Genomic DNA, 55,328 nt, shown 5'->3' on the forward strand with positions numbered 1-55,328 from the left:
GCGCGCGAACAGGACGTAGAGGGCGAGGGTCAGCACCAGCAGAACCGTGCCGAGCGAAGAGGCCAGTCCCCAGTTCAGCGACTGGTTCGTATACATGGCGATGAACTGGCTCACCATCTGGTCGGACGGGCCGCCCACCAGTTGCGGCGTGACGTAGTAGCCGAGCGCCAGGATGAAGGTGAGCAGGCAGCCCGCCGCGGCGCCGCGATAGGTCTGCGGCACATAGACCCGCACCAGCGCCCGCACCGGATTGGCGCCGAGGCCGGAGGCCGCCCGCATCAGCGAGGGCGGGATTTCCTTCATCGAGGCGTAGAGCGGCAGGATCATGTAGGGCAGCAGCACATGCACCATCGCCACGATCACCGAGAAGCGGTTGTGGAACAGCGGCAGCGGGCCGTCGATCAGGCCGAGCGCCCTCAGGCTCTTGTTGATCAGCCCCTCGTTCTGCAACAGCACCACCCAGGCGGTGGTGCGAACCAGGATCGAGGTCCAGAACGGCAGCAGCACCGCCGTCAGCAGCACCGGCACCCAGCGCGCCGGCGCATTGGCGAGCAGATAGGCCGCGGGATAGCCGAGCAGCAGACAGAACACCGTCACGGTGAAGCTGATCTCGAAGGTACGCGCGAACAGCACCAGGAAGATGCGGTTGGACGAGGCCACCTGTTCGACCTCGCCGGTCGGCGCCTTCTGCAGGTCGGCGGTGGCGAGATAGTAGCTGGAGGTGAAGCGTGCCGATTCGGTGTGGAGCCGCTGCCAGACGCGGGGGTCGTCCCAGCGGCGGTCGATCGTCGTCAGCTCGGCGCGCGCGGCCGCGTCGTCGGCGGGTTGCGCCTGCGCGATCATGCTGCCGGTCTTCATGAACAGCGTGCGGTAGCCGGATTCCATGAAGTTGGCCCGCCGCGCCAGCACACCGATGCTGCCGTCGCGCTGCGCGTCCGTCATGTCGCGGGCGAGGGCGCCAAAGGCGGCGTCCGGCGGCAGGCTCTGCCCATCCCATTCGGAAAGCGCGGCCACGGTGCGTGGCAGCGTGTCGGGAATCTCGGCGTTGGAGACGCTCTGGTAGAGGAAGCCGATGATCGGCAGCACCAGCCCGACCAGCAGCAGCAGCACCGACGGCACCATGAGCCCGACGCCGATCCAGTCTGTCGGCGTCCGGGACTTCATGACGGGCCGCGACAGCACCTGCGGCGAATTGAGAGCGGCATCCACCAAATGTCACCTCGACGAGCGGAATCAGACGGACGGAAAGCGTGCCGACCCTGGAGACGCGCCACGGCGCGCTACGGGTGGCTGGTGGCACGCATGCTGCATCACCCGCGCCTCTGGTTCAAGGACATTATATCCAAAAATCAGACATCTTCAGGGTCAATGGCGCGTCGCGCTTAGCGCGTGATGTCGTTCACGGTAAAAATAACACAATAAAATCAATATGATAAATAATCATATTTGATATTGGTCGCGAAATGAGCAACAATGCGTTTGCTCATGAGGGCGGCTTTCTGTACACTGTATCCAGAATTTAATGACTGGTTGCGGATGGTTTCATGATCATCGACTTCGGCAGCAGGCCTCCCTTGCCGCCCTTCAACCCCACCAACGCCACCCATCTGGCGAACTATGACCGCGTCTACGCCACCAGCGCCGGCGCTGCCCGCGATCAGGTGGCGTCGGTCGGCGAACCGGGCGCGCTCGACGCCTATCTCAAGGCCTATGACGATGCCGGCGTCACCCGCGTGGTGATCCACGGCAAGGATGTCGAGACCACTTTCGGCCTCAAGATCCGCAACGAGGACGTCGCCGCCTTCTGCCGCGAGCATGGGGAGCGGTTCATCGGCTTCGCCGGCGTCGATCCGCACAAGGGCTACAAGGCGATCGACGAGCTCAAGAAGGCGGTGGAGGAGCTCGGTCTACGCGGGCTGAACCTGCAGACCTTCGAGCACTGCATCCCGATCAACGACAAGAAATTCTATCCGCTCTACGCCAAGTGCATCGAGCTCGACATCCCGGTCGGCATCCATGCCAGCATCAACTTCTCCACCTCGACGCTGATGGAGCACGGCCGGCCCATCAATCTCGACGAGGTGATGGTGCATTTCCCCGAGTTGCGCGTCGTCGCCATCCCGCCCGGCTGGCCCTGGGTGGAGGAGCTGATCGGCGTCGCCTGGCGTCACAAGAACGTGCATATCGGCCTCTCCCCGGTGCGGCCCAAATATCTCGACCTGCCCGAGACCGGCTACGGACCGCTGGTGCGCTACGGCAACGGCCTTTTGAAGGACAGGATGATCTTCGGGACCTCCTATCCGCTGCAGCCGATCCAGCGCACCATCGACGAGACGCTGGCGCTGCCGCTCAAGGACGACGTGAAGAAGATGTGGTTCCACGACAACGCCGCCCGCCTGCTCGGCCTCGCCGAGCGCGTCCTGAAACCCGAACCGACCGCAGCGGAATGATCACCAGCGTCCAGTCCCTTTCCCAGTCGCGTGCCGGCGCCAACGTCGCGGACACCCGTCCCGGCGCCGCTCCGACCGGGGCGCGCTCCGAGGCCCCGGTGGCCGTCTCGGTGCGCAATGTCGCGAAGTCCTATGGCGGCGTCGTTGCCGTCGACGACATCTCGCTCGACATAAGGCAGGGCGAGTTCCTGACGCTGCTCGGGCCTTCCGGCTGCGGCAAGACCACGCTGCTCAACATGCTCGCCGGCTTCTTCCAGCCGACCTCCGGGCAGATCCTCATCTATGGCGAGGACGTCACCCGCCAGCCGCCCTATCTGCGCGACACCGGCATGGTGTTCCAGAACTACGCGCTGTTCCCGCACATGACCGTGGCGCGCAACATCGCCTTCGGCCTCGAGGAGCGCGGCGTGCCCAAGGCACAGGTCCGCGAGAAGGTCGAGCGGGCGCTCGAAATGGTGAAGCTCGCCGGCTTCGGCGACCGGCTTCCCGTCGCGCTGTCGGGCGGCCAGCAGCAGCGCGTCGCGCTTGCCCGCGCGCTGGTGATCGAGCCCAAGGTGCTGCTGCTCGACGAACCGCTCTCGGCGCTCGACAAGAACCTGCGCACGCAGATGCAGATCGAGATCAAGCAGCTGCAGATGAAGGCCAACGTGGCCACCGTCTTCGTCACCCACGACCAGAGCGAGGCGCTGGCGCTGTCCGACCGCATCGCCGTGCTCAACAGGGGCCAGATCGAACAGATCGGCACGCCGGAGGAGATTTACACGCGGCCGCGCACCAGCTTCGTCGCTTCCTTCATCGGCGAGGCCAACAAGATCCGTGCGCAGGTGCGCGAGAGCAACGAGCGCGCGCTGGTGCTGGCGACGGAGAGCGGGCGAACCGTCACCGTGCCGAAGTCGCCCGACCGCGTCAGCTTCATCGCCCGCAGCGACGTCAACATCTTCATCCGCCCGGAGGACGTGCAGATCGGCCCGCCGGTGCAGGCCGATACCGACTGGCTGCCGGCGAAGGTAATCACCCAGAGCTACCAGGGCAGCCTCTACCATATCCTCGTCGATGCGCCGGGCTTCGGCGAGATGCTGATCGCCGCCCCGCTCGGCCCGCATGTGCCGGTGGCGCTCGGCGCCAACGTGTCGCTGCGCATCAACATGGAAAAGATCGTGGTGCTGCCGGTCTGACCGCAGCCTCTCCCTTGTCCGCGCCGCCTGCCGGCGCCTGAACAGTCGTCCCGAAATGCTCCATAGCACCGCCGCCGCCTCGCTCGACCGCATCTTCCGCCCGCGCAGCATCGCCTTTGTCGGCGCCTCCGAGGCCGCCATCAAGGTCGGCGGCCGCCGCTGGCTCACCTCCGCCGGCGCCGGGTTCGAGGGCGCGCTCTATCCGATCCACCCCAAGGCGGAGCGTCTGTCCGGCATCCCGGTGCTGCGCTCGGTCGGCGAGATCGACGGTTCGCTCGACCTCGTGGTCATCGCCATCCGTCCGGATGCGGTGGAGGAGGTGGTCGCCGAATGCGCCGGCAAGCAGGTCGGCGGCGTCGTGGTGATCACCGGCGGCTTCGGCGAGCAGTCCGAGGAAGGCCGCGCGCTCGAGCATCGTCTGGCGGCGCGGCTCAAGGCGGCCGGCGCACGGATGATCGGGCCGAACTGCGCCGGCATCTTCTCCCGCGGCGGCCATGTCAACGCCACCGGCATGAACCTGCCGGCCGGCCCGATCGGCCTCGTCACCCAGAGCGGCAATGTGCTGCTCGACTGCGCCCACCGCGCCCGGCGCTCCGGCATCGGCTTCAGCATCGCCGCCAGCATGGGCAATGGCGTCGATCTGCGCTCGCCCGAGCTCGCCGAGGCGATGCTGCGCGATCCCGATACCGAGGTCGTCGTCGCCTATGTCGAGGGCTGGCAGCCCGGCGAGGCGCGCCAGTTCTGCGACGTGGTGCGCCAGGGCGGCGGCGCCAAGCCGGTGATCCTGGTCAATCCCGGCACCTCCGATGCCGGCCGGCGCGCGGCGCTGTCGCATACCGGCTCGCTGGCGGCAGCCGAGGCGGTGGCCGCCGCCGCCTTCGAGCAGGCCGGCGTGCTGCACGTCTCCAGCATCGACGCCGCCTGGGGGCTGGCCGAGGCGCTCACCCGCCTGCCGCGGCTGCGCCGGCCGACCGTCGCGGTCGCCTCGGACGGCGGCGGCCACGCCACTCTCGGCTGCGACGTCGCCGAGGGTGCCGGACTGGCCATTCCCGAATTCGACGATGCGCTCCGCGCGCAGCTGCACGGGTTCCTGCCGGTGCGCTGCCCGGTCGGCAACCCGGTCGACTATGCCGGCTATGCCGAGGAAGTTCCGGACGTCATCCCGCAATCCATCGAGACCTGCCTCGCCTCGCCCGAGATCGGCGCGGTACTGCTGGCCGGCCATTTCGGCGGCTACCATCATCTTGCCGGCGAAGCGGTGCGCGAAGCCGAACAGGAAGCCGCCCGCCGCATCGGCCGTGCGGTCGAGGCGCTGGACAAGCCGGTGATCGTCCACTCCGTCTATGCCGATGACGACGAGCCGGTGAACGCCATCCTGCGCGGCTACGGCATTCCGGTCATGCGCACGCTGGCCGAGGTCGGCACGCTGCTGTCGGGCATGCTGCGCGATCTTGCTTTTCGTGGGCGCCCCACCGCCACCGAAGCGGACACGGTGATACTGCCCGATCTCTCCGAGCTGCTGGACCGCTCGGCGCCCGGCGAGGCGCTGGTGGAGTTCGACACCCGCCAGTTGCTCGCCCGCGCCGGAGTGAACGTGCCCGCAGCCAGTCTCGCGACAAACGCCGAGGAATGCCGCGCGATCGTCGCCGCCTTCGGCGTGCCGGTGGCACTGAAGATCTCCTCGCGCCGCATCGTCCACAAGAGCGATATCGGCGGCGTGCTTCTGAACGTCACCGCCGAGGACGCCGCCGCCAAATTCGAGCGCCTGCGCGCGCTCGCGGCCGACGATCCCGAGGCCGGCGTGCTGGTCACTCCGATGGTGGCGCCCGGCATCGAGCTGGTGATCGGCGCGGTGCGCGACGCCCAGTTCGGCCCGATGGTGATGGTCGGCCTCGGCGGCGTGCTGGTCGAGGTGCTGAACGACGTCGCCTTCGCCATGGCCCCTTTCGAGGCCGACACCGCCGCCGCCATGCTCGGGCGGCTGAAGGGCCGCCGCCTGCTGGACGGCTATCGCGGCCGGCCCCCGGTGGACGAGGCGGCGCTCGTCGCGCTGCTCGTCTCGCTCTCCCGGCTGATCGCCGGCGAGCCGCGCATCGCCGAGATCGACATCAATCCGGTGATGGCCCGCGCCGACGGCGCGGACGTCGTCGACGCCCGCATCATTCTGGCCGGCTGATCCCGGCTCCCGCGCCGGCGGCTCGCGCGCGCCGGCCCGACGACAGGCGGGGCCTTTCTGTCCCTGCTCATTGGATACAAAATACGCCGCGCTGCCGCGGCCATGGAGACGAAACATGTTGAACGCCGAAACGCTCGTCGCTGCCGCGGCCGGGATCGGACGTCAGGGCCGCCTGAGCCCGCTCGAGGCCGGGTATTTCGAGGATGCGGCGCAGTTCTTCCCCGGCGCGGTGCTGGGCGGCAATACCCTCGCACAGGATGGCAAGTTCGTCTTCGACCACGGCGATGGCTCGCGCTTCTGGGACGTGTCGGGCAATGAATATATCGACTACGTGCTGTGCTCGGGCGCCATGTTCCTCGGCCACGCCCATCCCGCCATCCAGGCGGCAGTCGCCGATCAGGTGACGCGCGGCACCCACGCCTTCGCCTATCTGAACGAGACGGCGGTGCGCCTCGCCCGGCGCATCGTGCCGCATATCCGCTGCGCCGAACGCATCCGCTTCACCACCGCCGGCTCGGATTCCACCTTCCACGCCATCCGCCTGGCACGCGGCTTCACCGGCCGCGAGAAGATCCTGAAGTTCGAGGGCGCCTATCACGGCGTCCACGACTATGCGCAGATCAGCACCTCGCCCCGCCAGCATTCCAACTTCCCGGCCGGTATCGCCGACACCTCCGGCATCCCGGCGGCAGTCAAGGAACTGATGCTTGTGGCGCCGTTCAACGACGTCGACACCCTCGCCTCGATCCTCGCCGAGCACGGCCACGAGATCGCCGCCATCATCGTCGAGCCGATCCAGCGCATCCTGTCGCCCAAGCCCGGCTTCCTGCAGGCGATCCGCGAGCTCACCGCCAAGTATGGCATCGTCATGATCCTCGACGAGGTGGTGACCGGATTCCGCTACGGCATCGGCGGTGCGCAGGACTATTTCGACATCGTCCCGGACATCGCCACCTATGGCAAGATCATCGGCAGCGGCCTGCCGGTCGGCGCCATTGCCGGCCGCGCCGACATCATGGATCAGGCCAATCCGGCCAAGAAGGGCCAGCCCGACTACGTGTACCAGAACGGCACGCTGCAGGCGCATATGCTCGGCTGCGCCGCCTCGCTCGCCATGCTCGACGTGCTGGAGGCGCCAGGCGTCTATGACAGCGTCTTCGCGGTGGCGGACAAGTTGCGTGCCGGGCTGCAGGAGGTGTTCGACCGCCATGACATGGGCATCCTCGTCTTCGGCGAAGGCCCGATGTGGCACATGCTGTTCACCGACAGGGTGCCGACCAACTGGCGCGAGATAACCGCAACCGACACCAAAAAGATGGCCGCCTTCGAGGCCGAGCTGCTGCGCCAGGGGCTGTTCGTGCTGCCCGGCAACCGCCGCTTCGTGTCGATTCGCCATGACGAGCGCGATCTCGAGGAGACCTTCGCCGCCGCCGAGCGCGCCTGCCGCGCCTTCAAGGCGTGAGCGCGGCCATGGCTCTCGCCCCGCTCAATCCCGATGCGCTGTGGACGCCGGCTGGCCCCTATGCCCACGGCATCATCGTCGATCCCGGCATGCGCTGGCTCGTCACCACCGGGCAGGTCGGCCTCGGCAAGGACGGCGCCGTCGTGGACGGTGCCGAGGCACAGAGCCGGCTGATCTGGCACTATCTGAAGGTGCTGCTCGACGAAGCCGGCATGGAGATGTCCGACCTCGTGCGCATCGGCGTCTACGCCACCTCGCCGGAGGCGCTCGCCGCCCATGGCCGGGTGCGCAACGAGGTCATCGGCACCGCCACGCCGGCGACTACGGCGGTGATCGTTCCTGCGCTCGCCAATCCGAAATATCTCGTCGAAGTCGAGATCATGGCCTGCCGCCGGCCCTGAGCGGCGCGCAGGTCCCTTCCGTCCATCAAGAGGCCCAGAGATGAAGAACAGCAGCGGCGTTTGGCAGAACTATATCGGCGGCAAGTGGGTCGACGGCACCAGGACCATCGTGGTCGACGATCCCGCCACCGGCAGCGGCTATGCCGAGATCTTCGCCGCCTCGAAGGAAGACGTCGATGCGGCGGTGAAGGCCGCGCGCGCCGCCTTCGCGACGCGGGCGCTCTACGAGATGGCGCCGCACCAGCGCATGATGCTGCTGCTGCGCATCGCCAACGAAATCCGCGCGCTGGAGCCGGAGATCGTCCCGGTACTGGTGCACGAGAACGGCAAGAACATCGAGTTCGCCAAGGACGAGGTCGAATCCGCCGCGCAGTATTTCGAATATTACGCCGGCGTCGCCGACAAGGTGTTCGGCAAGTCGATCCCGCTCGGTGGTGGCTATGTCGACTACACCCAGATGGTGCCCTTCGGCGTCTCCGGCCAGATCGTTCCTTGGAACTTCCCCTTCGAGATCGCCGCCCGCTCCATCGCTCCGGCCTTTGCCTGCGGCAATGCCGTCGTCTGCAAGTCGCCCGAGCTCTCGCCGCTCGCCATGAACTACCTCGCCATCGCCTGCGAGCGTGCCGGCGTGCCGGCCGGCTATTTCAGCGTGATGTGCGGCTATGGCCACGAGGCTGGCGACGCGATCACCGCCCATCCCGGCATCGACCAGATCGTGTTCACCGGATCGGTGGTCACCGGCCAGCGCATCCTGCGCAACGCCGCCGAGCGCATCGTGCCTTGCGTGCTGGAACTCGGCGGCAAGTCGGCCGGCATCGTCTACAAGGATGCCGATCTCGACACCACCGCCTCCAGCTCGGCCATCGGCATCTTCGCCCATGGCGGGCAGGTCTGCTCGGCCGGCTCGCGCCTCATCGTCCACCGCACTGTACATGACGAGGTGGTGGAGAAGATGGTGAAGTGGGTGAAGTCCTCCAGCCAGGGACCCGGCACCGAGGGCCACTTCCTCACCCCGCTTATCTCGGCGGCACAACGGGATAAGGCCGAAGCCTTCGCCCTCGCCGCGGTGCAGGCCGGCGCCACCGCCGTGGTCGGCGGCCGCCGCAATGCCGATCTGCCGGGCTTCTACATGAACCCGACCATCCTCACCGGCGTCACCGCGGATATGGATATCAACTGCTCGGAAGTGTTCGGCCCGGTGCTGGCCGTGCTGTCCTTCGACGAGCCGGAAGAGGCGGTGGCGATCGCGAACGGCACCGATTACGGGCTGGCTGCCGGCGTCTACACGCGGGACCTGTCGCTGGCCCACTGGACGGCGGACCGGCTCGAAGCGGGCACAGTGTTCGTCAACAAATGGTTCGTCGGAGGAAACGAGACTCCCTTCGGCGGCTTCAAGAAATCAGGCTATGGCCGAGAGAAAGGCGTCGAAGCTATGGCGAATTACTGCCAGACCCGAAACATCGGCATCAAACTGTGAAACATCGCGACAGCCGGAATCGAGCTTCCGGCTGTCGCGCGGCCTCCAACCATCATGCTATTTGGTATACAAGAGACAGAATGACCGCCGAGATTCGAGCGCTGGGCCGGGCACGCACCTGAGGGAGGGTTGATGGTTCTCGTCGGTTCCACAAACACCGATGATCGCCGGTTTCACGTTCCAGAAATCATAGCCAAGGAACTGGCTCGATTTCTGGAAGACGAGATCGTGTTCGGGGACCTCCCGCCGGGCTCCAGGCTCGTCGAGGAGGACATCGTGCGGCGCTTCAACGTGTCCCGCTCGCCGGTGCGTGAGGCGCTGCGTGTCCTCGAACAGGAGGGCCTCGTATCGCGCGAGTCTCGGCGCGGGGTATGGGTCGGACCGCTGACGCTCGATGACCTCAATGAGGTCTATACATGCCGTCTCAATATGGAAGGGCTCGCGATGGAGCTCGCCGCCCAGAAATGTACCCAACGCGACATCAGCGAGATAAAGGACCTGCTCAACAAGCAGAGAGAGGCCTATGAGGCCCAGGACAAGCGAGGATTCTTCAAGGCGAACGTCATGCTATCCTCTAAAATTCATGCTTCGTCCGGAAACAAGACGCTTACGAGGCTTCTCGCGAGCATCGGAAAGCAATCCTTGCGCTATCGCTACTTCGCCTATTCTCAGGCGCCGGAAATGATGCAGGCCTCAATCGAAGGTCATCGTGAAATTATTGCCGCGATGGAAAAAAAGAATGCCCGTTATGCCCGGACCCTCATGGAGGACATGATCCAGCGGTCCTGGAGTTCGATCGCGAAATTTTTGGGCCAAGCTGTGTGATCTGGCGTAATCGCGCCGCCGCAAATCATCGAGATCTCGCCCTCCCACATTGAGGCGCTGGAAAGGGATCTCGATGTCGGGGCCGAAATAAGTGTTGTTTGAAATCATGCAAGGCTATTATTATAATAATGACTGTAAATTTATATAATATCTATGCATTTTACGGTCATGATGATTTAAAACTTCTACCTGAGGCAACCTTGAATGAGGTGCCGACGCTACGAGCATTTGCGAATCTGGAATATTGATTTCGCCGCGGAAGCGCAGGCCGAAATTAGCGGAGCTTTCAACGGGGACCTATATACGTGATTGACCCATAGCCCGAAGAAAGAGCCCGCCGAAGCGGGCTCCTTTGGGTCTCAGCGGTTCATTCACCATCCGAGGCGGCGCTGTCTGGGGCAAAGAGCTTGGCGAGATTTGATGGCGATGGCTCGGTGGTCGCGTCGTCCCTCGTGTTCGCTAACGTCCATCCAGCCCTGCCATTGGATTTGAACACTGGCGAATTGGACATCATGGCGCTCAGATTGTTACGCGGTTCATTCCCGCCAATCGATAAGCCAAGCAAAGACGTGATGTGATCGTAGATGACACTGGTGGGTGTCGGGTTAGTCCGATTCGCCAGAAACAGCCGGGCTGCCTCCAATGCCTTCGCGCGCTCAGGCGAGGGCGCCCGCGCGGCGGTCCGGGCCGGCGCTCGTTCAGGGGCGTATGGCGGCTCAGCCACGATATCCCCAAACTGCCGATTGTCTGGCCTTGGCACATCCGTCTCGTACAACGCAAGCATCCTGCGCGCCTCTAAAAGTCGCTGATATGTCAGGCTCTTAGTAAGCTCGGCTTCGAGGCTTGCGACCTCGGCACGCAGCGCGGCAACAAACGATGAAGACATAGCCGGTCCCTCCCGATCTGTGGGGGACACTACCATGTCGCCATGCGGAACAAAAGGTGTGTGGCGTGGGGTGGGGTGAGGCTTGTGGCGATCCTTGGCTTCCGCTATACCAGTAATCACCGGCCCGTGAAACGAGTCCGGCCCGCCATGGTCTAGCCACCATGAACGAGCCGGGTTTCGCGGGTTCCATCGAACTGGATTAGGAGCCTGATGGAAGGGCGTGGTCCGCCCCATATTCGCGTTGCATTTTATATAGGACCGTCGTCCGCGGTGCAAGGCTCCGGAGAGGAGGAGCCTGCATGGTCTTCGTCAACGCTTACACCCGTATTCGCTATGGCCGCGTCGAATTTGTGCGCGCTCATAACCGTTCCTTCCCCCGCTGATTTAGCGATTTAGGACGAGAAGTTGGCCGTCGAGGAGCATCGCTTCCCGGCGGCTTTTTTTGTTTTGGAACGCTGTACGCTTTCCTCGACCTCGGCAGGCTTCGTTGCGACGAAACGACTCAGTGCTCCCTCAAAGCTCATATCGAGCTTGAGTGGCGGCTCTAGCTTGCGCTTCTCGTCTGTCATGCGATCAACGCCTTGTATGTCAGGCGGCCCTCGACGCACCCGAATAGGCCGTTCATGCGAGCACCGACGGCCATGTCACGGCGGTTGAAGCGCCACGTCATTTCCGCCACGTACCGATCAAGGTGCTTCGGCGATACCCAGTGATGGATGCCCACGATCTGACGCTTGAGGAGCGCCCACACACTCTCGATCCCGTTGGAATGGATCGTGTAGTGGCGGACGTACTCGCCGGCGCTGTGGTTCACCGCGTGGTGATAGTAGCCATCAATGCCACGGAACGAAACGTGATCGTCTGTCATGAGGGTAGAGCCCAGCGCCACGTTGTCCGTGATGACACGCTTCACAGTGCGCGCCTTCATGTCGGGCACGGAACCGGCCCGAAGCTCGCCATCGCGCTCCAGAACGCCGAGCACGATCGCCTTGCCAGCGCCGCCCTGCGTGCCGCCCTTGCGGTCTGCGGCGTGCTTGTTCTTCTCCTTGCCGCCGACGTAGGTTTCGTCTGCCTCCACAGTACCCTTAAGGGGCGCGTTGAAGGAGTTGGTACGCGCGGCATGACGCAGCCGATGCAAAACGAACCACGCGCTTTTCTGCGTGATTTTGAGGTCCTTGGCGAGCGTCGTGCTGGCGATACCCTTGGGATGGGAACGGCGCATGACCGCGGCCCCCGCGATTCCGTTGCTCGTCGTCGACATCGGCGGCGCGCTGGTACGAGCGCCCCGACGTGCTCGATTGGCCGTGGTTGGCGCTGGGCGACGTTCTGCGCCTCACCCAGCGAGCATGCCACGCAGGTGGCAATGACGGCGACTAAGGCCGCTGCAGCCGTCGACATCATAACGGCTGACGGGCCGGTTCGGGCGATTCCCGACTGGTGCGCGCTCGGCACTCTAGAGGCCGCCATCACCTTCGGCGGCATTCATACCTTGGCGCGCGACCTGTTCAAGCAGGACCAGCGGCTCGCCCTCGCGCTGATCCTCGCCGAGATCGAGCCAGCCCCTCGTGCATAAAGCCTATTACGCCGCGCGGCATGGGACCGGATCTGGGCTATTCGCCGCTCCGCTATTCGCCGCTCTGCCGCGCCGGGTGAGCGATGCGGGCATACGGGGCGGCGCCCGCGGGCAAATAGCCCAGCTTCTCAGAGAGTTCACCGGCAGCAGCGAGCAGGCGGTCGAGATAGGCGTCGCGATGGCGCAAACCGTCCTCGCGGGGAGTGACAAGGCACAGCGTAGCGATCACCGAGCCATCGGCCTGATGCACCGGCACGGCGAAGCAATAAGTGAAGTTCTCTACCGTGCTGTTGAAGGTGAAGAAGCCGTCCGAGGTGGCGCGCCGCACCTCGGCAAGGAACTGCGTGGGCTCGAGCAGGCGGCCATTGGGCAGCACGAAATCCTCCGGCGAGATGAAGCCGAGAATCTCCTCGTCGCTCATGTGTCCGACAAGCAGGCGGCCGGATGCGGTCCACGGGATCGGCACGAGCTCGCCAATATCGGAGGAGATGCGGAACGGGCGCAGGCCCTCACGCATCATCGCGACGGTATATTTGTTGCCGTCGAGCATGCACATCTGGGAGGTCTCGCGCGTTTCCTCGGCGAGGCGCTGCAGCAGCGCCGCGCTTTCGCGCATCAGGTCGAACTGCCCGGAATAGGCCATGCCGAGGAAATAGAGCCGGCGGCCGAGAAACACCCGGCCGTCGCCGCCGGAATAGTCCAGCATGCCCTGGCGAAGCAGCAGGTTGACGAGTTCGTAGACCGAGGACCGCGGCCCGCCCATCTCGGCGGCGATCTCGTTCGGCCGCATGGGCTGGCGGCGGGCACGCAGGAATTCGAGGATGTCGAAGGCCCGGTCCAGGCCGCGGCTGCGCTTGGCCCCACTCTCGCGAGCGCCGTCCTTCTGCGGGCGGTCCCCGCCCGTCGCCTTGCTCGCCTGGCGCTCCCCGGCCTTCATCTCGCTGACCCTCCCTCGCTGGACGACGCCGCCCCGCCGCCTTCGGACGGGACGGCGGCCGGCCTCACATCTTGTCGGCGCGGAAGGCGACGCAATCGATCTCTACCTTGCAATCGACCATCATGCGCGACTGGACGCAAGCACGCGCCGGCGGATTGTCGGAGAAATACTCGGCATAGACTCCGTTGAAGCTCCAGAAGTCGCGCGGGTCGTCGAGCCACACGCCACAGCGCACGATGTTCTCCACCTCGTAGCCGGCTTCGTGGAGGATGGCGATCATGTTCTCGATGGCCTTGCGGCTCTCGGCAATGATGCCACCGCCTACGATCTCGCCCTTCTCCATCGCCACCTGGCCGGAGACGTAGAGCCAGCCATTGGCCTGGGTGGCGCGGGCGAAGGGAAGCTTCTGGCCGCCCGCACCGGTTTCGCCGGCGCCGTATCGAATGATGGTCATGCGTACCTGCTCTTTTACTGAAAGCTCGAGGACTTGAGGAAGTCGGCGAGCCGCTCGGTCCTGGGCCGCACGAACATTTCCTTCGGATCACCCTCCTCGCCGATGACCCCCTTGTTCATGAAGATGACGCGGGTGGAGACCTCGTAGGCGAAGCGCATCTCGTGGGTGACGAGAAGCATGCTCATGCCGTCGGCGGCGAGGCCCTTGATGACCTGAAGCACCTCGCCGACGAGTTCGGGATCGAGCGCCGAGGTCACCTCGTCGAACAGCATCAGCCGAGGGTTCATCGCGATGGCACGGGCGATGGCGACGCGCTGCTGCTGGCCGCCGGACAACTGGCCGGGGTAATGGTCGGCCCGCGCGCCGAGCCCGACGCGCCCGAGCCATTGCTCGGCGAGCGCGCGCGCCTCGTCGCGGCCCATCTTCTTCACCTTGACGAGGCCGAGCATCACGTTCTGGGCCGCGCTCATGTGCGGGAACAGGTTGAACTGCTGGAAAGCCATGCCGGTGAGGGCGCGCTGGCGGGCGATCTCCTTCTCGCTCTTGCGGCGCCGCCCGGAGGGGCCCTCCTCATAGCCGATCGCCTCGCCGTCGAGCAGGATCTGCCCGCCCTGAAACTCCTCGAGCATGTTGATGCAGCGGAGCATGGTGGTTTTGCCGGAGCCGGAGGAGCCGATGATCGAGATCACCTCTCCCTGACGCATGGCGCAGTCGACGCTCTTCAGCACCTCGACGGCGCCGTACTGCTTGCGCAGACCCTTGATTTCGAGAAGCGGCTTGTTCATTGCGCGCGCCTTCAGGAAGGGACGGCAGTCTTGCGCTCGACATATTTGCCGAGCCGCTCGATGCCGAAATTGATGAGGAAGTAGAGGAAGCCCGCGAGAAAATAGAACTGCAGGCTGAGGAAGTTGCGGGAGATGATCTCCTGCGAGCGCAGGAGAAGCTCCGCCACGCCGATCACCGACAGCAGGGTGGAGGCCTTCACCATCTCGGCGGCGGTGTTCACCCAGGTCGGCAGGATCTGGCGCAGCGCCTGCGGCCACAGCACGCTGGCGAAGGTCTGGCGGAAGGTGAGGCCGATCGCCTTGGCCGCCTCGGTCTGGCCGGTCGGGATCGCCTGCAGCGCGCCGCGCACGATCTCGCCAATATGCGAGGAGCAGAACACTGCCAGCGCCAGCACGCCGGCCTGAAACGGGCCGAGATCGAGGCCGACGGTGGAGAAGATGTAATAGCTCGCCAGCACCAGCACGAGCACCGGCGTGCCGCGTACCACGTCGGTGTAGAAGCGCAGCAGCGCCTGCACGAGGCGGTTGCCGTAAACGAGGCCAAGCGCCACGCCGACGCCGAGCACCGAACCGGCGAGAATGGCGAGCGCCGAGATCGACAGGGTGACGCCGAGACCCTTGAGGAGCGCGAAGCGAGCGATCCAGATCTCGTTGAGGAACAGCGTAAGATCGTTGACGAAGCCCAGGTTCGGCATGCGCGCCTCACTTCGGGATGGCGAGGCGGCGCTCGACGAAGCGCATAAGCGCGGCGAGCACGGCACAGGTGACGACGTAGAGCGCGGAGGTCACCATCCACACCTCGATGATACGGAAACTCTCCACATTGATCTTGCGGGCCTCGAAAGTGAGCTCCGGCACCGCGATGGCTGCGGCGAGCGAGGTGTCCTTGAACAGCGAGATGAGCGTCGAGGACAGCGAGGGCAGCACGTTGCGCAGCATCAGCGGTATCACCAGCGAGGTGCGGATCTGCATCGGGGTCAGCCCGATGGCGAGCCCCGCCTCCTTCACGCCGCGCGGCACGGAGAGAAGGCCGGCGCGGAACACCTCGGCGAGATAAGCGCCGGAATAGACCGCCAGCGTCAGCACGAAGCTCTGGATCTTGTCGATCCGCACCCCGAGTTGCGGCAGGGCGAAATAGGTGAACAGGACCAGCACCAGGATCGGCAGATTGCGGATGATCGTCACATAGAGCGCGGCCGGGCGGTGCAGCCATCCCGGCCCGCCGGCGAGCGCGAAGGCGACCGCCAGCCCGATGAGCGCGCCGATCATGAGCGATGCCGCCGCCAGTTCGAGGCTGAGCAGCAGTCCGCCGAGCAGCAGGTCGAAGCTGCGCCAGACCGCGGAGAAGTTGAGCGTGTAGCCCATGAGGGATTCCCGGTGGAGACGGACCGGCGCGCCGGCTTGGCCGCGCGCCGGTCGATCCTATCGACGGCTCACTTGAACTCGACCGGGAACCCGATCTGCGGCGGCGGCAGGTCCTTGCCGAACCACGTCTTATAGGACTTCGCATAGGTGTCGAACTCGACGCCGGTCATCGCCTCGTGAAAGGCGGTGTTGACGAAGTTCAGCCAGTCCTGATCGCCGCGCTTCACCGCGCAGGCATAGGTCTGCGGGCTCCAGCCATAGCCGGCATCGACATAACGGCCGGCATTCTGGGTCATGAACCAGGCGATGGAGGATTGGTCGGTGGCCACCGCGTCGGCGCGGCCGGAGTTCAGGGCCTGATAGACGAGGTCCTGGCTGTCATACTGGTCGACCTTCGCATCCGGCAGGGCGGCGTGGACCATCGCTTCCGCATAGACGTTCTGCAGCACGGCGACTGTAACCTTGGAGCCGGCCGCCTTCAGCGCCTCGAAGTCCTTGAAGGGACTGCCGGCCTTCAGCATCAGGCCGACGCCCTCGCGGTAATAGGGAATGGTGAAGGCCACCTGCTGGGCGCGCGCGCCGGTCACCGTCATGAACTGGCAGGTGATGTCGACCTTGCCGGTGGTGATGTTCGGGATGCGGGCGTCCGACGACTGGTTGACGAACTCGACCTTGCTCGGGTCGTTGAACAGCGCCTTGGCGAGGATGTGACCCATGTCGACATCGAAGCCCTGCAGGGTGTCGTCGGCGCCCTTGAAGTGCCAGGGCGCGTTGGTCGAGCCCGTGCCCATGACCAGATGGCCGCGCGCCAACACCTTGTCGAGGGTGCTGCCGCCATCCTGCGCGAAGACCGCGCCGGAGAGAAGAAGAGACGAAGCCAGCGCAATGACGCCGGCGCGGAAAGACGCGCTCATGCCGGTTCCCCTGTTGTTGTTTCGTATGTCCAATATATTGTACATACGTCCTATTTATTGGATTGACCTATTCATGCCCTCGGCCCATAGCTTGTCAAGATGAAAGATGCGGGCGGATGGGCAGGCTCGTATGGCGCCGCCTCGGGCCTCCCTGCGCGAGGATGGGCGACTTGGCCCGCGGCTGATCCCCCCGGCGCGGTGCCTGCATGGATGCAGAGGATGCGTATGAGCTTGACGAGTGCCCCCCTGTTCGCTGCCGAGACACCGGCGGTCCTGGTCGATCTCGCGGTGGCGAGGCGCAACATCGCGCGCTTCCAAGCCTATGCGGATGCGCACGGGCTGAAGGTCCGCCCGCACATCAAGACCCACAAGCTGCCGGCCGTCGCCCACATGCAGCTCGCGGCCGGCGCCGTCGGCATCACCTGCCAGAAGCTGTCCGAGGCGGAGGCGATGGTGGCCGGGGCCCCCGAGATCAACGACGTGCTGATCACCTACAATATCGTGGGCGCCGACAAGCTCGCCCGCCTTGCGGCACTGGCCGAACGGGTGACCCTTTCGGTGGTGGCGGACAGCGAGGCCGTCGTCGCCGGCCTGTCCGCGACCTTTGCGGGCGCGCCTCGACCGCTCGCCGTGCTGGTGGAATGCGACACCGGCGCCGCGCGCTGCGGCGTGACCACTCCGGAGGCCGCCGCCGCCCTTGCCCGGTCCATCGCCGGCGCGCCGGGTCTCGTCTTCGGCGGGCTGATGACCTATCCGCCGGTCGGCGCCGCCGGGGCGGTGGAGGCCTTCATGCGCGAGGCGAAGGCGCGGATCGAAGCGACGGGCCTATCGGTGCCGGTGATCACCTCGGGCGGCACGCCTTCGATGATGCAGGCGGCCGAGGCTCCGGTGACCACCGAGTACCGCCCCGGAACCTATGTCTATAACGACCGCTCGCTGGTGGCGCGCGGCGTGTGCGGCTGGGAGGACTGCGCGCTCATCGTGCTCGCCACGGTGGTCTCGGTGCCGGCGCCGAACCGCGCCATCGTCGATGCCGGCTCGAAGACCCTCACCTCCGACCTGCTCGGCCTCACCGGCTATGGCCACGTGCTCGGCCGGCCCGACATCGCCATCGACCAACTTTCCGAGGAGCACGGCCGCCTCGTCAGCGAGGAGCCGATCGGCCTCGCCGTCGGCGACAAGGTGCGCATCGTGCCGAACCACGCCTGCGTGGTCACCAACATGGTCGACGCGATCCATGTCGTCGACGGCGGCGAAATCGCGCGCTGGCCGGTCGCCGCGCGCGGCTGCATCGTCTGACGGGAGGCGGCGCGCGAACCGGACCGCGCGTCGCCCCTCCCGCGGGCGCGAGTTCGCCCTCGATCCACCCGACGCCACCTTCGGGGCAAGCCGGCGTGCAGCAATCCTCGACCATCCTAAGCCGCAGCAGCCGAGCGCCGAAACCCGTGTCGCACCAGAATGTCAGCCGGCGCCCGGCATCCCGGCTCGTCCGGCGGCGGCCCGAACACCGAACGGCCGGTAGCTGAGTGCCGGGCGACGGCGGGCGACGAGGGTTTTCCCACTGCTCGTCGGTGATTGTTGGGGCGCATCGTGATGGTGCTGGTGCAGCCGGCCGCTTGTCATCATAGGAAGAAATCGATGTGCGCCCGCCAGCCGCGGTCATTGTCGCCGCGCAGGAATGCCGACTGCGCGCCCCGCTCCAAGGCCTGACACCAGCCGTCCACGCCGTCGCAGTCCCTCAGCCGGGCTCGGATCGCGGATCGTCGCGGCGACGTGATCTTCCCGACCTTCGGCCAACCGGCATCGACGGCAATGGCGTTGTAGATCGCCACGCCCGCTCGACAGGGTCGTCGGGCTTGCAAAGCCTCTGCGCGCATCAGGCGCTCAACCTTGTGCAGGCCGCAGGAGACACCATCGGCCCGAACATCGCGCCACACACGACGGGCGCCATAGGTCCGGTCGCTCGGCATGGAAGCCGGAGCGGGAGACATCCAGCGCTTCGCACAGCCATGCCCGATCTTTGAACGAGAACTTGCCAGATGCCCCGGTGCTTCGCGATGAGAGCGAACCTCCTGTCGCGTCCCTCGCGAAGTAGGCTGCGGCCTTTTTCAGGATATCGCGCTCCGCCCTGAGCTTGGCCACCTCGCGCCGCAGCCGGTCGATCTCAAGCTGCTCCGGCTTCATTTGTCCGTGTCCGGGAAAGGCCTGGGCCGGATCGGCTCCCAACTCCCGGACCCACCTGCGCAGCACGTTCGCGTGTACGTCCAGATCCCGAGCCGCCGGCGCAACGCTCACCCCTCGGTCCTTGATCAGGCGAACCGCCTCGATCGTGAACTCACGCCCGAATGTCCTGCGCTGCGTGTCCCTCCTCCGACTTCATGAAACTACCAATCTCGGTCTCCATAAAACCGGCAGATGGCCAACCTGAACCGCCCGAACTTGGTTCGACAGGACCGGCGCGCTCTGCAGAATTCATCCTTGCTGGTTTCTCGCGGATGGTGCTTACTTTCAACTTGGATTGATCGTCATCGTAGATGAACCGTCGTCCATAGAGTTCGATTACGAGCCCTTGCCTCAAGACTTCAGGCCTTTCAGGAGAAGCTCGTTGACCAAGCCCGACTACGAAGCTAGCCCCTCGATGTTCCGCAACCAACCTCTGGGCTTCGTGGCCTCTTTGCTGCTTATTCCGTTATTCGGGCTGGGGATTTTGATCCTACTCTACTGGTACATCAAGTCGCGCTCCGTCCGACTCACGATCACAGGTGACGCGATCCACCTGTCGCGCGGCATCTTGAACAAGGATCAGACCGACATAGCCGTCCGCGAGGTCCGCACTGTCCTCATTCGCCAGCGCTTTTGGCAGCGAATCTTCGACGTGGGTCAGATCGAGATCTATACGACGGGCGACATACCCGAGTTCTCTCTCCAGGGCATGCCGGATCCAAACTTCGTGCGGGACTACATCCGCAGGCGCATAAATCGGGAGGACTCGGAAGCATGAGCGCGCGCGATCCTTCCGACCAACGCCGCGCCCTCGTCCTGCTGGCGGTGATCGGCTTGGGGGTAGTCGTCGTCGCGGGGCTGCTCGTCTCGGTCGTGATGATGGAGCTGCCGAAGATGGCGACTTTCGTGGGCGAGAACTTTTCGCCGGGGCTCGGCCTGCGCGGTGCCGCCATCATCGCGGCGATCGTATCGTTCTTGGCGTTGATCGTGCTCGCCCTCGTCTCCGGCGATGGTCTTCTCGGCGAGATACAGTTCGTAATCCCCGGGTTCTTCCTGTTCTTCCTCTTTTTCTGGGTGATGGCTGCCTGGGTCTTCTGAAGGTCGGGCGCGCGAGCGGCGTGCACCCGACCTTGGATGTTTCCGATCAGGCGCCGAACCAGGTGCGTCCGAAGACGACCAGAATCTCGGCGAAGCCTCGCGTCACTTCGAGCGGGATGCCAACACCGTTGAGGTCGCCCTCGACCCGGACCTTTTCGTACACGCCGTCGTCGGTTGCGCGGCCGCTATTCGTCAAACGGATCGTGCCGGTTACGCCATCGACGACGGCGAACGGATCGGCCGCGGCGAACGGATCGCCGCCGCCCGCACCAGGCAGCACCAAGTTCAACTGATATTCCTGCTGGTGGGGACTGCCGGCGGCGGCATCGACGAGTGGCATGTTCCCTTCAAGAACAAAGGTGCGATCCCCACATCGTACGTCGAATTTCATCTGCCAGGCGTCGTTGGCGTAGGCGTAGATCGCATCGCCCGTCCAGCTACAGGAGGTGCTGTCGCGCTGGCCAACGTGCGGCACGGTGAATTTCTCGAAGCGCACGGAATCAATTTCGGTGTTGTACTTCACCGCCGCTGTGCCGGCCGCCGTCTCCTGCAAATTCTTGATAAGCGAGTCGCCGAGGGCCCGCGCGGAAGCGGACGGGTTCTCGGGTTTCATGATGACGTTGCCCTTGAAGGAGCCGTTCTCGGCCCCTGCCGAGCCGGCGCGCAGATAATTGGCGAGAATGGTCTTGGCGTCGGTATAGCCGTCCGCCTTGGCCTCGACGGTGAAGCCGCCGGAATAGCTGATCCGCGGAACCGACTGGCTGGCATTGTTCGGGTTCTTGATCGTGCCGTTGCCATTGATGGCGCATGCCTCGTCGATGCGGCTGAGACCGAGCCAGGCGCTGGCTCCAGCCGAGCAGGTCACTTCAAGCACGGTCGTGCCGCTTTTGTCGTCGACGGTGCCCTTGAACACGTCCTTGCGTTGGTTCGAGAACAGGGAAGGCTGCGATACGTCCATCTTCAGGACGACGCGCTCCGGGGGGCTTTGTGCTGACCCCGTGGCTGGCGACAGGGCGAGGAGAAAGGCGGTGAAGGATAGGAGCCGAATTGTCATGACCGTCAAATCCTTGATCTTGTTTCATCGTCGCAACGTCTTGGGGCAAGCACGCTTTCGAGAAATCAAAACCGATCTAGGCCAGTACGCCAATATTGCCAATTTGTACGGGAAATTCCACTACCTTGCGTAAGCCCTCGGGGGCAGCCGAGTCCAGGTTTCGACTTTGACCGTCTGCCGGGTGTCTGACCCTCGAAGTGCATCGGCCAAGATAACTTGGCGCATTGACGTATCAGGGCCGGATGGCGAGGTATCGGCGTGGTATATTTGTGTGTCTGGGGGCCTTGGCCACCGCATGGCCCCCTCCCCGAGCACCACGCTCGATCGCTGCTAGGGCCTAAACGAGGACAGTCGATATTGGTAAGGAATTTTCCTGTTTATATCAGCTAATTAGATAAAATTTCTGACGGACGCGCCTCCGCCAATATCTAGTTTCCAGAAGCATCTGAAAGTCTCACACGGCGTCAGGAATTCGGATCTGAGGGACTTGGCATAGGCCAAGGCGATCTGCCAGTGAGCCCACGTGCCGGGAGCCTTGCCGCCACGAACCGCCTTCACAAGGTCATTCCCGGAATTTCCGGGATTCACCAGCTCGGCGAGTACCTCGATGAAGCGGCGCACATCAGCGGATGCCGGCCAGTTGGCCGGCTCGCGGGCATGGTCAGCACCCGCTGCCTTCCACATGTCGGGGAGCGACAGCCTTTCGTCGCAATCACGGATCGCGCCCGGCGCCGGTGCCTCCAGCACCAGGCGCGCCACTGCTTGCGGGGCGAACGGGCCCGGCGGATCACGCGCTTAGCCGGCCCTCCTGCTGCACCCCTTTGGCGAAACCATCAGGGCAATGCGCTGCGCATTGTTAGCCGACATAGTCGCGGAGATTGCAGGATTCGATTCGATTGCGCAGTTCGCCGATGCCATCGGCGCTCACCACGACCTCGTCACCTTCCCTGAGGAATACCGGCGGGATGCGCGCAAAGCCGACACCGCTCGGCGTGCCGGTCAACAGCACGTCGCCCGGATGCAAAGTCATGCCGCAGGATAGTTCGGCGATGAGTTCCGGCAGCGGGAACGCCATGAGCGCAGCCGTCGCGTCCTGCATGACCGTGCCGTTGAGCTCGCAGCGTATGCGCGCTGACGGCAAATCGATCTCGTCGGGCGTGACCACCACCGGGCCGAGCGGCATCGTCATGTCGATGCTCTTGCCCTTCAGCCACTGGCCACCATGGCGGCGCTGAAGATCGCGCTGGGAGATGTCGTTGGCGAGGCAAAAGCCGAACACATGGTCCATCGCCGAACGGACAGGGATGGATCGCCCGCGCCGCCCGATGATGGCGACGAATTCGGCCTCGTAGTCCCAGCGCGAAGAAAGCCCGCCGTCGAAGGCGATCCGGTCGCAAGGACCGATCACGGTGTCGGGTGCCTTCGTGAAGAAGGTTGGCGCCTCAGGTCGCTCGACCTCCTGGCCGTCCCGTTTTCCGCGCCCTTCCTCGAAATGATCCCAGTAGTTCCAGCCGGTGCAGAGCACATCCCGGCGAAAGCGACGGATCGGAGCGCGCAGATCCGCGCCGTCGAGCGGGACCCGGTGGGTATCGGTTAGCGCCAGCGCCGCGCGGGCCGCGGCGAGGCCATCTGCGCCGTCTTCGATAAGCGCCACGAGATCCACATAGCGATCGGAGAGCAGGACGATCTCCCCGTTCTGGATGACGCCGGGATGTTCCTGCGCGCCGACACGCACGGTCGCGAATTTCATGGGGCAACCTCGTAGATGGACGTCGACGGCACGCCGTTGCTGCCGGGAAGCAGATACCCGGCGATATGTTCCACGAAGCGGTGGAGGCTCGCTCGATCGTCGCAGGCGCCGTAGACATATTTGTCCGGACGCACGATCAGCGCCCGGCAGCCGAAGACCTGCATGAAATCCCTCAGCAGCACGCCGGTTTCGCGCAGGCCGGGGCAGGACGGCGTGTCGTCAACCGAGAAATGTACCCCACCAAGGGCTCGCCATGCCGCGTCGTCTGCACCTTCAAGCCAGTGCCAAGCCTCCTCACCGCGTGTCAGCAACAGGAAGCCGGTCCCGGCGAGGTCATCGAGGTGTCGCTCGATGCCGTCGGCGCCGATGATCCAGGGCTGAAGCGAGAGCAGGCCGGCCGGCGGCTCGGCACGACCCGAGCCATCGGTGGCGATAAGGCCATGGGTGAGATCCGGGATCAGTTTCTGGCGAACCGTCTCCGACGCCCCCCGCTCGAACTCGCCGATGAGACGCTGGTCGCGCGCCTTGGCCTTTTCCAGATCGAGCTCGCCGATGATGAGGCCGAGTTCCTTGGTGGTGGCGACGAGTTCGCGGATATGCGGCTTGCGCTCCTCCTCATAGGTGTCGAGCAAGCTGTCAGATGAACCGCCCTTCAGGATCGCCGCGAGCTTCCACGCGAGGTTCCCGACGTCGCGTATCCCCGAACACAGCCCCTGCGCCATAAAAGGCGGCATCTGGTGCGCCGCGTCGCCGGCCAGCAGGATCCGCTCCCTGCGCCAGTCATGTGCCACCAGAGCATGGAAGCGGTAGGTGGCGACACGCCAGATATCGATGGAATCAGGATCGACGAAAGGCGCCATGCGACGGCGCAGCACGTTGCGATCCTCGTAGTCCTCGGGCGTCTCGCCGGGCAGCATCTTCAGTTCCCAGCGCCGCAGCCCCCGCGGCCCGACGACATAGGTGGTGGGGCCGTCGGGCACGCAGAACTGGGTGGTGCGCGCAGGCACGACCGCCCCCTCCTTCAGCCAGGCGTCAACGACCGTCCACCACTCGTCAAAATCCAGGCTGTCCTGCCGGATGCCCAGATGCCTGCGTGTGAAGCTGGCCGCGCCGTCGCAGGCAACAAGATAGCGGGAGGTCAGCGCGGCAATCTGGCCGTCCGGCTTGCGGAGCGTCGCCCGAACCGCCTGTCCGTCCTGGGAGAGATCGACGACGTCATGGCCGAGGAACACCTCGACATTGTCAAACCGACCCACACCCTCACGCAATATGGGCTCGAACTCCGGCTGGATGAACATCAGGTTCGGGGCCCATCCAAGCGGATAGGGCGGCTGGACGGGATGAAAGGCCTTGATGAGACGCCCCTCAAGCCCGCGGAACTCGGTGCCGGTGTGATGACAGGTCATCCGGTCCACCGCCTCGGCGAGGCCTACCGATTGTAGCAACCGCATCACTTCGTGGTCGATGTTGATGGCGCGCGGCTTGTCGAAAATGTCTGTCATTCGGTCGACGACCGCGACCTTCAGGCCGTCCCGTCCGAAGAGATTGGCCAGCACGGCACCGACCGGGCCATAGCCGAGAATGATCACATCATGATCGATCGTCACGTTATCGCTCTCCGTTACCGGTGGGCGTTTCCTACCCTGTCCGTACCCATCTCACCGATGATCTGGATCGTCAATTACAAATAATCGATCATTATTGCAAAAACACACCAATCGTGGTTCATTCCGATTGCCGCATCGGGAATAGGAAGTGCACATGATCGAGCCGCCGGAACGGACATCGCAGAAGCAGACCCTCGCATCGTCGATGTATGATCAGCTACGCGACGACATCCTCGTCGGCTCGATCGGGCCCGAGGCGAAGCTGAACATCCGCGAGCTCTGCGAACGTTTCTCCGTGGGGCTAAGCCCCATGCGCGAGGCCCTGAGCCGGCTGTCGGCCGAAGGATTGGTGCAACAGGTCGACAATCGCGGCTTCACGGTGATGCCGGTCAGCGTCGCCGAGCTTCTTGATCTCGCCCAGGCTCGCTGCTGGCTGAACGAAGTGGCGCTGCGCCAGTCGATCCAGCGCGGTGGCCAGGTCTGGGAAGAGGCCGTCCTGCTCAGCTTCCACCGCCTCAGCCGCACCCCCCGTCAGACCGCCGGGGATGCGACCGGCCGCAACCCCGCCTGGGAACTGGCGCACCGGGCCTTTCACCGCAGCCTCATCGAGGGCTGTGGCTCGCACTGGCTGGTCGATCTGTGCGAGCGCCTGTTCGAAGCGGCGGAGCGCTATCGTCATCTCGCCCGCATCGCAGGTGTGGCGCGCGGCAATGCCGAGGACGAACACAGGGACATCATGCAGGCGGCGATCGATCGGAAGGCGGACGAAGCCGTCGACCTTCTCAACATGCATTTCCTGCGCACCGCCGAGATCGTCCAGAAGGTCATCGGCAAGGGCACCCATGGTTACTCCCTGGTCGAGCCGGCAGGAACGGGCCACAAGCCGCGCCGCCGCCGCGCCGGCATGAACCGCAATCCGAGTTGAGCGCGTCATGAATCTTGAAATCGAAGGACGCCGCGCCATCGTCTGCGCGTCGAGCCGGGGGTTGGGGCGCGCCTGCGCCGAGGCGCTGGCCGCCGAGGGCGTGGATGTCGTGATCAGCGGCCGGACGGCCGAGACCGTCGAACGCACCACCGGTGAAATCAACGCGCGCAACGGCGGCCGGGCGATCGGGGTCGTTGCTGATGTCGTTACATCCGAGGGGCGCGCCGCGCTGCTCGCGGCCTGTCCGGCGCCGGACATTCTGGTCAATAACTGCGCCGGCCCGGCTCCGAAGATGTTTCTCGACATCGACCCATCCGCCTGGCCGGAGGCGGTGGAGCGCAACATGATCTCGCCGCTGCTGCTCACCCAGGCCGTGCTGCCGGCGATGAAGCAGCGCCTGTTCGGGCGCATCATCAACATCACCTCGGCCATGGTGACGACGCCACGCCCGCACATGACGCTGTCGAGCGCCCCGCGCGCCGGGCTGACTGCGGCGATGAAGGCCATCGCGCTCGACGTGGCCCGCTACAACGTCACCATCAACAACCTGCTGCCCGAGCGGATCGATACGGATCGCCAGCATTTCATGGCCGAAGCGGCCGCAAAGCGCGAAGGCACCACTTACGAGGAAGCGCGCCGGCGGCAGGTGGAGAGCATCGCCGCCGGCCGGCTTGGCGAGCCGCGCGAGTTCGGCGCCGCCTGCGCGTTCCTATGCGGTGCGCTGGCCGGCTTCATCTCCGGCCAAAACCTGCATCTCGACGGTGGGTCCTATCCAGCCCTCATCTGAGTGAAGAAAAGCAACAATGACGAGGAAACAATGCCCCTTCCCGCAATCAATCCGCATCCGGCCTTCAACGTCACCCGGACGAGCCACGTCGTCCTGACCGCCTCGGATCTCAAGACGAGCCGCCTGTTCTACGAGGAGGTGATCGGCCTGATCCTGACGGCGGAGGATGATACCGCCCTCTATTATCGCGGCATCGAGGAGGCCTGCCATCACAGCCTTGTCCTGCGCAAGCAGTCGGGACCGGGAGGCTGCGCGCGCATCGGCATGCGCGTCTATATGGACGAGGATCTGGACGCGGCGTTCGACTGGTTCGGCGCCACTGGCTGCGCGCCAGAATGGATCGACGCACCCCATCAGGGCCGGACGCTGCACGTTACCGATCCGGTCGGGATACCGCTCGAACTATGCGCGCGCATGCCCGTGGAACCAAGGCAGATCACCCGCTTTGAGCGCCACAGGGGCGGCTGCGCGCAGCGGATTGACCACTGCCAGCTCCTGACGCCGCATGTGCGGATCGCCCTCGACTTCTACACCGCGATGGGCTTCCGACTTTCCGAACTCATCGCCACCGACGAGGAACACCTGCGAGGCGTGTTCCTGCAGCGCAAGGGCAATCCTCACGACATCGTCTTCTTCCACGGCGATGGCCCGCGCCTGCACCACGTCGCCTATTTCACCCAGGAAGGCCAGCAGTTGCTCAAGGCCTGCGACGTGGCCGGCGCGCTCGGCTTCGGGCGCACCGTTGAACGCGGGCCGGGACGACATGGGCCTGGCCACGCGATGTTCGTCTATCTGCGCGACCCTGATGGCCACCGCATCGAGCTGTTCAACACCCATTACCAGGTGATGGACATCGAGATCGAACCGGTGTGGTGGAACCCCGCTGACCCGAACGTCTCGTTCCCGTGGGGGTTGCCGGCTCAGAGCCGCTGGTTCGAACAGGCGACGCCATTTCTCGGCATGGCCATCGAGGACGCGGTCCCGCGTCCGAACCCGATGACGCTCGAGCGTTTTCTCGCCGAAACCAAACAACCCTGAACGACTGACGGCAGTCCACCGGCCAAGGCGCCACAGGACGAAGCCACAGCAGCCCCAATAGAGCTCCCGGGGAGGAACTCATGACTCAAGAGACGCCACAGGCACCGGCGGCTGCGCTGGCCAGCCGTTCTTTTGCCGACACTGAAGCGGAGCGTCACGAGGGCGTCGCCGCGCGGCGCCCCTGGACCATTGCCGCCGCATCGACCACCGGCCTCATCGTCGGCGGCATGCCGCTGCTGGTGCTCACATTCAGCGTCTTCCTCAAGCCGATCACCGAGGAAATGGGCTGGACAAGGGCGGAGGCCTCCGCCGCCATCAGCATCATGCTCTACGTCACCGCGGTGATGGGCCCGGTATCCGGCGTGATCATCGACCGGTTTGGCGTCCGCATACCGCTGATCGGCTCCATTCTCGCCAGTGCCGTCACGCTGGCGGCCATCTCGACGGTGCATGAGCTGTGGAGTTTCTGGGCCGTCTTCGCGGTGCTCGGCCTCGTCTCCTGGGGATTGCAGCCGGTGGCCTATTCAAAGGTGGTGGTCGGGTGGTTCGATCGCAGCCGCGGCCTGGCACTCGGTGTGGTGAATTCCGGACAGGGCATCGGGGCCACCATCCTTCCCTCGCTCGCCGCGTTGCTCACGGCGCAGTTCGGCTGGCGCGGCGCCTATGTGAGTCTCGCCGTGGTGCTGGTTTGCGTCGCGCTGCCCGGCGCACTGTTCGTGATCCGCGAGAACACTTCAACCGCACCAGTCGTCCGGTCCCGCGCCGATGTCGCCGGCGAGCACACCTTCGGCCGCCTGCTGGCCAACCGCGCATTCTGGGTCATCGTGCTCTCGGCCTTCGTGCTGTCCCTCGCGATCAACGGTACGTTGCCGCACATGGTGCCGATGCTGACCGACCGGGGTTTCTCCCTCTCCGCCGCGGTTGGCGTCATGACGGTGATCGGCATGTGCGGCATTGCGGGGCGTGTCGGCGCCGGCTTTTTGGCCGACCACGTCTTTGCTCCCTTCCTTGCCATGGCGGTGTTCGTGCTCTCCGCGCTCGGGGTTGGCATCCTCTGGCTGAACTCTCCGGCGATCCCGCCCTTCTTCGCCGGCATCCTGCTCGGCATCGGCCTCGGAGCGGAGATCGACCTGATGGGCTATCTGACAAGCCGTTATTTCCCCAAGGCCATGTTTGCGCGGGTCTACGGTTTCGTCTTCTTCGCGCTCATCTCGGGACAGGCGATCGGCGTCTTTGCCATGGGCAAGACCTTCGACGTCACCAAATCATATGTGTCGTGCCTCGGGATATTCGCAGCACTGGTGCTCGCTGCCGGCTTCCTGTCACTCCTTCTCGGCCCGTACGCATTCCCTCCCGAGCGCAAGACGATGTGAGGAATTCCCGCTTGTGCGTCGCTCTCGCCGGTGTCGATGCACCTCGTCGTCCTAGGCCGCCCGGAGGGGCGGCCTCCGGTTCGCCCAGGTCGCAGATGCAGCGGGGCCTGATAGGGTCCCGCAGCGCGAACGCGCGCCCCGGTTCAGGCGGCCTTGTCGCGGCTCGTGGCCTGGATCCTGTCCCAGACGTGTCGAGGCTGGGGAACGTCGAGCTTGAAAACGGTCTCGAACGTGTCGGCGAGATGGTCGGCGCTGGTGATGCTCTGCTCGCTCAGGCTGTTCGCCGTCACGCGGCGCAGGCAATCGTTCCGCAGGGCGACATAGCCGTCCGTCGTATGCCGCAGGACGGCGAGCGCGTTGGTGAACGGCGAGCCGGGATCCTGCATCAGCCAGCCATGCGTTGCCGCCATGGTGGCCTCGTCACTGTAGTCGGGTCGGAAATCGACGCTTTTCGCAATGCCGCGAACATGGTTGTTGAAGCGCAGCCAGCCGCCCTCCACCGGTGTGATCGAAAAGTCGAAACCGCGCTGGCGGATCGGCCCGACGGCAAGCGGCACCGGCTCGACGATGGCATCCGCGGCGCCGACCTCGGCAAGATAGGGACGGTCGAGATCCACGCGCAGCGTCAGGTGGTTGCCGATGGCGAGGTCGCCAAGCTTTTCTCGGTCGACCCCGCCGCACAGACGGGTTACCCGGAAGCCGAGCGCCGCGAGCGCGGCACCGAAGAGGCCGTTCATCTCGTAGCACCAGCCACCGCGCCGACCTTCCACCATCTTGGTGAAGGCGGATGCCGGGGTAATCGAGGCCGGCCATCCCATGAAGGCGTCCAGCGCCTCCCACGTGAAGGCCATAAGGTGAGCGCGGTGAAGTTTTGACAGGCTGCGTATGTCGAGGGAACCTGGCCGCTCCATGCCAACCCTTGCGAGGTAAGCCTCGATCTGGTCAGCAGTCAGGGTCATGTCGTTTTCGTTTGCGGGCGCGTGCGTCATCCTTCGGCCTCCTAAGGTTGAACCGTTGTTGAATTCTCGATGCTGTGTTTCAAAATGACTTGCCGCCGGACCCGGCGACGTTGTGGTAGCCGGCACGGCCGAGTGGGGTGCATCCACCAATAGTTGGTTTTATTTGCTCTCCACACCGTCCGACCGGTGCGGCGTCTCTATAGCGCGCTCAGAAAGCGGGCGTTCCTAAATGAATGTGCAAGGCGTGCCGGATATCCTAAAAGTTTGCTAAGCAGACTTATGGCGGGCGATGGGGACGGCGGTGCGGCTCGACGACAAGCTTCTCGAGTTTTTCAAGCGGCCGTTGATGTGCATCATCGCCGGGGCCGACGCGGCCGGGCGCCCATCTGCGGGGCGCGGCGTCGGCTTTGACGTGCTGGAAGACAGGGAGACGATCGACGTCATCTTCTCCGCCTGGCAGTGGCCGCGCCTGGAATCCGACATCCGGCAGACAGGGCGGATCGCCGCCACCTTCGTCAGCCCTTCGGACTATGTCAGCTTCCAGCTCAAGGGGATCGCCACCTTGCAGGACACAGGCGCGCATCACCTCGATCGTGCGGCGCGCTTCATAACGGCAGCGACGGATGAACTCGAATCCCTCGGCGTGCCCCGGCACATCATCTCGCCTTGGCTGACCGCCCGCGAGGCACGGGTCACCCGGATCGTCGTCAGCGAAATCTACATCCAGACGCCCGGCCCGCTCGCCGGCATGCGGACCGGCGCGAGATCGCAATGAGCCTTCGCCTTTCCGACCTTTCCGCCTGTTTCGAAGGTGTCATTCCCTCCATCATCGCCACCGCCTCGGCCGATGGGATGCCCAATATCTCCTACCTCTCACACGTGGTACGGGTCGACGAAGATCATGTCGCGCTCTCCAACCAGTTCTTCGCCAAGACGGCGGCGAACATACGCGCCAATACCCACGTCACGCTGATCCTGGTCGACGGCTTCACGGGCGACCAGTTCCTGCTCAGCATCGAATTCGTGCGCTCCGTCGATACCGGCCCTTTGTTCGACAAGATCGCGCTCCAGCTCAAGGCGAGCAGCGCGCAGGTGGGCATGTCGGAGGTCATGCGACTGCGGAGCGCCGACATTTTCCGGGTGCACCGGATCGAGAGGGTGCCCTGCCCGGTGGAGACCGCGCCCGCGCCCGGCCGCGATCCCGTCAGCCTGCCGGCCCTTTCCGAGGCGATGCGGGCGATCGAGCGGCAGGCGGAGGCGGACGAGATCATCGATAACCTGCTTTCCGGTGTCCGGCGCGTGCTTGGATATCGAAACGCGCTCGTGCTGCTCCGCGACGGCCATCGCGGCTGCTTGGTCACGACCGGCAGCATCGGCTACGAGCGCTCGGGACTGGGATCGGAAATCGCTGGCGGCGAGGGGCTGGTCGGCGCGGCAGCCGCGAGCGGGCAGGCGATCAAGGTCAACGATATGAGCCGCGTGCGACGCTTCGGAGAGGCGATCGGCATGGAGGTGGAGGCGTCGGAAAACGCCACGCGCGTCGTTCCCTTCCCGCAATTGCCAATGGCGATGAGCCAAATCGCCATCCCCATGGTCGCGCGCGGCGTCGTGACCGGGGTGCTGTTCATTGAAAGCACGGAGCGATTGGCCTTCCGCGAGGAGGACGAGGCGGCCCTCGAAATCCTGGCGGGACAGGCCGCCAGCGCCTTGCGGGTCAGCGAACAGGCAGCAGCGGCAGCCCAGCCGGAGCAGGTTCTGCCCACTCCCCGGCTCGCCTCCGACGGCCGGGAGATCCCCGTCGTCCATCACCGCGTCGACGACAGTGTATTCGTCGACGGCACCTATATCGTAAAAGGCGTTGCCGGCGCGCTGCTTCGCCTGATGCTCCAATGGCACCTCAAGGATGGACGCGAGGTGTTCACCAATCGGGAGATGCGGCTGGCCCTGGGCAGCCGGACGCCCGAGATCAAGGACAATCTCGAAACCCGGTTATTGCTCCTGCGCCGCCGGCTCGAAGAAAAGCAGGCCCCGATCCAGATCGTTCGAATCGGCCGAGGCCGCGTTCGCCTGGAGGCGAGAGGACCGCTCACGCTCGACGCCGCACGGGAATAGCCGGACGGAGCCGGTCGCGCGCCGGCAGTTCAGTCAGCGGGTTGGGCAGAGTTTTCCGGGTCATCGCGTTGCCGGGGCTCCCGAGAATGCACCTCGCGCCGCAGGCGCTCATTCTCCCGCCGCAGGGCCGCAAGTTCTTCGCGTACGGGGGCGAGCGCCGTCTCCAACTCAGCCTGGGTAAAGCGCGGCGTGATATGCTGCGGGCAGTTCCAATCGAAAGCCTCGACCGCGATCAGGACGAGGCGCTCGATGCGCCCTGCATAGGCCGGCACCGCCAACCGCTCCCTTAGTGCAGGGTCGTCCACCGCATCGATGACGCGCATGCGGCCAAGGATCTTCAGGCGCTGCCGATGCGCGTAGTCCATCATGAACAGCGACACGCGGTCATTCGCCTGGACATTGCCTGTCGTGATGTACTGCCGGTTGCCTCGGAAATCCGCAAAGCCCAGCGTCTCGTCGTCGACGGCCTTCAGAAAACCGGCCGGCCCGCCCCGGTACTGGACATAAGGCCAGCCGGTCTCGGAGACGCTGGCCAGATAGAAGCCGTCGCGCGCGGCGATGAACTCTCGCTCGACGGCACCAAGGCGGTGGTTGTGGGCTGCCTCGTCCACGGCTGGGCGCTCGTCCATGCGCGCCCACTGGGCCGCGCTGCCATAGTGCTGCTGCGCGGCCGTCACGGAGGGTGTCGAAGTGATCTCGAGATATCTGTTGCGCATGTGCCCGCCATAGCTTCGCCGCCGTCAGCCCGGCGGTCCGTTCCGCAGCGTCCCTTCAGGTCTGCAAGGCCCAGTCCGCCACCTGCCAGCGCAACTGCCCCCGGTCGGAGACGACGCGGCCGAGCCCCGGGAAGGGCATATGCGTCGCGGCGATCAGCGCGCCTTCCGAAGCGGCTAGGGGAAAAAAGCGGTCCCGCATCGCCTGTGCCGCCGCGCGGTCCTGCTCGAACAGGAAGCCTACGTCGGTCGCGCCCGGATGCACCACCGGAAAGAGCATGTCGGACACCATGATGAGGCTCTGACCGGCATCCTCGATCCGCACGCCGATATGGCCGGGCGTATGGCCGGTCAGATCGACGATGGAGATGCCGCGCGCGATCTCGCGTTGGCCGTCAATGGCCTGTAGCCGTGGATAGAGGCGCACGACTTCGGTCGCCATTCGAAAGCTGTTCTGCAGATAGTCAGGGGCACCGCTGCGCTTTGCGGGATCTGTCCAGTGGGTGATGTCGCGGCGGTCGATATACAGGTCGGCATTGGGATAGTTGTTCTGCCCGCCGACGACCAGCCCGCCCATGTGGTCTTCGTGCATGTGTGTCACGATTACCGCGTCGATCTGGTCGCGCCGCAGCCCGATTGCAGCAAGCGCCTGCGGCAGCGCGCCCGTCTGCCCGATCGAGCCGGCCGGCCCGGTATCGAGAAGGATTCTGCGATCACCATCCTCGATCAAATACTGGTTGAACACGAACCGGACACCGCTCGGCCGCGCAACGAACTGCGCCGCCGCGGCCTGTTCGACCTGTGCGGCCGCGCGGCCCGGAAAGTAGGTGTAGGGCATGTCCGCATAGCCATCCGTGAGCGCCGTCACGGTGAAGCGGCCGATTCCAATCTGCGCCAGCGGCGTCACGCGGGTCGTGACGGAACTCGCCGCGACGCTCGGGGCCGGGGCGGTGAAAGACGAGAGGCCGACCCCGATAAGGCCGAGAGGAAGGCCGCTCGCAAAGGCACGGCGGGAGAGTTGAGGCATGACGTCCTCCGTCTGATTACTGGCGCGACTGAGAACACGTCCTCTGGACCGGTCCCACCCGTCTGGACGTAGAGTTAGGACATCCATCCTGGACGCAGTACTCTGCGATTCCGGGATATATCCTCTCAAATATCGGAAGGCATAATGGACCGGTTCGAGGCGATGTCGGTGCTGCTGGCCGTTGTCGAGGCGGGCAGTCTTTCAGCCGGCGCGCGGCACCTGCGCGCCCCGCTCGCCACCGTCAGCCGCAAGGTGTCCGAGCTCGAAAAGCATCTGGGCACCCGGCTGGTCCTACGCACCAGCCGTGGGCTCGCCCTGACCGATGCGGGCCGTGCCTTTGTCGCCGCCTCCCGGCGGATTCTTGAGGATCTGGAGGCGGCTGAGCGGGAGGCCGCCGGCGAATACGGCGCGCTTCGTGGCGGGCTGCATGTCACCGCGCCGATCGCCTTCGGGCAGCGCCATCTGCTACCCATCGCGCTGGGCTTCCTCGCGGAGCAGCCCGAGATCAACTTGCGGCTTACGCTGGCCGATCGGCAGGTCAGCCTGGCGGACGAGCACATCGATGTTGCCCTGCGCATCGGGCATCTGGTGGACAGCTCGCTGATTGCGACACGTGTGGGCGCGGTACGCCGCGTCATCTGCGCCAGCCCTGCCTACCTCGCCCGGCGAGGCGCACCGCGCCGACCGGAGGATCTCGCCCAGCACGACGGTATCAGCTTCCAGGGCTTCGCTACCGCACCGGAGTGGCGTTATCGACGGGACAGCCCGGCCTTCGCCGTCGAACCGCGTCCAAAACTGTCCGTCAACACGACGGAGGCGGCCATCCAGGCTGCCTTGGCCGATCTCGGGCTCATTCGCGTGCTGTCCTACCAGGTGGCCGATGAGTTGCGGGCGGGGCAACTGCAGGTCCTCCTGCCGGATTTCGCGCCGGAGCCGCTGCCCGTCAACCTCATCTACTCGCAGGCCGACATGCTGCCGCTGAAAGTCAGGTGTTTCCTGGATTGGACTGTGCCGCGCCTGCGGGCCCGGCTGGCCGGGCTCCATGCAGAAGGGCTGTAAGGCTCGCCTGAGCGGCGACAATCCATAACTGCCCTACGTCGCCTTCACTCACGTCCATTTTCCAGGCGCCATCCAACGTCCGCTCAGGCGCGAAACGTGAATCCTGGCAGGCGCGTGGCCGCACTATGAAGCGTCCTCGACCGGAGCGAACTGCCCGCGCTTCGCGGCAATGAGGCGGGCGATGGCATCGATCGTCTCGCGCACGCCGGTTCGATGCCGGTCCTCGCCATGCACGACCAGCCATTGCTCGTGGGACAGCTCGTTGATGACGGGGCCGGTGCGTACGAGTTCGTCCTGCGTATCGCCGACGAAACAGGGCAGCACGACCTGCCCCGCGCCGGCCAGTGCAAGATCGAGGAGCGAACGCGGGTGCGAGACCTCGATGCGGATGCGCTCGCGCCGGTTGTTGCGCACCCAGCGCGCCGAGGGTGTGTCGACCATGCAGGCGATCCAATCCTCGCCCGCCGTTCCCTCGCCTCGGGCATAGGGCGCAAAGGTCACCGTCGCCGTTCGCCGCACCGCGAGCCCAGGTTCGGACGGGCGCTGGTTGCGAATGCCGATCAGGGTTTCACGCCGTCCGATATTGTGGCGCTCCTCCGTCGCGCTGAAGACGAGGAAGCGGCCCTCAACGCCCAGTTCCGCGATGTGGCGGACCAGGAACCACGTCATCCACGTGCCGGCGGAGATGCGGATGGGCAATTGCGCATCGTGTCCGGGGCGATCGCGCACCATGTCGAGGATGCGATCTTCCACCGCCTGCACCTGCGTGAGGCGCCTTTGTCCCGCATCCGTCAGCTCATACCCACCCGGCAGCCGACGGAACAGTTCCTCGCCGACTTCGCGCTCCAGGTTGAGGATATGACGTCCCAGAGTTGCCGGACTCTGTCCGATCGCCTTTGCAGCCGCCGCGAGCCCGCCTGCGCGCGCAACCGCCAGAAAGATCCTGAGGTCGGACCAGTCGAGTGTCGTTTCATCCATGAACGGGGCCCTTCATTCCCGGCGACTGCTGCGGCCGTCGGGATCGCCGCATCTTCGCGGGCGAGCAAGAATGGAGCTGCGAAGAAGATGACATCAAGACTGCAATCGGCGCCGCGCATCGGAATGGGCTGCTGGGCCATAGGCGGCCCGTTCTGGTTCGGCGACATCGCGGCCGGATATTCCGGTGCGGACGATGCCGAATCCGTTCGCACCATCCATGCCGCCTGGGATGGCGGGATCAGGATATTCGACACCTCGGCGGTCTATGGTGCCGGCCATTCGGAACAGCTTCTCGGCGAAGCACTGGCCGGGCGCAGCGAGGCAATCATCGTCTCGAAGTTCGGCCATTCGATCGATCCTGTGTCACGGCAGATGACCGGCCCGCGCTTCGATCCCGCCTATGTGCGCCGGTCGGTGGAGCAGAGCCTTGCACGGCTCGGCCGCGATCATATCGACGTCATGCTGCTGCACCTCAACGACCTGCCGATCGAGGACGCCGAGCCTGCCTTCGACACGTTGGAAGCATTGGTCGCTACGGGGGCCATTGGCAGCTATGGCTGGAGCACGGACTTCCCGGCAAGCGTCGAGGCGATGGCGCGGCGGCCAGGCTTCACCACCGTCCAGCACTCGATGAACCTCTTCTTCGACGCGCCGTCCCTGTGCCGGATGGCCACCGAACATGGCCTGACCCAGCTGATCCGCTCGCCCCTCGGAATGGGCCTGCTGACAGGCAAGTTCGGCGACGGCCGTTCAGTGCCGAAGGACGATATTCGCTCCGGCCCGCCAGATTGGCAGGGCTATTTCGACGCCGGGCGCCCGCGCGCGGAGCTCGCCCGGCAGATGGAGGCCGTCCGAAATCTCCTCACCGTCGGGGGCCGGACGCTCGCTCAGGGCGCGCTGGGCTGGCTGCTGGCGAAAGGCCCCGGAATCCTGCCAATCCCCGGCGCAAAGACGGTTCGCCAGGCCGTCGAGAATGCGGCAGCGCTGGACCATGGCCCCTTGCCGTCCTTCGTAATGGAAGAGATCGAGACCATCCTGCAACGCCCTCCCGAAGGCCCGCCACGCGCCAGGTAGCTGGGTGGCAACGGCGCGTGCCTGGACGCAAGACGCCCATCGAAGCGTTGAAACGGAGCTGAACCGTCCACCCACAGGGACGCCCAAGCTTTGGTCCGGACCAGACACGTCGGGTCGCTCTGCACGGACGGCAGCCTCCCCTCGAGCCCCGGCCTCGATGCGCTATGCCGCCGTCACAGGCTCAACCGTCATAGACTCATCAGAAAAGCGGGCAGCAGTTCGCGTTCGCTGGTGATGTCGAGCTTGTCGTAGATGCGCAGCTTGTGGTTCTTCACGCCGCCGACGGAAATGTCGAGCTGCCGGGCGATCGACGCGTTGTGGTGGCCCTCGAAGGACAGCTGCACGATCTGCTTCTGCCGCTCGGTCAGGCCGTAGAGCCGCGCCAGCCGGTCGAGCCGGCTGCGGAAATCCTGCGGCTCCTTGCGCAACACCAGGATCTGGGCGTCGTGCAGCAGAGCGTCAGCCCCGTCGCTGGCCGGCCGGAACAGACACCACCCGCCATTGGCGGGGATGACATGTCGCTCCGACCACGCCAGATGGCCCGGTAGCGTCGGGCGGTCGAAGGCCTGCCGCGCGGCCTCCGCCCAGCCTTCGGACTGGAAGAGGCAGGCTCCGCCCGCGGTGAGGATCAGGATTTCCGCCGGCACGCCGCCGGAGAGGCCGGCGGTGCGTGCGACCTGTCGCTCGACCGAACGCGTGACATGCTGGCGGTGCATCTCCAGCAGGATGTCGAGCATCTCGGAGGCCAGGCGCAGTTCGTCCTCATCGAAGGCCTCGCGGTGCCGGTCGAGGCACAGGGCGAGGAAGCTGCGCTCGTTCAGCGGCAGCAACAGCGCCAGTTCGTCCACGATGCCGAGATCGACGTCGAGATAGCGGGCATAGCTGCGATCGAGCGGGCCGTCGGCGCAGAGCGTCCTCAGGCTGATGGCGCGGTGGCCATCGCCGGCGAGGGGTATGCGCGAGAGCGGATCGAGCGGCCAGAGCTTGTCCGTGTAGGCGGACTTGGCCCGCGGGGCCATGCCGGATTCGGAGATGATCCGCGGCTTGGCCGCCGTCTCGTAACGGGCCATGATCCAGAAATCGCAGGGGATCAGCGGCGCGACGGCATCGATCACGGTCTCGTAGAAATCGTCGCGGCCGATGCGGGAGAGCACGCGCGCCAAGTCCCTGCCGAAGCCGGCCGGAAGAGCGTGCCCCCGTCCCTGACGTCCCATGACGATCCCGTTTCCCTACCGCTGCGATCGGCCGTCGAAGCAGAAACCGTGCCAGCGCCGTGCGGGGGCGTCAGCGAACCGGTGACTGCAGTCACTATGGAAGAACCGCCACGCCCGGACTTATACGTCGGCGATGAACCGCGGTGGTAGTTTTCCCCCGCTCCAAGAGGGAATGGTCGCATGTCCGGGTCTCGCGTGCTCACCCATGTTTCACCCAGCCGCCGCGACGTGCTGCGCTTCGGCGCGCAGGCAGCGATGTTCGCGACCATTGCGGCGCAGGTCGATGTCTCCAGGCCGGCCTATGCCGGTGACACCAAGATGACCGGCCCGCTCAACGTGCTGGCCTGGGCAGGCTACAACGACCCCGAGCTGATGCGCGGCTTCACCGAGCTGACCGGCGTCGAGCTCAACATCAAGGAAGCCGAGAGCAACGGTGCCCAGCTAAGCCTCGTGCAGGCCGGCACGACCAAGTTCGACGTCATCAACCCCGATGCGGTGTGGACGGCGAAGTTCGCCGCCGCCGGCCTGACGCTCCCGATCGATACCGCGAAGCTCTCCTCGCTCGACGAGACGCTGCCCGCCTTCCGCAACCGGCCGGAGACGATCGTCGACGGCAAGGTCTACAGCATCCCGACCCGCTTCGGCGTGAACGGCTTCGTCTACTGGCCGGACAAGATCTCCGCCGCGGCGGCGGCCGATGCCGAGCTTGCCTGGGACCCCGCGCTCAAGGGGCGCGTGGAGATCATCGACTGGCCGGAGCTCTATCTCTGGATGACCGGCAAGTGGATCGGTCTCGACAAGCCGGAGGAAGCGACCGGCCCGACACTGCAGAAGATCCTCGACAGGATGGTTGCCTTCCGGCCCAACATGCGCGCGCTCCAGGCCGACATGGGCACGGTGAAGTCCGACCTCACCAACCGTGAGGCGTGGATGGTGTGGGGCTCCTCCAGCGACAATGTGCGCACCACCGCCCGCCTCAACGGCGCGGATGTCGAGCTCTCCATCCCCAAGCAGGGTGGCGCCATGTGGATGGAGACGCTGCAGATCGTGCGCGGCACCGAGCACCTCGCTTCGGCGATGGCCTATATCGACTACATGACCAGCGCCAAGGCGATGAAGCAGATGGCCTGGGGAGCGGACAAGTTCGCCGTCACCAATGCCAAGGTGAAGGACCTCCTCACCCCCGAGCAGGTGAAAGCGCTCGGTCTCGACAAGATGGAAGAGTGGGTCGCCAACTGCCAGATGAGCCTGGCGCCGGTGGACGAGAACGCCTGGGCCGATGCCTGGCAGACCTTCAAGATGGGCTGAGGCGACGCCCATGCATATACGCGTGATCGTCCCGGTGCTGGACTCCAAGGAGCTGGTGGGCAAGGCCGAGGCCGAGTACCGCTCCTTTGCCGGCACGGGCGTGGAGATCTCCGCCGTCCCGCTGAAGCGCGGCACGGCCTCCATCGAGGCGGAGTTCGACTCGGCGCTTGCCGCGCCGGAAGTGATGCGGCTCGCCCGCGAGGCCGAGGCGGACGGGGTGGATGCCTGCACCATCGCCTGCTTCACCGATCCCGGCCTGTCGGGAGCGCGTGAGCTGGTCTCCATCCCCATCGTCGGCGAGGGTGAAGCCTCGCTGCACATGGCGGCGATGCTCTCGAGCCGCTTCACTGTGTTCATCACCGAGAAACCGCTGTTTCCGCTGATCCGCAGGGTGGTCGCGCGCTACGGGCTGGAGCGCAACCTCGCCTCGGTGCGGGCCGCCGGCGCCGGCGTGCTGGCGCTGGACGAAAGCTGCCTCGACCATATCATCGCCGAGAGCATCGACGCGGTGGAGCGCGATGGCGCGGAGGCTTTCGTCATGGGCTGCACGGGCACCGGCTTCGACATGGCGCAGGCGGTGGAAGAAGCGCTGCACCGCCATTTCGGCGTATCCATCCCGGTGATCGACCCCGGCAAGGTGGCGCTGCATTTCGCGCGCGCCATGGTGGCGACGGGGCTCAGTCCCTCGAAGCTGGCCTATCCCACGCCGGCCTTCGCCCGCGACGAATACGCGTTCGCGTGATGGCAGCGCGTGGCACCGTACGGCGGCGGCCGTCCCTCGCGGCGGTCCTGCCGACCGCCGGGCTGCTGCCATTGGTGCTGTGGCAGATCGTCTTCTTCGTCGTGCCGGTCGGGTTGATCCTCGGGCTCAGCGTCTGGCGCAGCAAGAACTACCGCCTGATCCCCGATTTCACCTTCGACAATTACGCGGCCATCTTCGCGCGGCCGGCGATCTGGCGCGCGCTGTGTCTCTCGGTGGAAACCGCGGCGTTCGTCACCGTCGCCTGCGCGATCCTCGCCTATCCCGTCGCCTACTTCATCGCCAAGAAGGCCGGCCGCTGGCGGGGGCTGCTGCTGGTGGCGGCGATCGCGCCGTTCTGGGTCAGCATCGTCATGCGGATCGCCGCCTGGCGGCTGCTGCTCGGCGAGCGCGGGGTGATCAACCAGGTGGCGATGGCGCTGGGCCTGACCGACGAGCCATTGAGCTTCCTGCTCTATTCCCCGGTTTCGACGGCCATCGGGCTCATCTACGCCTATCTGCCGCTCTACGTGCTGCCGCTCTACGCCTCCATCAGCAACATTCACGACAGCTGGATCGACGCGGCGATGGACCTCAACGCGAGCCCCGCCCGCACCTTCTTCGAGGTGATCCTGCCGCTCTCGGCGCCAGGGCTGGTGGTCGGCGCGGTCTTCTGCTTCGTCTTTGGGCTCGGTGAGTTCGTGACGCCGGCGCTGCTCGGCGGCGGCAAGCAGCTGATGTTCTCGCAGGTCATCCAGGACGAGTTCCAGCGCCGGCTCGGCTGGCCGAGCGGCGCCGCCATGGCCGTCGTGCTGCTCGCGCTGGTCTTCGCGGTGCTGGCGCTGTCGATGAAGTGGATCCGGCGCGCGAGCGGGGAGGCAGGCTCATGAACCGCCTGTCCTTCGGCTGGGCGCTGCCGGCCTATTCGGCCCTGCTCTACGCCTTTCTCTACCTGCCGATCGTGGTGATCGTGCTCTTCGCCTTCGACGCGAAGGCGATTCCCGGCCTTCCGCTCGACGCCTTCACGACGGACTGGTTCGCCGCGGGCCTCGGCGACGGCAGGCTCGTCGGCTCGCTTCTGACCAGCATCCGGCTCGCGCTGCTGGCCGCGGTGCTCTCGACCGCGCTCGCCATGCCCGCCGCCATGGTTCTCGCCTGGCGGCCGGTGCGCATGAAGTCGCTCGTGCTCTGCCTGGTGCTGGGGCCGGTGGTGCTGCCGCAACTCGTGCTGGGGCTCGGCCTCACCGTGCTGTTCCGCGCCGCGCCGGATCTCATCGGCCAGCCGGCGATCGTCCTCGCCCATACGACGATGACGTCGAGCTACGCCACGCTGATGCTCTACTCGCGCTTTCTCGGCTTCCGGCGCAGCTATATCGAGGCCGCGATGAATCTCGGCGCGAACGAGTTCGCCACCTTTCGCGAAGTCGTGCTGCCGTTGATTGCGCCGGCCCTGATCGCCGTGCTGCTGCTCGCCTTCACCGATGCCTTCGGCGAGTTCGTCGTGGCGTGGTTCCTCGCGGGTTTCACCGAAACGCTGCCCATCGCCATCTGGACCTCGCTGCGGCAGGTCATTTCCCCCAAGATCTACGCGCTCTCCGCCGTGGTGATCCTGGTGACGCTTGCCGTCAGCGTCTCCGCCCAGATCTGGATCCTCGGCCAAAGCCGGCGCGAAAGCGAGCCGTGACCGATGACTGACCTTCCCCCCAACGCCGTGGAACTGCGGGCCGTCAGCAAGGTCTATGGTGCCTCGGTGGCCGTGCGCGAGATTTCGATGGAAATCCCGCGCGGCGCCTTCGTCACCATCCTCGGCCCCTCGGGCTGCGGCAAGTCCACGCTGTTGCGCATGATATCCGGCTTCGTCACCCCGACCTCCGGCGACGTGCTGATCGATGGCGCATCGGTGGTCCGAGCGGCTCCTTACGAGCGCGACACGGCGATGGTGTTCCAGGATTACGCCCTGTTCCCGCACCGGACCGTGGCGCAGAATCTCGCCTTCGGCCTGCGCATGCGCAAGGTGGACAGGGCCGAGATCGCGCGGCGGGTCGAGGCCATGCTGGAGCTGGTCAACCTCAAGGGCTTCGGCGACCGGCGCGTGAGCCAGATCTCCGGCGGCCAGGCCCAGCGCGTGGCGCTCGGGCGGGCGCTGATCGTGCGCCCGGCCGTGCTGCTGCTCGATGAGCCGCTCGGCGCGCTCGACCTCAAGCTGCGCAAGCAGATGCAGGCGGAGCTGAAGACCATCCATCGCGACCTCGGCCTCACCTTCGTCGCAGTCACGCACGACCAGGAAGAGGCGCTTACCCTCTCCGACCGGATCGCGGTGATGAATGGCGGCGCGCTCGAGCAGTTCGACACGCCGGAAAACCTGTACCGGCGCCCGGCTACGCGGTTCGTCGCCGACTTTGTCGGCAACGCCAACCTGTTCGAGGGACAGTTGCGCGCCGATGGCGCGGTCGAGGCGGACGCGCTGCCATTGACGCTCGCCATGTCCGATGCGCAGCGCGGCGGACGCGCACCTGCCGCCCGCGTCGCGCTGGTGGTCCGCCCGGAGACCATCGCCGTCGGTCGGGCCGCACCCGAGGGCCATGACTGCCGCGTCGAGGCGCGCGTCGAGGAGATCATGTTCTCCGGTGCGGTGCAGCAGATCGTGGGGCGCCGGCCGGACGGGCGGCGCATCACCGCGCATCAGAGCGCAGCGGTGCCCGCGCCCGAGCGGGGCCTGAGCGCCGTCTTTTCGTGGCCGAGCCAGTCCGTCTGGCTGGTCGACGCCTGATCCCCTTCAAGGGCAACAGCTTCATGCGTGAACTCGACTATGACGAACTGGAGGCGCTCGCCATCGGCGCGGGCGTGCTCGGGACGGGCGGAGGCAACCATCCGCATCTCGAACTGATGTGCGCGCAGGCCGAATACCGCCGCGGCCGGCGCATCCGTCTGATCGACCCCGACGACCTCGCCGACGACGCCCGCGTGGCGGTGGTGTGCATCATGGGTGCGCCGCTGGTGACCAAGGAGCGCCTGCCCGAGCCGCAGTCGATCTGCCGCGCCGTCCGGCGGATGGAAGCTCACACCGGGCAGCCCTTCGACGCGATCATGTCGATCGAGATCGGCGGCGAGAACGCCTTCTTCGCCATGCTGGTCGGGATGGAGCTCGGCCTGCCGGTGGTGGATGCCGACACGATGGGCCGCGCCTTTCCGGAAGCGCAGATGGCGAGCTTCGCCATTCGTGGGCTGGAGGTAGCTCCCTTCGCCATCGCTGACATCCGCGACAACGAGATTCTGATCCCGCGGGCCGAGAGCGCCACGCGCGTGGAGCGGATCGGCCGCCGCGTCGTGGTCGAGCTCGGCTCCATTGCCGGCACCTGCGCGGCGCCGCGCTCCGGCGCGGAGGTGAAGGCCCATGCCATTCTGAATTCGGTCTCACGCGCCATCGTCATCGGCCGGTCCATCCAGCACGCCAGGGCGGCGGGAACGGACCCGGTCGCGGCGGTGGTCGGCGGCGCGCATGCCCGGCTCGTCTTCACCGGCAAGGTCGAGGACGTCTCGCGGCGCACCGAGGGCGGTTTCGTGCGCGGCACGGTGCGGTTCGCCGGCAGCGGCGCGCATCAGGGGCACGAGCTGGTCATCGATTTCCAGAACGAGTTCTCGGTCGCCCGGCGCGACGCGACCCTGGTGGCGTCGGTCCCTGACCTCATCACCGTGCTCGACGAGGAAAGCGCCGAGGCGATCGGCGCCGAGGTTATCCGCTACGGCCAGCGCGTGGCGGTGATCGTGCTCGCCGCCGACCCGATCATGCGCAGCGCCGAGGGGTTGAAGGTCGTAGGCCCGCGGGCCTTCGGCTACGACTTCGACTATCGCCCGTTTGAGGAGCTCACGCCATGAAGCGCATCGGCATCGACGTGGGCGGCACCAATACCGACGCCGTGCTGCTCGACGGCAGCCGCATCCTCCGGTCCATCAAGACCCCGACGACCGCGGACGTCACCGCGGGCGTCAAGAACGCGCTGGCCCATGTGCTGGCGAGCGCGGACGGGGCGATGCCGGATGTGCGCGCGGTCATGATCGGCACGACCCATTTCACCAATGCGGTCGTGGAGCGGCGGAGCCTTTCCAGAGTCGCGGTGATCCGCATCGGCCTGCCCGCGGCCTCGTCGATCGAGCCCATGGCCAATTGGCCGCAGGACCTGCATCGCGCGGTGGCGGGGCCCGTCTTCCTGCTCGAAGGCGGCCATGAGTTCGACGGGCGCCCCATCGTCGCCTTCGACCGCGAGGGTATGCGCCGCGCGGCCGAGGCGATCCGCGACAGCGGCATCACCGCGGCGGCGATCACCGCCGTGTTCTCTCCGCTCATCGCCGCGTGCGAGACCGAAGCCGCCGCCATCCTCGCCGAGATCGCCCCGGATGTGACGGTCACGCTCTCGAGCGAACTCGGCCGCATCGGCCTGATCGAACGCGAGAACGCGACCATCCTCAACAGCGCCCTCCACGGGCTGGCCCGGCAGACGGTCGCCGCCTTCCGCCAGGCTATCGCCGAATCCGGCCTCAAAGGGCCGCTCTACCTCACGCAGAACGACGGCACGGTGATGCGTGCCGAGGAGGCGGAACGTTTCCCGGTGCTCTGCTTCGCCTCCGGCCCGACCAACAGCATGCGCGGCGCGCATCTGCTCTCCGGGCTCGCCGACGCCATCGTGCTGGACGTCGGCGGCACCACCACGGACGCAGGCATGCTGCGGGCCGGTTTTCCGCGCCAAGCCAACACTCAGGTCGATATTGGCGGGGTACGCACCTTCTTCCGCATGCCCGACGTGGTCGCGGTCGCGCTCGGCGGCGGCACGGTCGTCCGTCACGATCCTTTCGCCATCGGGCCGGACAGCGTGGGCTTCCGCCTGCTCGAGAAGGCCCGCGTCGCCGGCGGCGATACGCTGACGCTGACCGATGTCGGCGTCCGGCACGGCCTGATCGAGCTCGGGAACGCGGCCCATCTCGCGGATGTGCCGGTCGAGCTTACCGAGGCGGCGAAGAGCTGGATCAACCGCCGGCTGGCCGATCTCGTCGACCGGATGAAGACCAGCGCCAGCGATCTGCCGGTCATCGCCGTGGGCGGCGGGGCCTTCCTGGTGCCGGACAGCCTTCCGGGCGTCTCGACCGTCATCAAGGTCGAGAACGCCGGCGTCGCCAACGCGGTGGGCGCAGCCATGTCGCAGGTCAGCGGCGAGAGCGAGCGCATCTTCTACGGCGTGCCGCGCGAGCGGGCGATTGCGGAGACCCTGGCGGCGGCGCGTGAACAGGCGGTCGTCGCCGGCGCGGCCCTCGAAACGCTCGCCGTGCTCGACATGGAGGACACGCCGATGTCCTACATTCCCGGCGATCCGCTGCGCGTCAGGGTGCGCGTCATCGGCGACCTCGCGGGATAGCCGGGCCGGCCGCAATCCGCCGAAGCAAGCCAGGGAAGGGACAGGGCCTGGCTCGCAATGCCGGCCATGGCAATGCCGGCGCGACGCGGCTGGCCGAGGCGATCGGCGAAGTGGCCGGCGTCGAACTGCCGTTTCCGGTGCCGGCGAACGCGGTGCTCCCCAGGGCGCCGGAGCGGGTGACGCCGATCCGCAACGGGTCGACCAGCTCGCGGCCGACATCGACGAGGCCGCGCGTCTTCGCCGTGCCGTGGCGTGGTGTGCCGTGGCGTGAGCGGCGCTACAGCAACAGTTCCAGCCCGCGCACGAGGGCAAGCAGCCGCGCATCGTCGCCATGCCTTCCGGTGAACTGAAGCCCGACGGGCAATCCACCCGCGTGGCGGCAGGGGATCGAGACGCTCGGCGCGCCCGTGAGATTGGCGTGGGTCAAGGTGAGGATTTCATCGTCACCCTCAGCGCTCAGGGCCGGGTCGGTGTCGGGAGCGACGAAGGGGACGGTTGGCGCGATGATCGCATCAACCTCGTGGAAGACCCCATCCAGTTCCGCGGTCCACGCCTGCTGGCGCTGCTTCGCTTCCAGGTAGCGCAGCGCCGGCAGGCTGAGGCCGGCGCGGATCTGTGCGGCCGTGCCGGCCGCGTATCCCGACGCGTCGTGCCGGAATGTCCGCGCATGGACCAGCGCCGCCTCGGGCAGCAGGATGTCGAGCAGCGCCGCAGTCATTGCTTCAGGCGCGGGAAGGTCGATCTCCGCGATCTGCACCCCGGCGGCTCGGAGACGATGCAGAGCCGCCTCGACGCAGGCGCGCACCTCCGGCCGCACCGCCGGATGGTCCCACTGGTTGCGTGCCGTCCCGAGACGGATGCTGGAGGAGCGCTCGGGGTTCGGGAGCGCGGACGGCGCCAACGCGGCCAGCGCGAGAGCGACATCCTCCCCGTTCCGGCCGAGAATACCGAGGTGATCGAGGCTCGGGGACAGGGGATAGACGCCGTCCAGCGGCAGCAGTCCGTAGGTCGGCTTGAACCCGACGATCCCGCAATAGGCGGCCGGCGCCCGGACCGAGCCGCCCGTATCCGTGCCAAGCGCGAGCGGCACGATTCCCGCCGCCACGGCTGCCGCCGATCCGCCGCTGGAGCCACCTGCGGTGCGCGACGGGTCGAACGGGTTGTTGGTCTGGCCGAAGTCGGGATGGACGATACCGTAAGCGAATTCCAGCAGATTTGTCTTGCCGAACAGGATGGCCCCCGCCTGCCGCAGACGCTGCACGCAGGCGGCATCCATCGCGGCAACCCGCGGGGCGACGGCTTTTGTCGCGTAAGTCGTCGCCACTCCGGCGATATCGATGATGTCCTTGATGGCGACGGGAATGCCGTGCAGGGGCCCCTTGTCCCTTCCCGCAGCCAGTTCAACGGTGGCCTGCTCGGCCTGTTGAATCACCGCATCCATCATCGGATCGATGAAGGCGTTCAGCTTGGGCTCCCAGGCCCGCAGTCGTTCCATCGCGTGGCGACAGACGTCGACCGGCGTGAAGCGGCCGGCGCGATATCCCTCCGCCAGCGACCGGACCGACGGGAGAGCGGAATCATGGACCATGGCTCGCGGCTCCCGCTATGCGACGTCGCGACTATGACCGAGGCTCGCCCCCAGGCAATGATGGCTGCAGTCACCAGCACGCCGCCCGAACCGCAACGGAAACGGGAGGTGACGACCGTTCGCGGCTGGAAGCCGACGGGACCGAGTAGTCGCCGCTTACAGTTGCGGGGCCGCGCCAGCATGGCATCGCGCCGGCTCCAAGGGGGAGCCGGTGCATCACGGCCGTTTCGGCCTGGGAAACGACGCTCAAGGCAGGTCCGGGCTCACCTTCCAGTCGCGCAGCTTGTAGACGGTGCCCGGACGCGGACGTGGCATGTCCGAGCCCTCGCGCATGCGGCGCTTGAAGCTGTGGATCGGGGTGGCGAGATCGTCCACCCGCACCTCCACCACCGAAGGGCCGTCATAGGCGAAGGCGGCGTCGAGCGCCGGACCGAGCTCGTCCGGCTTCTCGACATAGATCCCCTTCAGGCCGAGCCCACTCGCCGCCGCGGCGAAATTCGGATGGCAGCTCTGGCTCTCCAGCAGCGCCGACTGCACGTTCTTGAAGAAGATCTCCTGCCAGAGCTGGATCCAGCCGAGCCGGCCATTGTTCAGCACCACATTGACGACCTTCTGGTTGCGCTGCGCCTGCGTCGCCAGTTCGCCGATGGTGTAGGAGAATGCCCCGTCGCCGGCGACGGTGACGATGCGGGTATCCGGCCGGGTCTCCGCCGCGCCCACGGCGGCGGGGGTGGAATAGCCGAGGCCGCCCTGTCCGCGCGCATAGAGGAACTGGCGGCCGGCCCGGCGCGCCGGGATGTAGTTGGCAATCCAGCCGGCGGAGAAGCTGGCGTCGGACACCACGATGTCATCGGCGCCGAGCCGCGCCGCCACCTCCGCCATCACCCGCGCCGGGTGCAGCGGCAGTTGCTCGCTCTCGATCTCCACGCGCTTCTGCCGCTCGCCCTCGGCCTTCACCTCGACGATGCGCGCCTGCCAGTCGGGGTGCGATTGCGGCTCCAGCCCGGCATTGAGCAGGATCAGCCCCTCGCGCACGTCGCCGAGCATCGCCACCGTCGGCAGGAAGGTGCGGCCGTGCTCGTTAGGGTCGCAGTCGATGGTGATGGTGGCCTGCTCGGGCAGCGGCAGCGTCCAGTTCATCGCAGTGTTCTGGCTGGCCTTGGAGCCGCACCAGATGATGAGATCGGCCTCCTTGACGAGCTCGATCGCCGCCCAGGACCCCAGCGGATTCAGCGCGCCGGCGGCATAATCCGCCGTCTCCGGTACGGCGCCGCGCCCGGTGAGGCTGGTCACCGCGAGGCCGCCGAACTTCTCGGCGAAGGCGGTTGCCTCGGCACAGGCGTCGGCGCCGTGGACGCCGCCGCCGAACACCACCGCCGGTCGCTTCGCCCGCTCGATCAGCGCCACCGCCTCGGCGACCGCCGTACCGGTGGGCGCGGAGCGCAGGAAGGGCGCATGGATCGCCCGCTTGTCGATGCCGATCCTGATCTCCTCCTCGTTCCACTCCGCGTCGAAGATGTCGTGCGGAATGATCAGCGCCACCGGGCCGGGGCGCGGCGAGGTGGCGACGCGGAAGGCGGTGCGGATCATCTCCGGCAGCGCCGTCCGCGAGGGCACCAGCCAGCTGTCCTTGGTGATGGTCTTGAAGAAGGAGAGCTGGTCGAAGCCCTGCGAGGCGATGCCCTTCTCCTTGAGGGTGAGCCAGTCCAGCGGCAGCTCGCCGACAATGCCGATCATCGGCACCGAGGCGTTGAGCGCCTCGATGAAGCCGGCCGGCAGCAGGTTGGCTCCCGGCCCGACGGTGACGTCGCACACGCCCGGCTTGCCGGTGAGGCGGGCATAGGCATCGGCGGCATAGGCGGCGTTGCGCTCATCGCGCATCAGCACATGGCGGATGCGGTCGGTGCGGCGCGAGATGCCGTCATGCAGCGCGGTGGTCTGCCCGCCCGGCATGCCGAACACCAGCTCGACGCCATAGCGCGCCAGCATCTCGGCGACGAGATCACCCATATGGGACATGGAACTCTCCTTGGGATGGAAGGGCGCGCGCCTTGGGTGCGACAAGCAGGTGGCGCGAGCGGCAGCGGCGACGGGAGGCTGCCTTGTTCATGGCATAATTCAATAAGATATGAATTTCGTCAATGTCTAATTTCATTGTATACTGGCAAACGCCACAATCGATCACCCCGCCGAACGCGCGGGGGAAGTGCGTATGATCGGCGCGGCGAATCGCGGATGCAGCGGGAGTTCGGAACGAGCATGGCAAAGCGGGGCGCGCGCGAGGGCGCGAGGATTCCGGCCGCCGGGGATACGGGCTTCGCGCTCGACCCGGTGCTTGCCGCCGCCTGGCTCTATTACGAGGAGGGACTGAAGCAGGACGAGATCGCCGGCCGCTTCGGCATCTCCCGCGCCTCGGTGTTCAACCTGTTGCAGAAAGCCCGCGACGAGGGGGTGGTGAGCGTCGCCATCAATCTCGACCGCATACAGGGGCTGCGGCTGTCGCAGGCGCTGTGCGCCGCGACCGGCTTGGCGGAATGCTATGTGGTGCCCGCCGACGGCAATGGGCGGCCGGTGATCGAGCGCATCGCCGGGCTGGGCGCGCGGCTGCTCGAGACGCGCATCGGCGCCGACAGCGTGCTCGGCGTCGCCTGGGGGCGCACGGTGATGGCCTTGTCGAAGGCACTCGCTACGCTCAACCTGCCGGGCACCACCATCGCCCAGATCACCGGCAGCGCCATCGGCACCTATGATTTCTCGCCCGAGCTGTGCACCTCCAACATCGCGCTGAAGGTGGGCGGGCGCTGCGTCAACATGCTGGCTCCGGGCATCGTCTCCAGCCCCGAGATGAAGCAGCGGCTGATGGAGGAGCCCATCGTCGCCCAGCATTTCGCCCTGCTGCGGAACTGCGACCTCACCCTGTTCGGCGTCACCGATCTCGGCGAGGGCACCTCGCTGATGCACAGCGGCTTCATGACCGAGCCGACGCTCGCCGATTATCGGGCGCACGGGGCCGTGGGCTTCGTGTCGGGCTATTTCCTCGACCGCGACGGCCAGCAGGTGCGCACCGAGCTCGACGACCGGCACGTGTCCATGCCGCGCGAGGATTTCCTGGCGGTGCCGACCCGCATCTGTGTCGGGGGCGGCCCCTCCAAGGTGGAGGCGATCGCGGCGATGCTGCGCGGCGGCTACGCCGATGTTCTGGTCACCGACGAGGACACCGCCGGCGCGGTGCTGGAGGTCAGCTCACGATGAAATGCAGCCGCGCCTGGTCGGTGCGGTAGACGGCGGTGTAGTATTCCACCGGCTCGTCGGTCTGCATGTAGGTGATGGATTCGATGGCGATCACCGGCGCCCCCTTGGGGATCGCCAGCAGCCGTGCCTGCTCGGGCGTCGCGGTGACGGCCTCCAACCAGCGCTCGGCGCGCTTCATGGTGATGCCGTAGCGCCGCGCCAGGGTGTCGTAGAGCGAGCGGTTCTGCATCGGCACCTGCTCGAAGCCGGGCGTGAGCCGCAGGTTGATGAAGGTGTAGACGAGGATGCGCGGCATGCCGTCGACGCTCAGCACCCGGTCCAGCGCCACCACCGGCTCGTTCGGGCCGAGCCGCAGCATCTGGCGGACACGCTCGTCCGGCGTCACCAGTTCCTGGCGCAGGATGGCGCGGCTCACCGAGTGGTTGGTGTGGTGCAGCTCGCCGGAAAAGCCGATATTCGAGCCGAGGAAGCCGTGATCGTCGCGCTTGGGGGCGACGAAGGCGCCCTTGCCTTGCAGCTTATAGATGACGCGCTCGGACACCAGCTGGTTCAGCGCCTCGCGCACCACGGTGCGAGAGACGCCGAAACTGTCGCACAGCTCGGATTCGGAGGGCAACCGGGCGTTTTCCGGCAATTTCTCGGTGACGATCAGCGTCAGCAGCGCCGACTTCACCTGCGACCAGAGCGGCAGGCCGGAGCCGTTGTCGCGCAGGCCGTTGTCCCGCTCCGCCAGTGCTTTCAGCGTCGGCACCAGATGGGTCTCGGTCCGCGGCGCGCGGCGACGTACCTCGTTCATCACGTCCTTCCCGGCAGAAGATGCCGCGTGGCGATCACATGGGCGGTCGCCGCCACTTCCTGCGCGATGCGCTCCGCCGACCAGTCCAGCACCTCGCCGACCACCGCGCCGAGCTCGTCGAGCGATTCAGGCGTCGCATGGCCAAGCAGCGCGATGTGGGTACGGCGAAGCACCATGTCCTCCAGCCGGACCACGCGCTCCTCGCGGGCGATGGCCGCTATCTCCTGATACGAATAGTCGGCAAGCGTCGTCAACGGAATTTCACGTTGCGGTGCAAAGCCTTCGAGGCGTTTTGCCGCTGCGGTGCCGTAACGGTCGAACAAGGTGCGCGCCCGCGCTGGGGTCAGGTCGAAGCGGTGGGCGAGTTCGGCGACGTAGCGCGCGCGGTCGGCGGGCCAGCCGGCGCCGCCGCCGATGGCGATGCCGGCGGTGGAGCGACGCCGCGCTTGGCCGATGCGCGCGAGCACCTCGTCGGCGATCTCCTCGGCGCAGGCGCGGAAGGTCGTCCACTTGCCGCCGACCAGCGACAGCACCGGGAAGGGACGATCCCCCTGCGGCGGAAAAGTGCGGAGGGAGTGATCGCGGCTGATGGCGCCGGCCGTCCCCTCGCTCGCCGGCAGCGGTCGGATGCCGGCATAGGTGTGGACGATCTGGCCGCGATCCAGCCGGATGGCAGGCATCGCCATCTCCATCACCTCGAACAGGTAGTCGATCTCCGTCTCCGAGCAGACCGTGTCGCCGGGATCGTCGGTGCGCAGATCGGTGGTGCCGACCAGCACATGCGTGTCGTCCAGCGGATAGGCGAGGCAGATGCGATGATCGGGCGTCTCGAAATAGATCATGGTGTCGGCGAGGCTCTCGACGAAGGCGCGGTTGCGCACCACCAGATGCGAGCCCTTGGTGCCGCCGATCAGCCTCTCATTGATGCCGAAGCGCCCGTCCACCTCGTCGACGCGGGCGCCGGCGCAGTTCACCACCAGCTTCGGCGTCACCGCGAAACGCTCGCCGGTGAGCGCGTCGGCGAGCAGGATGCGTCCACCCTCGCGGCCGATCACGGCCAGATAGGTGGCCGCCTGCGCCTCGGGGCACATCTGCTCGGCCTGTGCGACCAGTTCGAGGCCCAGTCGCTCCGGCGCGGTGAGGCGGGCGTCGTGATATTCGGCGACGTAGCGTGTCGACGACGCCAGCGCCGGCATCTGCGCGCGGAACTCGCGGGCGGGCACCATGCGGTGGTTGGGCATGGTCTGGTCGCGGCGGTTGAACAGGTCGTAGACCCGGAGCCCCAGCGCGACGACGAAGGCCCCCTTCGGCCCCGGCGTGCGCACCCAGCCGAGAAAGCGGCCCACCGAGGCGAGCGCGCCGCTGAAGCGGTTGGCGATCGGCACCCGCACCCGGATCGGCCGCACCAGATGCGGGGCGTCGAGCAGCAGGCGGTTGCGCTCCTCGACGGATTCGCGCACCAGCGCGAACTCGCCGATCTCGAGATAGCGCAGCCCGCCATGGATCAGCCGCGAGGAGGCGGCGCTGGTCGCCGAGCAGACATCTCCCATGTCGACCAGCAGCGAGGGCACGCCCTGCACGGCGAGATCGCGAAACACGCCGATGCCGTTGATGCCGGCGCCGATGATCAGCACCTCCGGCCCGGAACGCCCGCGCCCGGGGCCCGAACGCAGGGCATCGAGAATGACGTCGCGGGACAACATGGCACGCTCCTCTGAGGCTCGGACGAGCGGACCGGCCGCCGGCCGGAGGACCGCGACAATCCGCCGTAACTTATAATGACAAGTTAGAACGACCACATCGCACGAGACCTGTCAATCGGCGCGTGTTTGCGTTACGAGAACATTGCGATGCAGCATTATAAAGCGATGCGAAAGACATTGACGACGCAAATCCCGGCGATATGATCAAACATGTAATTACGTGTTGAGCTTCGGCAAACGAGGCCGCGCCGGCGATTGCCGGCACCAGGAGGACGCCATGAGGGAACGCCTGATCGGCATCGATGCCGGCGGGACGATGACGAAGGCCGCCTTGTTCGATCTCGACGGTCGCGAGCTGGCCTGTGAACGCCGCCCCAACCAGATGCTCTTCCCCGGCCCCGGCCACACCGAGCGCGACCCCGAGCGCATGTGGCAGGCCGCCTGCGAAGCCATCGCCTCGGTGCTGGAGGTGACCGGCACCTCGCCGGACGACGTGGTGGGCGTCTCCTGCTCCGGCTATGGCAGCGGCATCTACCTGACCGACCGCGAGGGCGACCCCGTCCGCCCCGGCGTGGTCTCCACGGACAGCCGCGCCGCCGATCTCGTCGCCGGGTGGGAAGGCAACGGCCGCGCCGGCGTCACCGCCCGGCGCATCCAGCAGCGGGTCTGGCCGGGTCAGGCCATCGCGCTGATGGCATGGTTCTCCCAGCACGAGCCGGAGACGGTGGCGCGCACCGAACGGGTGCTGTTCTGCAAGGACTTCCTGCGCGGGCGGCTGTGCGGCGACTTCTCCACCGATCCAACCGATGCCGGCATCGCCGGCGCCATCGACGTCGAGAAGGGGGACTATGCCCGTGAGGTGTTCCGCGACCTCGGCATCGCCGCGTGGCTCGACGTGATGCCGGAGATCGGCCCCTCCGCCGAGGTGGTCGGCCGGGTGACGCAGGGCGCTTCGCGGCAGACCGGCCTCAAGGAGGGCACCCCGGTGGTGCGCGGGGTGGTGGACGTCGCCTCGGCGGCACTCGCCTCCGGCGTCGTCTCCCCCGACCGGCTGTCGATGATCGCCGGCACCTTCAGCATCAATTCCACCTTGCACGACCAGCCGCGCCTGTCGGTGCCGCCCTTCCTGCAGATGCCCTATCCGGTCGGCGGACAGGTGCTGGCCACCGAGGGCGCGGCCACTTCCGCCTCGAATTTCGAGTGGTTCTGCCGCGAGATCCTCGACGCCGAGGCGGCGCGGGCGCTCTCCAGCGGCATCTCGGTCTACGACGTGTGCAACGACTATGTGCGCGACGCGCTCGACCGCGAGAACGACATCCTGTTCTTCCCCTATCTGTTCGGCGGGCCGGGCGGGGCGCCGGCAGGGCTGCTCGGGCTGAAGCGCTCGGACAAGCTCGGCGACGTGCTGCGCGGCATCTTCGAGGGCATCGCCTATGCCCACCGCGTCGATATCGAGCGGCTGCTTTCCGGCTATGACGCGGCCAGGCCCACCACCATCCGGCTCGCCGGCGGCGCCTCGCGCAGCGCCATCTGGGCGCAGATGTTCGCCGACGTGCTCGGCCTGCCGGTGGAGGTGACCGACGGCACCGAACTCGGGGCACAGGGCGTCGCCATCGCCTCGGCGGTCGCCATCGGCGCCTACAAGGATTTCGACAGCGCGATCAAGGGGATGGTACGGGTGCGCGAGCGGTGGGAGCCCTCCACGGTTCGCCACGCCGCACATGCCACGAAATATGCCCGTTTCCTCGGCCTGACCCACGCGCTGGCGCGGGACTGGACCCGATCCTGATCGCCTGAAAAGGCCCGCCGGGCCATCCGATACCGCCCGCACGCGCAGCGGCCCGTCCGCGCGAGCGATCCCTCGCGTCCGCATTTCGAGGCACCCATGTCGTTGTCGCTCCAGGATATTTTCCTCACGGTCGGTGGGCAGGACCATCTGTGCGGCGTCGACCTGACCTTGGAACGCGGCACCGTCAACGTGCTGCTCGGCCCGACGCGCTCGGGCAAGACCTCGCTGATGCGAGTGATGGCCGGGCTTGACCCGCCCACCAGCGGGCGCCTTTTCGCCGACGGACAGGACGTCACCGAGCTGAACGTGAAGAAGCGTTCGGTGGCGATGGTCTACCAGCAGTTCATCAATTATCCGGCGCTCACCGTCTACGAGAATATCGCCTCGCCTTTGCGGGTGCGGAAGGTGCCGAAGGCGGAGATCGACGCGCGGGTGCGCGCCGCCGCCGCGCTGCTCAAGCTGGAGGCGCATCTCCAGAAGACGCCGCTCCAGCTTTCCGGGGGCCAGCAGCAGCGCTGCGCCATCGCCCGCGCCGTGGTGCGCCGGGCCGATCTGGTGCTGCTGGACGAGCCGCTCGCCAATCTCGACTACAAGCTGCGCGAGGAGTTGCGCGAGGAGCTGCCGCGCATCTTCGCCGAGACCAACGCCATCTTCGTCTATGCCACCACGGAGCCGGCCGAGGCGCTCATGCTCGGCGGCAACACCGCCTGCCTGTCGGAAGGGCGGCTGCTGCAGTTCGGCCCGGCGGCACAGGTCTATCGCCGGCCTGTGGACCTCGCCGCCGCGCAGACCTTCTCCGATCCGCCGATGAACATCGCCTCCGTCGAGAAGCGCGGGGCGAGCCTCGTGCTGGCGGGCGGTGCCGCGGTGCCCG

53 protein-coding genes and 1 pseudogene (2 of these 54 only partly in view) are annotated in these 55,328 nt (G+C 66.4%); 29 read left to right on the top strand and 25 right to left on the bottom strand.

Annotation, left to right across the window (positions count from 1 at the left end):
• A protein-coding gene (locus AC1RU4_RS20035) for an ABC transporter permease (protein WP_492892897.1) crosses the window boundary here: on the bottom strand, nt 1-1,209 show its 5' portion. The gene continues 27 nt to the left of window position 1, outside the view; the window shows 1,209 of its 1,236 coding nt (coding positions 1-1,209); its start codon is at nt 1,207-1,209; the stop codon falls past the left edge of the window.
• A gap of 335 nt (nt 1,210-1,544) precedes the next feature.
• Here AC1RU4_RS20035 and AC1RU4_RS20040 point away from each other — a divergent pair, with 335 nt between their 5' ends.
• The 7 genes from AC1RU4_RS20040 (at nt 1,545) to AC1RU4_RS20070 (ending at nt 9,966) form a co-directional block, all read left to right on the top strand.
• Entirely contained in the window at nt 1,545-2,450 is a 906-nt protein-coding gene (locus AC1RU4_RS20040) for an amidohydrolase family protein (RefSeq protein WP_492892898.1), read from the top strand.
• Nucleotides 2,447-3,625: an ABC transporter ATP-binding protein gene (locus AC1RU4_RS20045; protein ID WP_492892899.1), complete on the top strand. Its 1,179-nt coding sequence runs from the start codon at nt 2,447-2,449 to the stop codon at nt 3,623-3,625. Before AC1RU4_RS20040 ends, AC1RU4_RS20045 begins: the two co-directional genes overlap by 4 nt.
• A gap of 55 nt (nt 3,626-3,680) precedes the next feature.
• Nucleotides 3,681-5,801 carry an acetate--CoA ligase family protein gene (locus tag AC1RU4_RS20050; RefSeq protein WP_492892900.1) on the top strand — a complete coding sequence of 707 codons (2,121 nt, stop codon included), beginning with the start codon at nt 3,681-3,683 and terminating at the stop codon, nt 5,799-5,801.
• A gap of 115 nt (nt 5,802-5,916) precedes the next feature.
• A complete protein-coding gene (locus AC1RU4_RS20055; RefSeq protein ID WP_492892901.1) occupies nt 5,917-7,263 on the top strand; it encodes an aspartate aminotransferase family protein in 1,347 nt (448 codons plus the stop codon).
• Between the two features lie 8 nt (nt 7,264-7,271).
• Nucleotides 7,272-7,664, top strand: coding sequence for a RidA family protein (locus tag AC1RU4_RS20060; RefSeq protein ID WP_492892902.1), 393 nt, complete (start codon nt 7,272-7,274; stop codon nt 7,662-7,664).
• A gap of 40 nt (nt 7,665-7,704) precedes the next feature.
• Nucleotides 7,705-9,141, top strand: a complete 1,437-nt coding sequence (locus tag AC1RU4_RS20065) for an aldehyde dehydrogenase family protein (RefSeq protein WP_492892903.1) — start codon at nt 7,705-7,707, stop codon at nt 9,139-9,141.
• A gap of 132 nt (nt 9,142-9,273) precedes the next feature.
• On the top strand, nt 9,274-9,966 hold the full coding sequence (locus tag AC1RU4_RS20070; RefSeq protein ID WP_492892904.1) for a GntR family transcriptional regulator: 693 nt from the start codon (nt 9,274-9,276) through the stop codon (nt 9,964-9,966).
• Nucleotides 9,967-10,333: 367 nt separating this feature from the next.
• On the opposite strand, the gene AC1RU4_RS20075 is transcribed toward AC1RU4_RS20070, so the two are convergent.
• The 3 genes from AC1RU4_RS20075 to AC1RU4_RS20085 form a co-directional block, all read right to left on the bottom strand.
• Nucleotides 10,334-10,852, bottom strand: a complete 519-nt coding sequence (locus AC1RU4_RS20075; RefSeq protein WP_492892905.1) for a hypothetical protein — start codon at nt 10,850-10,852, stop codon at nt 10,334-10,336.
• Nucleotides 10,853-11,244: 392 nt separating this feature from the next.
• Complete coding sequence (locus AC1RU4_RS20080; RefSeq protein ID WP_492892906.1) at nt 11,245-11,421, bottom strand: hypothetical protein; 177 nt, start codon at nt 11,419-11,421, stop codon at nt 11,245-11,247.
• Nucleotides 11,418-12,113, bottom strand: coding sequence for an IS1595 family transposase (locus AC1RU4_RS20085; protein ID WP_492892907.1), 696 nt, complete (start codon nt 12,111-12,113; stop codon nt 11,418-11,420). Before AC1RU4_RS20085 ends, AC1RU4_RS20080 begins: the two co-directional genes overlap by 4 nt.
• Nucleotides 12,114-12,215: 102 nt before the next feature.
• Between AC1RU4_RS20085 and AC1RU4_RS20090 the strand changes: the two genes are divergently transcribed.
• Nucleotides 12,216-12,425, top strand: a complete 210-nt coding sequence (locus AC1RU4_RS20090; RefSeq protein ID WP_492892908.1) for a hypothetical protein — start codon at nt 12,216-12,218, stop codon at nt 12,423-12,425.
• Between the two features lie 52 nt (nt 12,426-12,477).
• Here the strand turns inward: AC1RU4_RS20090 and AC1RU4_RS20095 are convergent, their stop codons facing one another.
• The 6 genes from AC1RU4_RS20095 to AC1RU4_RS20120 all read right to left on the bottom strand — a co-directional run bounded on the left by AC1RU4_RS20095 (nt 12,478) and on the right by AC1RU4_RS20120 (nt 16,880).
• On the bottom strand, nt 12,478-13,362 hold the full coding sequence (locus AC1RU4_RS20095) for an IclR family transcriptional regulator (protein WP_492892909.1): 885 nt from the start codon (nt 13,360-13,362) through the stop codon (nt 12,478-12,480).
• A 64-nt stretch (nt 13,363-13,426) separates the two neighbouring features.
• Entirely contained in the window at nt 13,427-13,816 is a 390-nt protein-coding gene (locus AC1RU4_RS20100) for a RidA family protein (protein ID WP_492892910.1), read from the bottom strand.
• 14 nt (nt 13,817-13,830) lie between these two features.
• The gene (locus AC1RU4_RS20105; protein ID WP_492892911.1) at nt 13,831-14,601 is read right to left on the bottom strand and encodes an amino acid ABC transporter ATP-binding protein; all 771 of its coding nucleotides are present in this window, start codon (nt 14,599-14,601) and stop codon (nt 13,831-13,833) included.
• Between the two features lie 11 nt (nt 14,602-14,612).
• On the bottom strand, nt 14,613-15,296 hold the full coding sequence (locus AC1RU4_RS20110; protein WP_492892912.1) for an amino acid ABC transporter permease: 684 nt from the start codon (nt 15,294-15,296) through the stop codon (nt 14,613-14,615).
• Nucleotides 15,297-15,303: 7 nt separating this feature from the next.
• Entirely contained in the window at nt 15,304-15,966 is a 663-nt protein-coding gene (locus AC1RU4_RS20115; RefSeq protein ID WP_492892913.1) for an amino acid ABC transporter permease, read from the bottom strand.
• Nucleotides 15,967-16,034: 68 nt separating this feature from the next.
• Entirely contained in the window at nt 16,035-16,880 is an 846-nt protein-coding gene (locus tag AC1RU4_RS20120; RefSeq protein WP_492892914.1) for a transporter substrate-binding protein, read from the bottom strand.
• A 231-nt stretch (nt 16,881-17,111) separates the two neighbouring features.
• Here AC1RU4_RS20120 and AC1RU4_RS20125 point away from each other — a divergent pair, with 231 nt between their 5' ends.
• Nucleotides 17,112-18,179 carry a D-TA family PLP-dependent enzyme gene (locus AC1RU4_RS20125; RefSeq protein ID WP_492892915.1) on the top strand — a complete coding sequence of 356 codons (1,068 nt, stop codon included), beginning with the start codon at nt 17,112-17,114 and terminating at the stop codon, nt 18,177-18,179.
• Between the two features lie 323 nt (nt 18,180-18,502).
• On the opposite strand, the gene AC1RU4_RS20130 is transcribed toward AC1RU4_RS20125, so the two are convergent.
• A complete protein-coding gene (locus tag AC1RU4_RS20130; RefSeq protein WP_492892996.1) occupies nt 18,503-18,712 on the bottom strand; it encodes a hypothetical protein in 210 nt (69 codons plus the stop codon).
• Nucleotides 18,710-19,208: pseudogene (locus AC1RU4_RS20135) on the bottom strand (IS3 family transposase); the annotation flags it as partial. The gene AC1RU4_RS20130 and the pseudogene AC1RU4_RS20135, both read right to left, overlap by 3 nt.
• 277 nt (nt 19,209-19,485) lie before the next feature.
• On the opposite strand from AC1RU4_RS20135, the gene AC1RU4_RS20140 reads away from it, so the two are divergent.
• Nucleotides 19,486-19,881, top strand: coding sequence for a PH domain-containing protein (locus AC1RU4_RS20140; protein WP_492892917.1), 396 nt, complete (start codon nt 19,486-19,488; stop codon nt 19,879-19,881).
• Nucleotides 19,878-20,201: a hypothetical protein gene (locus AC1RU4_RS20145; RefSeq protein WP_492892918.1), complete on the top strand. Its 324-nt coding sequence runs from the start codon at nt 19,878-19,880 to the stop codon at nt 20,199-20,201. The genes AC1RU4_RS20140 and AC1RU4_RS20145 overlap by 4 nt, the downstream gene beginning before the upstream one ends.
• Before the next feature lie 46 nt (nt 20,202-20,247).
• Here AC1RU4_RS20145 and AC1RU4_RS20150 read toward each other — a convergent pair whose 3' ends face one another.
• From AC1RU4_RS20150 to AC1RU4_RS20165, 4 genes are all read right to left on the bottom strand, one after another.
• Nucleotides 20,248-21,255, bottom strand: coding sequence for a hypothetical protein (locus AC1RU4_RS20150; protein ID WP_492892919.1), 1,008 nt, complete (start codon nt 21,253-21,255; stop codon nt 20,248-20,250).
• A 390-nt stretch (nt 21,256-21,645) separates the two neighbouring features.
• Complete coding sequence (locus AC1RU4_RS20155) at nt 21,646-22,002, bottom strand: KilA-N domain-containing protein (RefSeq protein WP_492892920.1); 357 nt, start codon at nt 22,000-22,002, stop codon at nt 21,646-21,648.
• A 109-nt stretch (nt 22,003-22,111) separates the two neighbouring features.
• Nucleotides 22,112-23,005: a fumarylacetoacetate hydrolase family protein gene (locus AC1RU4_RS20160; protein WP_492892921.1), complete on the bottom strand. Its 894-nt coding sequence runs from the start codon at nt 23,003-23,005 to the stop codon at nt 22,112-22,114.
• Complete coding sequence (locus AC1RU4_RS20165) at nt 23,002-24,612, bottom strand: bifunctional 3-(3-hydroxy-phenyl)propionate/3-hydroxycinnamic acid hydroxylase (RefSeq protein WP_492892922.1); 1,611 nt, start codon at nt 24,610-24,612, stop codon at nt 23,002-23,004. Before AC1RU4_RS20165 ends, AC1RU4_RS20160 begins: the two co-directional genes overlap by 4 nt.
• Before the next feature lie 154 nt (nt 24,613-24,766).
• Here AC1RU4_RS20165 and AC1RU4_RS20170 point away from each other — a divergent pair, with 154 nt between their 5' ends.
• The 4 genes from AC1RU4_RS20170 (at nt 24,767) to AC1RU4_RS20185 (ending at nt 28,735) form a co-directional block, all read left to right on the top strand.
• Nucleotides 24,767-25,537: a GntR family transcriptional regulator gene (locus AC1RU4_RS20170; RefSeq protein WP_492892923.1), complete on the top strand. Its 771-nt coding sequence runs from the start codon at nt 24,767-24,769 to the stop codon at nt 25,535-25,537.
• A 7-nt stretch (nt 25,538-25,544) separates the two neighbouring features.
• Nucleotides 25,545-26,324, top strand: coding sequence for an SDR family oxidoreductase (locus AC1RU4_RS20175; RefSeq protein ID WP_492892925.1), 780 nt, complete (start codon nt 25,545-25,547; stop codon nt 26,322-26,324).
• 30 nt (nt 26,325-26,354) lie between these two features.
• Nucleotides 26,355-27,362 (top strand): VOC family protein, encoded by a 1,008-nt coding sequence (locus AC1RU4_RS20180; RefSeq protein WP_492892926.1) that lies wholly within the window; start codon nt 26,355-26,357, stop codon nt 27,360-27,362.
• Nucleotides 27,363-27,442: 80 nt separating this feature from the next.
• Nucleotides 27,443-28,735: an MFS transporter gene (locus AC1RU4_RS20185; protein WP_492892927.1), complete on the top strand. Its 1,293-nt coding sequence runs from the start codon at nt 27,443-27,445 to the stop codon at nt 28,733-28,735.
• A 143-nt stretch (nt 28,736-28,878) separates the two neighbouring features.
• Here AC1RU4_RS20185 and AC1RU4_RS20190 read toward each other — a convergent pair whose 3' ends face one another.
• Complete coding sequence (locus AC1RU4_RS20190) at nt 28,879-29,724, bottom strand: arylamine N-acetyltransferase family protein (RefSeq protein WP_492892928.1); 846 nt, start codon at nt 29,722-29,724, stop codon at nt 28,879-28,881.
• Nucleotides 29,725-29,995: 271 nt separating this feature from the next.
• Here AC1RU4_RS20190 and AC1RU4_RS20195 point away from each other — a divergent pair, with 271 nt between their 5' ends.
• Nucleotides 29,996-30,469, top strand: a complete 474-nt coding sequence (locus AC1RU4_RS20195) for a pyridoxamine 5'-phosphate oxidase family protein (RefSeq protein WP_492892930.1) — start codon at nt 29,996-29,998, stop codon at nt 30,467-30,469.
• Complete coding sequence (locus AC1RU4_RS20200; protein WP_492892931.1) at nt 30,466-31,806, top strand: GAF domain-containing protein; 1,341 nt, start codon at nt 30,466-30,468, stop codon at nt 31,804-31,806. The genes AC1RU4_RS20195 and AC1RU4_RS20200 overlap by 4 nt, the downstream gene beginning before the upstream one ends.
• Nucleotides 31,807-31,835: 29 nt before the next feature.
• On the opposite strand, the gene AC1RU4_RS20205 is transcribed toward AC1RU4_RS20200, so the two are convergent.
• Both AC1RU4_RS20205 and AC1RU4_RS20210 read right to left on the bottom strand, forming a co-directional pair.
• Nucleotides 31,836-32,522, bottom strand: a complete 687-nt coding sequence (locus tag AC1RU4_RS20205; protein WP_492892932.1) for a pyridoxamine 5'-phosphate oxidase family protein — start codon at nt 32,520-32,522, stop codon at nt 31,836-31,838.
• A 55-nt stretch (nt 32,523-32,577) separates the two neighbouring features.
• A complete protein-coding gene (locus tag AC1RU4_RS20210; protein WP_492892933.1) occupies nt 32,578-33,546 on the bottom strand; it encodes an MBL fold metallo-hydrolase in 969 nt (322 codons plus the stop codon).
• A 144-nt stretch (nt 33,547-33,690) separates the two neighbouring features.
• Here AC1RU4_RS20210 and AC1RU4_RS20215 point away from each other — a divergent pair, with 144 nt between their 5' ends.
• On the top strand, nt 33,691-34,605 hold the full coding sequence (locus AC1RU4_RS20215) for a LysR family transcriptional regulator (RefSeq protein ID WP_492892934.1): 915 nt from the start codon (nt 33,691-33,693) through the stop codon (nt 34,603-34,605).
• Between the two features lie 123 nt (nt 34,606-34,728).
• Here AC1RU4_RS20215 and AC1RU4_RS20220 read toward each other — a convergent pair whose 3' ends face one another.
• Nucleotides 34,729-35,583, bottom strand: a complete 855-nt coding sequence (locus AC1RU4_RS20220; RefSeq protein ID WP_492892935.1) for a LysR family transcriptional regulator — start codon at nt 35,581-35,583, stop codon at nt 34,729-34,731.
• Nucleotides 35,584-35,670: 87 nt separating this feature from the next.
• Between AC1RU4_RS20220 and AC1RU4_RS20225 the strand changes: the two genes are divergently transcribed.
• On the top strand, nt 35,671-36,657 hold the full coding sequence (locus AC1RU4_RS20225) for an aldo/keto reductase (RefSeq protein WP_492892936.1): 987 nt from the start codon (nt 35,671-35,673) through the stop codon (nt 36,655-36,657).
• Between the two features lie 188 nt (nt 36,658-36,845).
• On the opposite strand, the gene AC1RU4_RS20230 is transcribed toward AC1RU4_RS20225, so the two are convergent.
• Nucleotides 36,846-37,811: a helix-turn-helix transcriptional regulator gene (locus AC1RU4_RS20230; RefSeq protein ID WP_492892937.1), complete on the bottom strand. Its 966-nt coding sequence runs from the start codon at nt 37,809-37,811 to the stop codon at nt 36,846-36,848.
• Between the two features lie 240 nt (nt 37,812-38,051).
• On the opposite strand from AC1RU4_RS20230, the gene AC1RU4_RS20235 reads away from it, so the two are divergent.
• Genes AC1RU4_RS20235 through AC1RU4_RS20265 form a run of 7 tightly spaced genes read left to right on the top strand, consistent with a single transcriptional unit; the run spans nt 38,052 to nt 45,326 of the window.
• The gene (locus AC1RU4_RS20235) at nt 38,052-39,179 is read left to right on the top strand and encodes an ABC transporter substrate-binding protein (RefSeq protein WP_492892938.1); all 1,128 of its coding nucleotides are present in this window, start codon (nt 38,052-38,054) and stop codon (nt 39,177-39,179) included.
• 10 nt (nt 39,180-39,189) lie between these two features.
• Complete coding sequence (locus AC1RU4_RS20240; protein ID WP_492892939.1) at nt 39,190-39,921, top strand: aspartate/glutamate racemase family protein; 732 nt, start codon at nt 39,190-39,192, stop codon at nt 39,919-39,921.
• Nucleotides 39,921-40,808, top strand: coding sequence for an ABC transporter permease (locus AC1RU4_RS20245; protein ID WP_492892992.1), 888 nt, complete (start codon nt 39,921-39,923; stop codon nt 40,806-40,808). The genes AC1RU4_RS20240 and AC1RU4_RS20245 overlap by 1 nt, the downstream gene beginning before the upstream one ends.
• Nucleotides 40,805-41,602 (top strand): ABC transporter permease, encoded by a 798-nt coding sequence (locus tag AC1RU4_RS20250; protein WP_492892940.1) that lies wholly within the window; start codon nt 40,805-40,807, stop codon nt 41,600-41,602. Before AC1RU4_RS20245 ends, AC1RU4_RS20250 begins: the two co-directional genes overlap by 4 nt.
• 3 nt (nt 41,603-41,605) lie before the next feature.
• The gene (locus AC1RU4_RS20255; RefSeq protein WP_492892942.1) at nt 41,606-42,688 is read left to right on the top strand and encodes an ABC transporter ATP-binding protein; all 1,083 of its coding nucleotides are present in this window, start codon (nt 41,606-41,608) and stop codon (nt 42,686-42,688) included.
• A 23-nt stretch (nt 42,689-42,711) separates the two neighbouring features.
• Nucleotides 42,712-43,794 (top strand): S-methyl thiohydantoin desulfurase family protein, encoded by a 1,083-nt coding sequence (locus AC1RU4_RS20260; RefSeq protein ID WP_492892943.1) that lies wholly within the window; start codon nt 42,712-42,714, stop codon nt 43,792-43,794.
• Entirely contained in the window at nt 43,791-45,326 is a 1,536-nt protein-coding gene (locus AC1RU4_RS20265) for a hydantoinase/oxoprolinase N-terminal domain-containing protein (protein WP_492892944.1), read from the top strand. The genes AC1RU4_RS20260 and AC1RU4_RS20265 overlap by 4 nt, the downstream gene beginning before the upstream one ends.
• A 277-nt stretch (nt 45,327-45,603) precedes the next feature.
• Here the strand turns inward: AC1RU4_RS20265 and AC1RU4_RS20270 are convergent, their stop codons facing one another.
• On the bottom strand, nt 45,604-46,914 hold the full coding sequence (locus AC1RU4_RS20270) for an amidase (RefSeq protein ID WP_492892945.1): 1,311 nt from the start codon (nt 46,912-46,914) through the stop codon (nt 45,604-45,606).
• Between the two features lie 246 nt (nt 46,915-47,160).
• A complete protein-coding gene (locus AC1RU4_RS20275; RefSeq protein WP_492892946.1) occupies nt 47,161-48,933 on the bottom strand; it encodes a thiamine pyrophosphate-binding protein in 1,773 nt (590 codons plus the stop codon).
• Between the two features lie 240 nt (nt 48,934-49,173).
• Between AC1RU4_RS20275 and AC1RU4_RS20280 the strand changes: the two genes are divergently transcribed.
• A complete protein-coding gene (locus AC1RU4_RS20280) occupies nt 49,174-50,166 on the top strand; it encodes a sugar-binding transcriptional regulator (protein ID WP_492892947.1) in 993 nt (330 codons plus the stop codon).
• Here the strand turns inward: AC1RU4_RS20280 and AC1RU4_RS20285 are convergent.
• Together AC1RU4_RS20285 and AC1RU4_RS20290 are read right to left on the bottom strand one after the other, a co-directional pair.
• Nucleotides 50,153-50,962 (bottom strand): GntR family transcriptional regulator, encoded by an 810-nt coding sequence (locus tag AC1RU4_RS20285; protein ID WP_492892948.1) that lies wholly within the window; start codon nt 50,960-50,962, stop codon nt 50,153-50,155. The genes AC1RU4_RS20280 and AC1RU4_RS20285 overlap by 14 nt on opposite strands.
• On the bottom strand, nt 50,962-52,665 hold the full coding sequence (locus AC1RU4_RS20290; protein ID WP_492892949.1) for a glycerol-3-phosphate dehydrogenase/oxidase: 1,704 nt from the start codon (nt 52,663-52,665) through the stop codon (nt 50,962-50,964). Before AC1RU4_RS20290 ends, AC1RU4_RS20285 begins: the two co-directional genes overlap by 1 nt.
• A gap of 277 nt (nt 52,666-52,942) precedes the next feature.
• Between AC1RU4_RS20290 and AC1RU4_RS20295 the strand changes: the two genes are divergently transcribed.
• Together AC1RU4_RS20295 and AC1RU4_RS20300 are read left to right on the top strand one after the other, a co-directional pair.
• Nucleotides 52,943-54,454, top strand: a complete 1,512-nt coding sequence (locus AC1RU4_RS20295; protein WP_492892950.1) for an FGGY-family carbohydrate kinase — start codon at nt 52,943-52,945, stop codon at nt 54,452-54,454.
• Nucleotides 54,455-54,550: 96 nt separating this feature from the next.
• On the top strand, nt 54,551-55,328 hold the 5' portion of the coding sequence (locus AC1RU4_RS20300; protein ID WP_492892951.1) for an ABC transporter ATP-binding protein. Its footprint extends 329 nt past the window's final position; the window shows 778 of its 1,107 coding nt (coding positions 1-778); the start codon lies at nt 54,551-54,553; its stop codon lies beyond the right edge, outside the window.

The sequence above is a fragment of the Ancylobacter sp. GW821-FHT10E12 genome (assembly GCF_058809335.1).

Bases quoted from the DNA above. Each gene is read 5' to 3' on its own strand.
- AC1RU4_RS20040 (WP_492892898.1), top strand. From the start codon at position 1,545: ATGATCATCGACTTCGGCAGCAGGCCTCCCTTGCCGCCCTTCAACCCC.
- AC1RU4_RS20045 (WP_492892899.1), top strand. From the start codon at position 2,447: ATGATCACCAGCGTCCAGTCCCTTTCCCAGTCGCGTGCCGGCGCCAAC.
- AC1RU4_RS20050 (WP_492892900.1), top strand. From the start codon at position 3,681: ATGCTCCATAGCACCGCCGCCGCCTCGCTCGACCGCATCTTCCGCCCG.
- AC1RU4_RS20055 (WP_492892901.1), top strand. From the start codon at position 5,917: ATGTTGAACGCCGAAACGCTCGTCGCTGCCGCGGCCGGGATCGGACGT.
- AC1RU4_RS20060 (WP_492892902.1), top strand. From the start codon at position 7,272: ATGGCTCTCGCCCCGCTCAATCCCGATGCGCTGTGGACGCCGGCTGGC.
- AC1RU4_RS20065 (WP_492892903.1), top strand. From the start codon at position 7,705: ATGAAGAACAGCAGCGGCGTTTGGCAGAACTATATCGGCGGCAAGTGG.
- AC1RU4_RS20070 (WP_492892904.1), top strand. From the start codon at position 9,274: ATGGTTCTCGTCGGTTCCACAAACACCGATGATCGCCGGTTTCACGTT.
- AC1RU4_RS20075 (WP_492892905.1), bottom strand. From the start codon at position 10,852: ATGTCTTCATCGTTTGTTGCCGCGCTGCGTGCCGAGGTCGCAAGCCTC.
- AC1RU4_RS20080 (WP_492892906.1), bottom strand. From the start codon at position 11,421: ATGACAGACGAGAAGCGCAAGCTAGAGCCGCCACTCAAGCTCGATATG.
- AC1RU4_RS20085 (WP_492892907.1), bottom strand. From the start codon at position 12,113: ATGTCGACGACGAGCAACGGAATCGCGGGGGCCGCGGTCATGCGCCGT.
- AC1RU4_RS20090 (WP_492892908.1), top strand. From the start codon at position 12,216: ATGACGGCGACTAAGGCCGCTGCAGCCGTCGACATCATAACGGCTGAC.
- AC1RU4_RS20095 (WP_492892909.1), bottom strand. From the start codon at position 13,362: ATGAAGGCCGGGGAGCGCCAGGCGAGCAAGGCGACGGGCGGGGACCGC.
- AC1RU4_RS20100 (WP_492892910.1), bottom strand. From the start codon at position 13,816: ATGACCATCATTCGATACGGCGCCGGCGAAACCGGTGCGGGCGGCCAG.
- AC1RU4_RS20105 (WP_492892911.1), bottom strand. From the start codon at position 14,601: ATGAACAAGCCGCTTCTCGAAATCAAGGGTCTGCGCAAGCAGTACGGC.
- AC1RU4_RS20110 (WP_492892912.1), bottom strand. From the start codon at position 15,296: ATGCCGAACCTGGGCTTCGTCAACGATCTTACGCTGTTCCTCAACGAG.
- AC1RU4_RS20115 (WP_492892913.1), bottom strand. From the start codon at position 15,966: ATGGGCTACACGCTCAACTTCTCCGCGGTCTGGCGCAGCTTCGACCTG.
- AC1RU4_RS20120 (WP_492892914.1), bottom strand. From the start codon at position 16,880: ATGAGCGCGTCTTTCCGCGCCGGCGTCATTGCGCTGGCTTCGTCTCTT.
- AC1RU4_RS20145 (WP_492892918.1), top strand. From the start codon at position 19,878: ATGAGCGCGCGCGATCCTTCCGACCAACGCCGCGCCCTCGTCCTGCTG.
- AC1RU4_RS20150 (WP_492892919.1), bottom strand. From the start codon at position 21,255: ATGACAATTCGGCTCCTATCCTTCACCGCCTTTCTCCTCGCCCTGTCG.
- AC1RU4_RS20160 (WP_492892921.1), bottom strand. From the start codon at position 23,005: ATGAAATTCGCGACCGTGCGTGTCGGCGCGCAGGAACATCCCGGCGTC.
- AC1RU4_RS20170 (WP_492892923.1), top strand. From the start codon at position 24,767: ATGATCGAGCCGCCGGAACGGACATCGCAGAAGCAGACCCTCGCATCG.
- AC1RU4_RS20175 (WP_492892925.1), top strand. From the start codon at position 25,545: ATGAATCTTGAAATCGAAGGACGCCGCGCCATCGTCTGCGCGTCGAGC.
- AC1RU4_RS20180 (WP_492892926.1), top strand. From the start codon at position 26,355: ATGCCCCTTCCCGCAATCAATCCGCATCCGGCCTTCAACGTCACCCGG.
- AC1RU4_RS20185 (WP_492892927.1), top strand. From the start codon at position 27,443: ATGACTCAAGAGACGCCACAGGCACCGGCGGCTGCGCTGGCCAGCCGT.
- AC1RU4_RS20190 (WP_492892928.1), bottom strand. From the start codon at position 29,724: ATGACGCACGCGCCCGCAAACGAAAACGACATGACCCTGACTGCTGAC.
- AC1RU4_RS20200 (WP_492892931.1), top strand. From the start codon at position 30,466: ATGAGCCTTCGCCTTTCCGACCTTTCCGCCTGTTTCGAAGGTGTCATT.
- AC1RU4_RS20205 (WP_492892932.1), bottom strand. From the start codon at position 32,522: ATGCGCAACAGATATCTCGAGATCACTTCGACACCCTCCGTGACGGCC.
- AC1RU4_RS20210 (WP_492892933.1), bottom strand. From the start codon at position 33,546: ATGCCTCAACTCTCCCGCCGTGCCTTTGCGAGCGGCCTTCCTCTCGGC.
- AC1RU4_RS20215 (WP_492892934.1), top strand. From the start codon at position 33,691: ATGGACCGGTTCGAGGCGATGTCGGTGCTGCTGGCCGTTGTCGAGGCG.
- AC1RU4_RS20220 (WP_492892935.1), bottom strand. From the start codon at position 35,583: ATGGATGAAACGACACTCGACTGGTCCGACCTCAGGATCTTTCTGGCG.
- AC1RU4_RS20225 (WP_492892936.1), top strand. From the start codon at position 35,671: ATGACATCAAGACTGCAATCGGCGCCGCGCATCGGAATGGGCTGCTGG.
- AC1RU4_RS20235 (WP_492892938.1), top strand. From the start codon at position 38,052: ATGTCCGGGTCTCGCGTGCTCACCCATGTTTCACCCAGCCGCCGCGAC.
- AC1RU4_RS20240 (WP_492892939.1), top strand. From the start codon at position 39,190: ATGCATATACGCGTGATCGTCCCGGTGCTGGACTCCAAGGAGCTGGTG.
- AC1RU4_RS20245 (WP_492892992.1), top strand. From the start codon at position 39,921: ATGGCAGCGCGTGGCACCGTACGGCGGCGGCCGTCCCTCGCGGCGGTC.
- AC1RU4_RS20250 (WP_492892940.1), top strand. From the start codon at position 40,805: ATGAACCGCCTGTCCTTCGGCTGGGCGCTGCCGGCCTATTCGGCCCTG.
- AC1RU4_RS20255 (WP_492892942.1), top strand. From the start codon at position 41,606: ATGACTGACCTTCCCCCCAACGCCGTGGAACTGCGGGCCGTCAGCAAG.
- AC1RU4_RS20260 (WP_492892943.1), top strand. From the start codon at position 42,712: ATGCGTGAACTCGACTATGACGAACTGGAGGCGCTCGCCATCGGCGCG.
- AC1RU4_RS20265 (WP_492892944.1), top strand. From the start codon at position 43,791: ATGAAGCGCATCGGCATCGACGTGGGCGGCACCAATACCGACGCCGTG.
- AC1RU4_RS20270 (WP_492892945.1), bottom strand. From the start codon at position 46,914: ATGGTCCATGATTCCGCTCTCCCGTCGGTCCGGTCGCTGGCGGAGGGA.
- AC1RU4_RS20275 (WP_492892946.1), bottom strand. From the start codon at position 48,933: ATGTCCCATATGGGTGATCTCGTCGCCGAGATGCTGGCGCGCTATGGC.
- AC1RU4_RS20280 (WP_492892947.1), top strand. From the start codon at position 49,174: ATGGCAAAGCGGGGCGCGCGCGAGGGCGCGAGGATTCCGGCCGCCGGG.
- AC1RU4_RS20285 (WP_492892948.1), bottom strand. From the start codon at position 50,962: ATGAACGAGGTACGTCGCCGCGCGCCGCGGACCGAGACCCATCTGGTG.
- AC1RU4_RS20290 (WP_492892949.1), bottom strand. From the start codon at position 52,665: ATGTTGTCCCGCGACGTCATTCTCGATGCCCTGCGTTCGGGCCCCGGG.
- AC1RU4_RS20295 (WP_492892950.1), top strand. From the start codon at position 52,943: ATGAGGGAACGCCTGATCGGCATCGATGCCGGCGGGACGATGACGAAG.